The organism is Streptomyces sp. NPDC020801, assembly GCF_044334385.1.
Taxonomy (GTDB): Bacteria; Actinomycetota; Actinomycetes; order Streptomycetales; family Streptomycetaceae; genus Streptomyces.
This window is the reverse complement of the sequence record NZ_JBIRST010000009.1, coordinates 55810-112911: the sequence shown is the minus strand read 5'-3', so window position 1 is coordinate 112911 and position 57102 is coordinate 55810. Positions and strand designations below refer to the sequence as shown.

General features: G+C 73.1%; 49 protein-coding genes (1 of these 49 only partly in view). 33 read left to right on the top strand and 16 right to left on the bottom strand.

Annotated features, from left to right (window positions below):
• Window positions 1-138: 138 nt before the first annotated feature.
• Entirely contained in the window at window positions 139-1257 is a 1119-nt protein-coding gene (gene serC / locus ACH4UM_RS20220) for a phosphoserine transaminase (protein WP_398180883.1), read from the bottom strand.
• Between the two features lie 190 nt (window positions 1258-1447).
• On the opposite strand from serC, the gene ACH4UM_RS20215 reads away from it, so the two are divergent.
• From ACH4UM_RS20215 to ACH4UM_RS20155, 13 genes are all read left to right on the top strand, one after another.
• A complete protein-coding gene (locus tag ACH4UM_RS20215; RefSeq protein WP_398180880.1) occupies window positions 1448-4435 on the top strand; it encodes an FAD-binding and (Fe-S)-binding domain-containing protein in 2988 nt (995 codons plus the stop codon).
• A gap of 159 nt (window positions 4436-4594) precedes the next feature.
• Window positions 4595-4729 carry a hypothetical protein gene (locus ACH4UM_RS20210; protein ID WP_398180878.1) on the top strand — a complete coding sequence of 45 codons (135 nt, stop codon included), beginning with the start codon at window positions 4595-4597 and terminating at the stop codon, window positions 4727-4729.
• Between the two features lie 219 nt (window positions 4730-4948).
• Window positions 4949-6922, top strand: coding sequence for an ABC transporter ATP-binding protein (locus tag ACH4UM_RS20205; protein ID WP_398181409.1), 1974 nt, complete (start codon window positions 4949-4951; stop codon window positions 6920-6922).
• Between the two features lie 160 nt (window positions 6923-7082).
• Window positions 7083-7982, top strand: coding sequence for an EamA family transporter (locus ACH4UM_RS20200; protein WP_398181406.1), 900 nt, complete (start codon window positions 7083-7085; stop codon window positions 7980-7982).
• Between the two features lie 122 nt (window positions 7983-8104).
• Window positions 8105-8899: a TIGR03084 family metal-binding protein gene (locus tag ACH4UM_RS20195; RefSeq protein WP_398180875.1), complete on the top strand. Its 795-nt coding sequence runs from the start codon at window positions 8105-8107 to the stop codon at window positions 8897-8899.
• Window positions 8896-10632 (top strand): acyclic terpene utilization AtuA family protein, encoded by a 1737-nt coding sequence (locus tag ACH4UM_RS20190; RefSeq protein ID WP_398180872.1) that lies wholly within the window; start codon window positions 8896-8898, stop codon window positions 10630-10632. Before ACH4UM_RS20195 ends, ACH4UM_RS20190 begins: the two co-directional genes overlap by 4 nt.
• Window positions 10629-12227, top strand: coding sequence for an acyl-CoA carboxylase subunit beta (locus ACH4UM_RS20185; RefSeq protein ID WP_398180869.1), 1599 nt, complete (start codon window positions 10629-10631; stop codon window positions 12225-12227). Before ACH4UM_RS20190 ends, ACH4UM_RS20185 begins: the two co-directional genes overlap by 4 nt.
• An 8-nt stretch (window positions 12228-12235) precedes the next feature.
• Window positions 12236-14131 carry a biotin carboxylase N-terminal domain-containing protein gene (locus ACH4UM_RS20180; protein ID WP_398180866.1) on the top strand — a complete coding sequence of 632 codons (1896 nt, stop codon included), beginning with the start codon at window positions 12236-12238 and terminating at the stop codon, window positions 14129-14131.
• A gap of 5 nt (window positions 14132-14136) precedes the next feature.
• A complete protein-coding gene (locus ACH4UM_RS20175; RefSeq protein WP_398181403.1) occupies window positions 14137-15288 on the top strand; it encodes an acyl-CoA dehydrogenase family protein in 1152 nt (383 codons plus the stop codon).
• A 38-nt stretch (window positions 15289-15326) separates the two neighbouring features.
• The gene (locus ACH4UM_RS20170; RefSeq protein WP_398180863.1) at window positions 15327-16928 is read left to right on the top strand and encodes a 4-coumarate--CoA ligase family protein; all 1602 of its coding nucleotides are present in this window, start codon (window positions 15327-15329) and stop codon (window positions 16926-16928) included.
• A complete protein-coding gene (locus ACH4UM_RS20165; RefSeq protein WP_398180860.1) occupies window positions 16925-17659 on the top strand; it encodes an enoyl-CoA hydratase family protein in 735 nt (244 codons plus the stop codon). Before ACH4UM_RS20170 ends, ACH4UM_RS20165 begins: the two co-directional genes overlap by 4 nt.
• Entirely contained in the window at window positions 17647-18348 is a 702-nt protein-coding gene (locus ACH4UM_RS20160; protein WP_398180857.1) for a TetR/AcrR family transcriptional regulator, read from the top strand. Before ACH4UM_RS20165 ends, ACH4UM_RS20160 begins: the two co-directional genes overlap by 13 nt.
• 285 nt (window positions 18349-18633) lie before the next feature.
• Window positions 18634-19662: an isopenicillin N synthase family dioxygenase gene (locus ACH4UM_RS20155; RefSeq protein WP_398180854.1), complete on the top strand. Its 1029-nt coding sequence runs from the start codon at window positions 18634-18636 to the stop codon at window positions 19660-19662.
• Window positions 19663-19687: 25 nt separating this feature from the next.
• On the opposite strand, the gene ACH4UM_RS20150 is transcribed toward ACH4UM_RS20155, so the two are convergent.
• Complete coding sequence (locus ACH4UM_RS20150) at window positions 19688-20788, bottom strand: citrate synthase 2 (RefSeq protein ID WP_398180851.1); 1101 nt, start codon at window positions 20786-20788, stop codon at window positions 19688-19690.
• A gap of 298 nt (window positions 20789-21086) precedes the next feature.
• Here ACH4UM_RS20150 and pdxH point away from each other — a divergent pair, with 298 nt between their 5' ends.
• The 5 genes from pdxH to ACH4UM_RS20125 all read left to right on the top strand — a co-directional run bounded on the left by pdxH (window position 21087) and on the right by ACH4UM_RS20125 (window position 27078).
• Window positions 21087-21764, top strand: coding sequence for a pyridoxamine 5'-phosphate oxidase (gene pdxH, locus ACH4UM_RS20145; protein WP_398180848.1), 678 nt, complete (start codon window positions 21087-21089; stop codon window positions 21762-21764).
• A 158-nt stretch (window positions 21765-21922) separates the two neighbouring features.
• The gene (locus tag ACH4UM_RS20140) at window positions 21923-22678 is read left to right on the top strand and encodes an SIS domain-containing protein (protein ID WP_398180845.1); all 756 of its coding nucleotides are present in this window, start codon (window positions 21923-21925) and stop codon (window positions 22676-22678) included.
• Window positions 22679-22796: 118 nt separating this feature from the next.
• A complete protein-coding gene (locus ACH4UM_RS20135; protein WP_398180842.1) occupies window positions 22797-24305 on the top strand; it encodes a PAS domain-containing protein in 1509 nt (502 codons plus the stop codon).
• 540 nt (window positions 24306-24845) lie between these two features.
• Window positions 24846-25538 carry a metal-dependent transcriptional regulator gene (locus tag ACH4UM_RS20130; protein WP_398180839.1) on the top strand — a complete coding sequence of 231 codons (693 nt, stop codon included), beginning with the start codon at window positions 24846-24848 and terminating at the stop codon, window positions 25536-25538.
• A gap of 541 nt (window positions 25539-26079) precedes the next feature.
• A complete protein-coding gene (locus ACH4UM_RS20125; protein WP_398181400.1) occupies window positions 26080-27078 on the top strand; it encodes an alpha/beta fold hydrolase in 999 nt (332 codons plus the stop codon).
• Between the two features lie 7 nt (window positions 27079-27085).
• Here the strand turns inward: ACH4UM_RS20125 and ACH4UM_RS20120 are convergent, their stop codons facing one another.
• From ACH4UM_RS20120 to ACH4UM_RS20110, 3 genes are read right to left on the bottom strand one after another with little or no spacing between them, the layout of a single operon-like run.
• Window positions 27086-28711 carry a transporter gene (locus ACH4UM_RS20120; protein ID WP_398180836.1) on the bottom strand — a complete coding sequence of 542 codons (1626 nt, stop codon included), beginning with the start codon at window positions 28709-28711 and terminating at the stop codon, window positions 27086-27088.
• A complete protein-coding gene (locus tag ACH4UM_RS20115) occupies window positions 28708-29499 on the bottom strand; it encodes an ABC transporter ATP-binding protein (RefSeq protein WP_398180833.1) in 792 nt (263 codons plus the stop codon). Before ACH4UM_RS20115 ends, ACH4UM_RS20120 begins: the two co-directional genes overlap by 4 nt.
• Window positions 29500-29543: 44 nt before the next feature.
• Entirely contained in the window at window positions 29544-30209 is a 666-nt protein-coding gene (locus tag ACH4UM_RS20110; protein ID WP_398180830.1) for a bifunctional DNA primase/polymerase, read from the bottom strand.
• A 318-nt stretch (window positions 30210-30527) separates the two neighbouring features.
• Here ACH4UM_RS20110 and ACH4UM_RS20105 point away from each other — a divergent pair, with 318 nt between their 5' ends.
• Window positions 30528-31913, top strand: a complete 1386-nt coding sequence (locus ACH4UM_RS20105) for a transcriptional regulator (RefSeq protein WP_398180827.1) — start codon at window positions 30528-30530, stop codon at window positions 31911-31913.
• A 157-nt stretch (window positions 31914-32070) separates the two neighbouring features.
• Complete coding sequence (locus ACH4UM_RS20100; RefSeq protein ID WP_398180824.1) at window positions 32071-33690, top strand: hypothetical protein; 1620 nt, start codon at window positions 32071-32073, stop codon at window positions 33688-33690.
• Window positions 33691-33771: 81 nt separating this feature from the next.
• Here ACH4UM_RS20100 and ACH4UM_RS20095 read toward each other — a convergent pair whose 3' ends face one another.
• Window positions 33772-35085 (bottom strand): ABC transporter substrate-binding protein, encoded by a 1314-nt coding sequence (locus tag ACH4UM_RS20095; protein WP_398180823.1) that lies wholly within the window; start codon window positions 35083-35085, stop codon window positions 33772-33774.
• A 117-nt stretch (window positions 35086-35202) separates the two neighbouring features.
• Between ACH4UM_RS20095 and ACH4UM_RS20090 the strand changes: the two genes are divergently transcribed.
• A complete protein-coding gene (locus ACH4UM_RS20090) occupies window positions 35203-35703 on the top strand; it encodes a hypothetical protein (protein ID WP_398180821.1) in 501 nt (166 codons plus the stop codon).
• A gap of 77 nt (window positions 35704-35780) precedes the next feature.
• Window positions 35781-36662, top strand: a complete 882-nt coding sequence (gene purU / locus ACH4UM_RS20085) for a formyltetrahydrofolate deformylase (RefSeq protein WP_398180819.1) — start codon at window positions 35781-35783, stop codon at window positions 36660-36662.
• A gap of 180 nt (window positions 36663-36842) precedes the next feature.
• On the opposite strand, the gene ACH4UM_RS20080 is transcribed toward purU, so the two are convergent.
• Both ACH4UM_RS20080 and ACH4UM_RS20075 read right to left on the bottom strand, forming a co-directional pair.
• Entirely contained in the window at window positions 36843-38111 is a 1269-nt protein-coding gene (locus tag ACH4UM_RS20080; RefSeq protein WP_398180817.1) for a zf-HC2 domain-containing protein, read from the bottom strand.
• Window positions 38108-38689 carry a sigma-70 family RNA polymerase sigma factor gene (locus ACH4UM_RS20075; RefSeq protein ID WP_398180814.1) on the bottom strand — a complete coding sequence of 194 codons (582 nt, stop codon included), beginning with the start codon at window positions 38687-38689 and terminating at the stop codon, window positions 38108-38110. The genes ACH4UM_RS20080 and ACH4UM_RS20075 overlap by 4 nt, the downstream gene beginning before the upstream one ends.
• A 356-nt stretch (window positions 38690-39045) precedes the next feature.
• Here ACH4UM_RS20075 and ACH4UM_RS20070 point away from each other — a divergent pair, with 356 nt between their 5' ends.
• Window positions 39046-39414 carry an STAS domain-containing protein gene (locus ACH4UM_RS20070; RefSeq protein WP_398180811.1) on the top strand — a complete coding sequence of 123 codons (369 nt, stop codon included), beginning with the start codon at window positions 39046-39048 and terminating at the stop codon, window positions 39412-39414.
• 39 nt (window positions 39415-39453) lie between these two features.
• Here the strand turns inward: ACH4UM_RS20070 and ACH4UM_RS20065 are convergent, their stop codons facing one another.
• Entirely contained in the window at window positions 39454-39711 is a 258-nt protein-coding gene (locus tag ACH4UM_RS20065) for a hypothetical protein (protein WP_398180808.1), read from the bottom strand.
• A gap of 120 nt (window positions 39712-39831) precedes the next feature.
• Here ACH4UM_RS20065 and ACH4UM_RS20060 point away from each other — a divergent pair, with 120 nt between their 5' ends.
• On the top strand, window positions 39832-40344 hold the full coding sequence (locus tag ACH4UM_RS20060) for an EF-hand domain-containing protein (protein ID WP_398180805.1): 513 nt from the start codon (window positions 39832-39834) through the stop codon (window positions 40342-40344).
• Between the two features lie 3 nt (window positions 40345-40347).
• On the opposite strand, the gene ACH4UM_RS20055 is transcribed toward ACH4UM_RS20060, so the two are convergent.
• The gene (locus tag ACH4UM_RS20055; RefSeq protein ID WP_398180803.1) at window positions 40348-41862 is read right to left on the bottom strand and encodes a class I adenylate-forming enzyme family protein; all 1515 of its coding nucleotides are present in this window, start codon (window positions 41860-41862) and stop codon (window positions 40348-40350) included.
• A gap of 132 nt (window positions 41863-41994) precedes the next feature.
• On the opposite strand from ACH4UM_RS20055, the gene ACH4UM_RS20050 reads away from it, so the two are divergent.
• The 4 genes from ACH4UM_RS20050 to ACH4UM_RS20035 all read left to right on the top strand — a co-directional run bounded on the left by ACH4UM_RS20050 (window position 41995) and on the right by ACH4UM_RS20035 (window position 46619).
• On the top strand, window positions 41995-43227 hold the full coding sequence (locus ACH4UM_RS20050; RefSeq protein ID WP_398181397.1) for an amidohydrolase family protein: 1233 nt from the start codon (window positions 41995-41997) through the stop codon (window positions 43225-43227).
• An 8-nt stretch (window positions 43228-43235) separates the two neighbouring features.
• Window positions 43236-44396 (top strand): acyl-CoA dehydrogenase, encoded by a 1161-nt coding sequence (locus ACH4UM_RS20045; protein WP_398180800.1) that lies wholly within the window; start codon window positions 43236-43238, stop codon window positions 44394-44396.
• Window positions 44397-44402: 6 nt separating this feature from the next.
• Window positions 44403-45644: an acyl-CoA dehydrogenase family protein gene (locus ACH4UM_RS20040; protein WP_398180797.1), complete on the top strand. Its 1242-nt coding sequence runs from the start codon at window positions 44403-44405 to the stop codon at window positions 45642-45644.
• Window positions 45645-46154: 510 nt separating this feature from the next.
• Entirely contained in the window at window positions 46155-46619 is a 465-nt protein-coding gene (locus ACH4UM_RS20035; RefSeq protein WP_398181394.1) for an ATP-binding protein, read from the top strand.
• 394 nt (window positions 46620-47013) lie between these two features.
• Here the strand turns inward: ACH4UM_RS20035 and ACH4UM_RS20030 are convergent, their stop codons facing one another.
• Window positions 47014-47940, bottom strand: a complete 927-nt coding sequence (locus ACH4UM_RS20030; protein ID WP_398180794.1) for a cyclase family protein — start codon at window positions 47938-47940, stop codon at window positions 47014-47016.
• 86 nt (window positions 47941-48026) lie between these two features.
• Between ACH4UM_RS20030 and ACH4UM_RS20025 the strand changes: the two genes are divergently transcribed.
• The 4 genes from ACH4UM_RS20025 to ACH4UM_RS20010 all read left to right on the top strand — a co-directional run bounded on the left by ACH4UM_RS20025 (window position 48027) and on the right by ACH4UM_RS20010 (window position 51875).
• A complete protein-coding gene (locus tag ACH4UM_RS20025; protein WP_398180791.1) occupies window positions 48027-48956 on the top strand; it encodes an SDR family NAD(P)-dependent oxidoreductase in 930 nt (309 codons plus the stop codon).
• Between the two features lie 49 nt (window positions 48957-49005).
• On the top strand, window positions 49006-50193 hold the full coding sequence (locus ACH4UM_RS20020) for an acyl-CoA dehydrogenase family protein (protein WP_398180789.1): 1188 nt from the start codon (window positions 49006-49008) through the stop codon (window positions 50191-50193).
• Between the two features lie 23 nt (window positions 50194-50216).
• Window positions 50217-51266 carry a Zn-dependent alcohol dehydrogenase gene (locus tag ACH4UM_RS20015; RefSeq protein WP_398180786.1) on the top strand — a complete coding sequence of 350 codons (1050 nt, stop codon included), beginning with the start codon at window positions 50217-50219 and terminating at the stop codon, window positions 51264-51266.
• Between the two features lie 84 nt (window positions 51267-51350).
• Window positions 51351-51875, top strand: coding sequence for a MepB family protein (locus ACH4UM_RS20010; protein ID WP_398180783.1), 525 nt, complete (start codon window positions 51351-51353; stop codon window positions 51873-51875).
• Window positions 51876-52267: 392 nt separating this feature from the next.
• On the opposite strand, the gene ACH4UM_RS20005 is transcribed toward ACH4UM_RS20010, so the two are convergent.
• Both ACH4UM_RS20005 and ACH4UM_RS20000 read right to left on the bottom strand, forming a co-directional pair.
• The gene (locus ACH4UM_RS20005; protein WP_398180780.1) at window positions 52268-53086 is read right to left on the bottom strand and encodes a serine hydrolase; all 819 of its coding nucleotides are present in this window, start codon (window positions 53084-53086) and stop codon (window positions 52268-52270) included.
• 18 nt (window positions 53087-53104) lie between these two features.
• Window positions 53105-54220, bottom strand: a complete 1116-nt coding sequence (locus ACH4UM_RS20000; RefSeq protein ID WP_398180778.1) for a GlxA family transcriptional regulator — start codon at window positions 54218-54220, stop codon at window positions 53105-53107.
• Between the two features lie 71 nt (window positions 54221-54291).
• Here ACH4UM_RS20000 and ACH4UM_RS19995 point away from each other — a divergent pair, with 71 nt between their 5' ends.
• Window positions 54292-55611 carry an MFS transporter gene (locus ACH4UM_RS19995; protein ID WP_398180775.1) on the top strand — a complete coding sequence of 440 codons (1320 nt, stop codon included), beginning with the start codon at window positions 54292-54294 and terminating at the stop codon, window positions 55609-55611.
• Here ACH4UM_RS19995 and ACH4UM_RS19990 read toward each other — a convergent pair.
• The 3 genes in view from ACH4UM_RS19990 to ACH4UM_RS19980 are tightly spaced (at most 41 nt apart) and all read right to left on the bottom strand, a layout consistent with a single transcriptional unit that may run on beyond the window.
• Window positions 55608-56246, bottom strand: a complete 639-nt coding sequence (locus tag ACH4UM_RS19990) for a flavin reductase family protein (RefSeq protein WP_398181391.1) — start codon at window positions 56244-56246, stop codon at window positions 55608-55610. The genes ACH4UM_RS19995 and ACH4UM_RS19990 overlap by 4 nt on opposite strands.
• Window positions 56247-56287: 41 nt before the next feature.
• Window positions 56288-57085, bottom strand: coding sequence for an enoyl-CoA hydratase/isomerase family protein (locus ACH4UM_RS19985; RefSeq protein ID WP_398180772.1), 798 nt, complete (start codon window positions 57083-57085; stop codon window positions 56288-56290).
• On the bottom strand, window positions 57082-57102 hold the final stretch of the coding sequence (locus ACH4UM_RS19980) for an acetate--CoA ligase family protein (RefSeq protein WP_398180769.1). The gene runs 2220 nt beyond the window's last position; only the last 21 of its 2241 coding nucleotides appear in the window; its start codon lies beyond the right edge, outside the window; its stop codon occupies window positions 57082-57084. The genes ACH4UM_RS19985 and ACH4UM_RS19980 overlap by 4 nt, the downstream gene beginning before the upstream one ends.

The window sequence follows — 57102 nt, the reverse complement described above, 5'->3', positions numbered from 1 at the left end:
CGGGGGGGGGGGGGGGGGGGGGGGGGGGGGGTTGGTGCCGGGGGGGGGGGGGGGGGGGGCCCCCGCCCCCCCCCCCCCCCCCCACCCCGCCGTTCACCGATCCGAACTGATTCGAGCTGATCCGCGCGGAGAGGACGGCTACAGCTTCTCGATCACGTAGTCGATGCACTTGGTCAGGGCCTCGACGTCCGCCGGGTCGACGGCCGGGAACATGGCGACGCGGAGCTGGTTGCGGCCGAGCTTGCGGTAGGGCTCGGTGTCGACGATGCCGCCTGCGCGCAGGACCTTGGCGACGGCGGCGGCGTCGATGTCGTCGGAGAAGTCGATGGTGCCGATGACCTGGGAGCGCTTGGCCGGGTCGGTGACGAACGGGCTGGCGTACTTGACGTCCTCGGCCCAGCCGTAAAGCGTGCGCGAGGAGGTGGCGGTGCGGCGGACCGCCCAGTCCAGGCCGCCCTGGCCGTTGATCCACTCCAGCTGCTGGTTCAGGAGGAAGAGCGTGGCGAGGGCCGGGGTGTTGTACGTCTGGTTCTTGCGGGAGTTGTCGATCGCCGTGGGGAGCGAGAAGAACTCCGGGATGTGCCGGCCGCTCGCGTGGACGCGCTCGGCGCGCTCGATCGCGGCGGGGGAGAACACGCCGATCCACAGGCCGCCGTCGGAGGCGAAGGACTTCTGCGGGGCGAAGTAGTACACGTCGGTCTCGGCGACGTCGACCGGGAGGCCGCCGGCGCCGGAGGTGGCGTCGACCAGGACCAGGGCGCCCTCGTCGGCACCGGCCACGCGCTTGATGGGCATGGCGACACCGGTGGAGGTCTCGTTGTGCGTGAAGGCGTAGACGTCGACGCCCTCGCGCGCGACCGCCTCGGGGTGCGTGCCGGGGTCGGTGGAGATGACGTCCGGCTCGGCCAGCCAGGGGGCGAGCTTCGACGCCTTGGCGAACTTCGAGCTGAACTCACCGAAGGTGAGGTGCTGCGACCTGTTCTCGATCAGGCCGTGCGTCGCGATGTCCCAGAACGCGGTGGAGCCGCCGTTGCCGAGTACGACCTCGTAGCCGTCGGGGAGCTGGAAGAGCTCGCCGATGCCCTCGCGCACCTTGCCGACCAGGTTCTTGACCGGGGCCTGGCGGTGGGACGTGCCGAGCAGGGACTTACCCGTGGCGGCGAGGGCGTCCAGCGCCTCCGTCCGCACCTTGGAGGGACCCGCGCCGAAACGGCCGTCCGCGGGCTTGATGTCGTCAGGAATCTGGATCTCAGCCACGAGCCGGAGGGTATCTCTTCGGTGAAACCGGACGGAAACGTGTCCGTCCGGTGAGACGTGTCCGATGAGACGACTTTCGCCGCCCGGCGGGCTCGTCGAGAGCTACGAGGTCTGCGTGCCTGCGAGGCCGCCGGCCTCCGCCGTCACGGTCGGTGACCGGACTGTCGGTGGTCGCGTGCATCCTGGACGCATGACCGATCTCTCGGATCCCTCGGAGCTCGCGGCGGGGCTGGAGGCGGAGCTGCGCCGGGCCGTCCGGGGCGGTGACGTGGACTTCCGTGTCACCGCCCGGGCGCTGGTCACCATGGACGCGTCCAACTACCGGCGCGTCCCGCTGGGCGTGGTGGCCCCGCGGGACGCCGACGACGTGGCGGCGGTGCTCGAGGTGTGCCGGGTGCACGGCGTGCCGGTGGTGGCGCGGGGCGGCGGGACGTCGATCGCGGGGCAGGCGACCGGGACGGGAGTCGTCCTGGACTTCACCCGGCACATGAACCGGCTGCTCGCCCTCGACCCGGACACGCGTACCGCCGTCGTCCAGCCCGGCCTCGTGCTGGACCGGCTCCAGGAGGCCGCCGCGCCGCACGGGCTGCGCTTCGGCCCCGACCCCTCCACGCACGGCCGGTGCACTCTCGGCGGGATGATCGGCAACAACTCGTGCGGCTCGCACTCGGTGGCCTGGGGGACGACCGCGGACAGTGTGCGGGAGCTGTCCGTGCTCACCGCGCGCGGGCGGCGGCTGCGGCTCGGGCCGGACTGGGCCGGGGCCCCGCGGGGGCTGCGGGAGCTGGCCGAGGGGGAGTTGGCGCGGCTGCGCACCGGCTTTCCAAAGGAGCTGCCCCGCCGGATCTCCGGGTACGCGCTGGACGCCCTGCTGCCCGAGAAGGGCGCGGACGTGGCGCGGTCCTTCTGCGGCTCGGAGGGCACGCTGGGTGTGCTGACCGAGGCGGTCCTGCGGCTGGTCGAGGCCCCCCGCGCGCGGGCGCTGGCCGTGCTGGGGTACGCCGACGAGGGCGCCGCCGCCGAGGCCGCGGCGGGGCTGGTGCCGTGGGGGTCCCCCCGCTGGAGCGAAGGCGGTGGTGGGGGACGGCCGCTGACGGTGGAGGGGATGGCGCGCGACCTGGTGCCGGGCACGGCCGCCGGGCTGCCGCGCGGGGACGCCTGGCTGTTCGTGGAGACCGGCGGGGAGTCGGCGGCTCAGGCACGCGCGCGAGCGGAGGCGGTCGTGCGCGCGGCCGACGCCGTGGACGCGCTCGTCGTCACCGATCAGGCCGCGCAGGGCGCGCTGTGGCGGGTCCGCGAGGACGCGAGCGGTACGGCGACGCGGATGCCGGACGGCACTGAGGCGTGGCCCGGCTGGGAGGACTGCGCGGTGCCACCGGCCCGGCTGGGCGCGTATCTGCGGGAGTTCCGGGGGCTGCTGGCCGCCCACGGGCTGCGCGGCACGCCCTACGGGCACTTCGGGGACGGCTGCATCCACGTCCGCATCGACTTCGACCTGCTGACCGAGGCGGGGGTCGGCCGGTTCCGGCGGTTCTCCCAGGAGCTGGCCGAGCTGGTGGTGGCGCACGGCGGTTCGCTGTCCGGGGAGCACGGCGACGGGCAGGCCCGGGCCGAGCTGCTGCCGAGGATGTACGGCGCGGAAATGGTCGGCCTGTTCGAGCGGGCCAAGGCCGTCTGGGACCCGGACGACCTGCTCAACCCCGGGATGCTGGTCCGTCCGGCCCCCCTGGACGCCAACCTCCGTTTCGCCGTGCTGCCGCGCGAGCCCGTCGACGTGGCCTTCGGCTACCCGGCCGACGGCGGGGACTTCGCGGCGGCGGTGCGCCGGTGCGTCGGGGTCGCGAAGTGCCGTACGGCGGAGGTGTCCGGCGCCGGGGTGATGTGTCCGTCCTTCCGGGCCACCGGCGCGGAGGAGCACTCCACGCGCGGGCGTGCCCGGCTGCTGCACGAGATGCTCGCGGGCGAGCTGGTGACCGACGGCTGGCGGTCGACGGAGGTCCGCGACGCGCTCGACCTGTGCCTGTCGTGCAAGGGCTGCCGGTCCGACTGCCCGGTGGGCGTCGACATGGCCACGTACAAGGCGGAGTTCCTGCACCACCACTACGCCGGGCGGCGCCGCCCGGCCGCCCACTACTCCATGGGGTGGCTTCCGGTGTGGCTGCGCTGGGCGGCGCGTACACGCATCGCGCCGTTGGTGAACGCGCTCGCCGCTGTGCGGCCGTCGGCGGCAGCGGCCAAACGGCTGGCCGGAATCGCACCCGAAAGAGGGATCCCGCGGCTGGCGCCGGAGCCGTTCACCCGATGGTGGCGCAGACGGCCGGGCGAAGGAGAGGGGCCGGGCGAAGGAGAGGGGCCGGGCGAAGGAGAGGGGCCGGGCGAGCTGGTGGTCCTGTGGCCGGACACCTTCACCGAGCACCTCTCGCCGTCCGTCGGCCGGGCGGCCGTACGGGTGCTGGAGGCGGCCGGGCTGCGGGTGGCGCTGCCCCCGAGTCTGCGCCTGCGCAGACCCCCGGTGGGCGACGGACGGTCGGCGTTGGTGAACCCGGTGTCGCTCCTGCGGGGCCGGGGCCGGGTGTGCTGCGGCCTGACGTACATCTCGACGGGCCAGCTCGACCGCGCCCGCGCGGTGCTGCTGCACACCCTCGACCTGATGGCACCGGTCCTGGAGACCGACGCCCCGGTCGTCGTCCTGGAGCCGAGCTGTGCCGCCGCGCTGCGCACCGACCTGCCGGACCTGCTGCCCGACGACCCGCGCGCCCGGCGCCTGGCCGACCGCGTGCTGACCTTCGCCGAGACCCTGGAGCGCCACGCTCCCGGCTGGAGCCCGCCCCTGCTGGACCGCCCGGTGGCCGGCCAGACCCACTGCCACCAGCACGCCGTCCTCGGCGACGCGGCCGACCGCCGCCTGCGCGCGGCGGCGGGCCTGACCGGCGAACTCTCCGGCGGCTGCTGCGGCCTGGCCGGCAACTTCGGCTTCGAGCAGGGCCACTGGGAGGTGTCCAGGGCCTGCGCCGGGGAACAGCTCCTGCCCGCCGTACGCGGAGCCGCCGAGGGGACGGTGATCCTGGCGGACGGTTTCTCCTGCCGCACCCAGCTGGAGCAACTGGCGGGAGTGCGGGGGCGGCATCTGGCGGAGGTGCTCGCCCAGGCACTGGAGGGCCGTCACCAAGGCGGCTGACAGGTTCGTCGGGGAACACCCAGCTCCGCCAACCAATTCCCAGGCTTTTCAAGGGAATTCACAGCTCGGCTTTGCCTTTGTCCGGGCGGTCGGCGTGTAACTTCTTCGGTGTCGGGAATTCCCCGGCCCTCTGCACCGCAGAAACACCTAGGAGTCGAAATGAGCTTCAAGAAGCTTGCCCCGCTGCCCCCGAAGCCCAGGGCGAAGCAGCTCCCCCCGCCGCCGAAGCCGAAGCCGCGGAAGAAGCACCAGCACAAGCCGCTGCCCAAGCCGATCCCCGGTCAGCACTGCTGACCCCGCCTGACCTGGGCAGGCAGTGAGGGTGAGGGCCGGTGGTGCACAATCGGCCCTCTTCCCGAATACGACGGAAATGCGCACGCAATTGCGCGGTGCGCACGGTGCGCGTCTTATCGGCGAGGGAAACGGAGCGCTGTCGTGTCGAAATCCGTCGTGGCGGAATCCGGGGAATGCGGTGAGTGCGACGAGCGTGATCCTGAATGCGAGGGCGACGGCATCCCCACTATTTCCGCCCGTACCGCATTCCGCCGTTTCTGGCCGCTGACCGTGGGCCTGCGCCGCGGGTTGCTGGTCGTCTGGCTGTGCACGGTGCTCGCCGCGCTCGCCGAGACCGAGGCCGTCCTCGTCTTCGGCGATCTCACCGACCACGCCCTGGAGAAGGGGTCGCTCGCCGCGTTCTGGACGCCGGCCGCCAAGTGGCTGAGCGTCGCCGTGGCCGGCGCGATCGTCGCCTACGCCGGCAACTCGCTGGCCGCGTGGGTGACCGAACGGTTCGTGATGCGGCTGCGCGAGCACGTCTTCGACCATGTGCAGCGGCTGCCGCCGCACTTCTTCCAGCAGCACCGCCAGGGCGACCTGCTGTCCCGGCTGACCAGTGATGTGGAGGCCATCGAGACGATGGTCGTGTCCGGCCTGGTCGGCGCGGCCTCCGCCGCCTTCAGCGCGCTCTTCTACGCGGCCGCCGCCTGCTGGCTGCGCTGGGACCTGGCCGCGGCCACCTTCGTCCTCGCGCCCCTCTTCTGGCTGGCCGCCCGCCGCTTCTCCGGTTCCATCAGGGACGTCTCCCGCGCGGGCCGGGTCGCCGACGGCGCGATCACCTCCGTGGTCGAGGAGTCCCTCGGCAACATCGTCCTCACCCAGGCCTACGACCGCCGGGACGCCGAGCGGCGGCGGCTGAACGAGGAGGCGAGCGCCTGGTTCCGCGCCGCGGTCCGCTCGACCCGGCTGAACGAGGCGTACGAGCAGCTGGTGCAGGTCATCGAGACGGTGTGCGTCCTCGCGGTGATCGGCATCGGCGCCTGGGAGATCTCCACCGGCCGGATGACCCTGGGGCAGCTGCTCGCCTTCGCGGCCTTCCTCGGCTACCTCTACCCACCCGTGCGCGCACTGGCCCAGCTCGGTCTCACGGTCACCGCGGCCACCGCCGGCGCCGAACGGCTGATCGAGATCCTGGACGTCGTGCCCTCGGTCACCGACCCCCGGCACGCCGCGGACACCGGCCGGCCCGACGGCACCGTCGAGGTCCGGGACGTCTCCTTCCGCTACCCGGGCGCCGATCGCGCGGCCCTGGAGGGCCTGTCGTTCACGGTCAGGCCCGGCGAGCTGGTGATCGTCACCGGCCCGAGCGGCGCGGGCAAGTCCACGGTCTCCAAGCTCCTGCTGCGCTTCTACGACCCGGACGCGGGCGAGGTCCTCCTGGACGGTGTCCCCCTGAGGGACTTCCCGCTGGCCCGGCTGCGCGAGTACGTCACCCTGCTCCCGCAGGAGACGCTGGTTCTGCACGACACGGTCCGTGCCAACATCGCCTGCGGCCGTCCGGGCGCCAGCGGGCACGCGATCGTCGAGGCGGCAAAGGCGGCCGACGCGCACGAATTCGTCCTGCGGCTGCCCGACGGCTACGACACCAGGGTCGACCCGAACTCCGCCCGCCTGTCGGGCGGCCAGCTCCAGCGTCTGGCCATCGCCCGCGCCATCCTGCGGGACGCGCCGGTGCTGGTGCTCGACGAGCCGACGACCGGCCTGGACGCGATGGCCGCCCGCCGGGTGCTGGGACCGCTGCGGCGCCTGATGGCCGGCCGCACCACCGTCATGATCACCCACGACCTCAACCTCGCCCCCGACGCCGACCGCATCCTGGTCGTCGACCGCGGTCGCATCGTCGAGGCCGGCCACCACGAGGAGCTGCTGGCGCGCGGTGGGGTGTATGCGCGTCTGCACCGCTCGCAGAACAACGCGGTGACGGACACCGCGGAGCTGCGGATGCCGCTGTTCACGGAGGAGCAGGCGGCCCCGCCGGTGCACGTGTACGCGCCCACGGACCAGTACGGCTACGGCCACGACCACGGCGCATGCGCCGCGGGGGCGGCTGGGACCCAGCCGTCGTCCGGGGCCTACGCGTCCCTCCCCGCCACGCTGCCCGACGGCCGCCCCCTGTTCCGGGACGAGGAGCCCTGGCCGCCGCGGGCCTGATCTCAGCATCCAGGACAGTTGCATAAGGGGTTCGCACTCCTGACGGGGTCTATTACCCTGGACTCGGTAGTACATTGAGATGAACACGATCTGATCCGAGCCAGCCCCAGGACCGCCCGTGCGCACCGTCAGCAACTCCAGTGCACCTTCCTCGACGTCCGTGACGCCGCAATCGCCGCGCCCCCCGCGCCGGTTCGGCTCGCTCGGACCGGTCGGCCTGGTGCTGGCCGGCGGGATCTCCGTGCAGTTCGGCGGCGCCCTGGCCGTGACGCTGATGCCGAGGGCGGGTGCGCTGGGCGTCGTGAGCCTGCGGCTGCTGGTGGCCGCGATCGTGCTGCTGCTGGTCTGCCGGCCCCGGCTGCGCGGGCACTCGCGCGCCGACTGGGGCACGGTCGTCGTCTTCGGCGTCGTCATGGCCGCGATGAACGGCCTCTTCTATCAGGCCGTCGCCCGTATCCCGCTCGGCCCCGCCGTCACCCTCGAGGTCCTCGGCCCGCTCGCCCTGTCGGTCCTGGTCTCGCGCCGCGCGATCAACCTCGTATGGGCGGGGCTCGCCCTGGCCGGCGTCTTCCTGCTCGGCGGCGGGGGCTTCAGCGGCCTCGATCCGGCCGGTGTCGCCTTCGCGCTCGGCGCGGGCGCGATGTGGGCGGTGTACATCGTCTTCAGCGCCCGCACGGGCCGGCGCTTCCCCCAGGCCGACGGGCTGGCCCTGGCGATGGCGGTCGGTGCGGTGCTGTTCCTGCCGCTGGGCCTCGCCGAGTCGGGGGCGAAGCTCGCCGACCCGGTGACGTTCGGGCTGGGCGCGGCGGTGGCGTTGCTGTCCTCCGTCCTGCCGTACACGCTCGAACTGCTCGCCCTGCGCCGCCTGCCCGCCCCCACCTTCGCGATCCTCATGAGCCTGGAACCGGCCATCGCCGCCACGGCCGGCTTCCTCGTCCTGGGCCAGTCCCTCTCCCCGGCGGAGGCGGTCGCCATCGCCCTGGTCATCGCGGCGAGCATGGGGGCGGTTCGGACGCAGGTGAGGCAGGGAAGGGCGCCGGTGGCAGGGGTGGATTCCTGACCGCCCGCCCGGCACGGTGAGCCGGTGACGGCGTAGGCGTAGGCGCACCATCGCGCCACGCTGGGCCAAAAAAGCATGCAAGCATGCTTGATTGTTTCTGGGCGTGCTGCCATGCTCCCCCCATGTCCGATCCGACGCCCGTGTTCGACGATCTGCGTGAGGAAAGCGATGAACTCGACCGGCTGGTGGCCGGGTTGAGTCATGGGCAGTGGGCGCTCGCCACGCCCGCGCCCGGCTGGAGCGTCGCCCACCAGATCGCGCACCTCGCCTGGACCGACCGGTCCGCGCTCCTCGCCGTCACCGACGCGGACGGCTTCCACGCCCTGGTGGAGAAGGCGCTCGCCGCGCCGGACTCCTTCGTGGACCAGGGGGCGGAGGAGGGTGCCCGGCTGCCGCCCGGCGAGCTGCTGGAACGGTGGCGGGAAGGCCGCACCGCGCTGGACAAGGCGCTGCGCGCGGCCCCGCCCGGCGCGCGCTTCCCCTGGTACGGGCCGCCCATGTCCGGTGCCTCCATGGCCACCGGGCGGCTCATGGAGACCTGGGCCCACGGGCAGGACGTGGCGGACGCGCTGGGTGTGGTGCGCACACCCACCGACCGGCTCCGGCATGTGGTGCGCATCGGGGTGCGGGCGCGCGACTTCGCCTTCGCGGCGCGCGGGCTGCCGGTGCCCGGCGAGGAGATCCGCGTGGAGGTCCGCGGTCCCTCCGGGGAGCTGTGGGCGTACGGGCCCGAGGACGCATCCCAGCGGGTCACCGGGCCCGCCCTCGACTTCTGCCTCCTGGTCACCCAGCGCGCCCACCGCGCCGACCTCGCCGTACGCGCCGAGGGTCCGGACGCCGACCGCTGGCTGGACATCGCCCAGGCCTTCGCCGGGCCGCCCGGCGCCGGCCGCGCGCCGAAGGGGGCGACCGGGTGACCCTGCGCATCGGCAACGCCTCCGGCTTCTACGGCGACCGCTTCGACGCCATGCGCGAGATGCTCACCGGCGGCGAACTGGACGTCCTCACCGGCGACTACCTCGCCGAGCTGACCATGCTGATCCTGGGCCGCGACCGGCTCAAGGACCCCGCCGCCGGATACGCCCGCACCTTCCTCGGGCAACTGGAGGAATGTCTCGGACTCGCCCACGAGCGCGGTGTACGGATCGTGACGAACGCCGGCGGGCTCAACCCCGCCGGGCTCGCCGACCGGGTGCGGGAGCTGGCCGGCCGACTGGGCCTCCCCGTGCGCGTCGCGCACGTCGAGGGCGACGACCTCACCGCCTCCCTCCCCCAGGTTCTCGGCCCCGCTCGAGCAGGCGGGAGCTCCACCGGCGCCCTCGCCGCCCACGCCTATCTCGGCGGCTTCGGGATCGCCGAGTGCCTGCGCGCCGGCGCGGACGTCGTCGTCACCGGGCGGGTCACCGACGCGGCCCTGGTCACCGGGCCCGCCGCCGCCCACTTCGGCTGGCGGCCGGGCGAGCCGGGGGACTACGACCGGCTCGCGGGCGCGGTCGTCGCCGGGCATGTGCTGGAGTGCGGGGCGCAGGCCACCGGCGGCAACTACGCCTTCTTCGCCGACCACGCCCTGCAACGGCTGCGCCACCCCGGCTTCCCGGTCGCCGAGATCCACGCCGACGGAACCTCGGTCATCACCAAGCACCCCGGCACCGGCGGAATCGTGGACGTCGGCACGGTGACCGCCCAGCTGCTGTACGAGACGGGCGGCGCCCGGTACGCCGGGCCCGATGTCACGGCGCGGCTGGACACCGTACGGCTGAGCCAGGACGGGCCCGACCGGGTGCGCGTGGAGGGGGTGCGCGGGGAGGCACCGCCGCCCACCCTCAAGGTCGGGCTAAACCGTCTCGGCGGCTTCCGCAACGAGGTCACCTTCGTCCTCACCGGGCTCGACGTCGAACGCAAGGCCGAGCTCACACGGCAGCAGATGGAGGACGCGCTCGGGTCCGCCAAGTCACCTCCGCGCGAGGTGCGGTGGGACCTGGTGCGCACCGACCGGCCGGACGCCGACACCGAGGAGACGGCGAGCGCGCTGCTCCGGCTGGTCGTACGGGACCGGGACGCGGAGGCCGTGGGACGGGCGTTCAGCGGGGCCGCCGTGGAGCTCGCGCTCGCCGGGTATCCCGGCTTCCATGTGCTGGCGCCCCCCGGCAAGGGTGCGCCCTACGGTGTCTTCGAGGCCGCGTACGTCCCCCGGGACACCGTGGAGCATGTGGCCGTCCTCGATGACGGCCGCCGCATCCCTGTGCCTGCGGTCCAGGACACGCGCGTACCCGACGACCTGCCGCAGCCGCCCCTGCCGGAGCCCCTTCCGCCCGGCCCCACGCGCCGCGCCCCCCTCGGGCTGGTCGCCGGTGCCCGCAGCGGGGACAAGGGCGGGGACGCCAACGTCGGGGTGTGGGCGCGGACCGGTGACGCCTGGCGGTGGCTGGTCCACGAGCTGACCGCCGACCGGTTCCGGCAGCTGATTCCCGAGAGCCGGGCGCTGCCCGTCACCCGGCACGTCCTGCCCAACCTGCGCGCCCTCAACTTCACCGTCGGGGGCATCCTCGGCGAGGGCGTCGCCGCCCAGCACCGGTTCGACCCGCAGGCCAAGGCGCTCGGCGAATGGCTGCGCTCCCGCCACCTGGACATCCCGGAGGTCCTTCTGTGACGGTCCTTTCCTCCGCCCTGGACACCGGCTCGCCCGACTTCCGGGCCAACCGCGAGGCCATGCTCGCAAGGCTCGCCGAGCTCGACGCCGAGCACGCCAAGGCGCTCGCGGGCGGCGGCGCGAAGTACGTCGAGCGGCACCGGGGGCGCGGCAAGCTCCTCGCGCGTGAGCGCATCGAGCTGCTGCTCGACCCCGACACGCCGTTCCTGGAGCTGTCGCCGCTGGCCGCCTGGGGCAGTGACTACGCCGTCGGCGCCTCGCTGGTCACCGGTATCGGGGTCGTCGAGGGCGTGGAGTGCCTGATCACCGCCAACGACCCGACCGTGCGCGGCGGCGCCAGCAACCCGTGGAGCCTGAAGAAGGCGCTGCGGGCCAACGACATCGCGCTCGCCAACCGGCTGCCCTGCATCAGCCTCGTCGAGTCGGGCGGTGCCGATCTGCCCTCCCAGAAGGAGATCTTCATCCCCGGGGGCGCCATCTTCCGGGATCTGACCAGGCTTTCGGCGGCCGGCATCCCGACCGTCGCCGTCGTCTTCGGCAACTCCACCGCCGGCGGCGCCTACGTCCCCGGCATGTCCGACCACGTGATCATGGTCAAGGAGCGGGCGAAGGTGTTCCTCGGCGGGCCGCCGCTGGTGAAGATGGCGACCGGCGAGGAGAGCGACGACGAGTCCCTGGGCGGCGCCGAGATGCACGCGCGCGTGTCGGGCCTCGCCGACCACTTCGCCGTGGACGAGCCCGACGCGCTCAGGCAGGCACGCCGGGTCGTCGCCCGTCTCAACCACCGCAAGGCCCACCCCGATCCCCCCGTCGCAGAGCCACCCAAATACGGCAACGAGGAGCTTCTCGGGATCGTTCCCGGCGATCTGAAGATCCCCTTCGATCCCCGTGAGGTCATCGCCCGGATCGTCGACGCCTCCGACTTCGACGAGTTCAAGCCGCTGTACGGAACGAGCCTCGCCACCGGCTGGGCCACCCTGCACGGCTATCCCGTCGGCATCCTCGCCAACGCGCAGGGCGTGCTGTTCAGCGAGGAGTCGCAGAAGGCCGCCCAGTTCATCCAGCTCGCCAACCAGCGCGACATCCCGCTGCTGTTCCTGCACAACACCACCGGCTACATGGTCGGCCGGGAGTACGAGCAGGGCGGCATCATCAAGCACGGCGCGATGATGATCAATGCGGTGTCGAACTCGCGCGTCCCGCACCTGTCCGTGCTCATGGGCGCCTCCTACGGCGCCGGGCACTACGGCATGTGCGGGCGGGCCTACGACCCGCGCTTCCTGTTCGCCTGGCCCAGCGCCAAGTCCGCGGTGATGGGCCCGCAGCAGCTCGCGGGCGTGCTGTCGATCGTGGCCCGGCAGTCGGCGGCGGCGAAGGGGCAGCCGTACGACGAGGAGGCGGACGCGGCGCTGCGGGCCATGGTGGAGCAGCAGATCGAGTCCGAGTCGCTGCCGATGTTCCTGTCCGGCCGGCTGTACGACGACGGCGTCATCGACCCGCGCGACACCCGCACCGTTCTCGGTCTGTGCCTGTCGGCCGTCCACACCGCGCCCTACGAGGGCGCGCGGGGTGGCTTCGGCGTCTTCCGGATGTGAGGGGTCACGTGATTTCGACGGTACTTGTCGCCAACCGGGGCGAGATCGCCTGCCGGGTCTTCCGCACCTGCGGCGAGCTGGGGATCCGGACGGTCGCCGTGCACTCGGACGCCGACGCCGACGCCCTCCACGCGCGCGTGGCCGACGCCGCCGTACGCCTGCCGGGCGCGACGCCCGCCGAGACGTACCTGCGCGGCGACCTGATCGTGAAGGCCGCGGTGGCGGCCGGCGCGGACGCCGTGCACCCCGGCTACGGCTTCCTCTCCGAGAACGCCGGCTTCGCGCGTGCCGTGCAGGACGCCGGCCTGGTCTGGATCGGGCCGCCGCCTCGGGCCATCGAGGCGATGGCGTCCAAGACCCGCGCCAAGGAGCTGATGGGCATCCAGCCCCTGCACGGCGTCACCGAGGCCGACCTGCCCGTTCTGGTGAAGGCGGCCACGGGCGGCGGCGGGCGCGGGATGCGGGTCGTGCGGCGCCTCGCGGACCTGGACGCCGAACTGGCCGCCGCCCGCGCGGAGGCGGCCGGTGCGTTCGGGGACGGAGAGGTGTTCGCCGAGCCTTTCGTGGAGGGCGGGCGGCACGTCGAGGTGCAGGTCCTCGCCGACACCCACGGCACCGTGTGGGTGCTCGGGACCCGGGACTGCTCCCTCCAGCGCCGCCATCAGAAGGTCGTCGAGGAGGCCCCGGCCCCCGGGCTGCCCGCCGAACTGGAGCGGGAACTGCACGAGATGGCGGTACGGGCCGCCCGCGCCGTCGACTACACCGGCGCCGGCACCGTGGAGTTCCTGGTGGCCGGCGGCCGGGCGCACTTCCTGGAGATGAACACCCGCCTGCAGGTCGAACACCCGGTGACGGAGGCGGTGTTCGGCATCGACCTCGTCGCCCTGCAGATCCGTGTCGCCGAAGGGCACGCCCTGGACCCCGAGCCGCCACGCGCGCGCGGGCACGCGATCGAGGCCCGTCTGTACGCCGAGGACCCGGCCCGCGGCTGGGCCCCGCAGACCGGCACCCTGCACCGTCTCGCCGTCCCGGACGGCGTCCGCCTGGACACCGGCTACACCGACGGCGACACCATCGGCGTCCACTACGACCCCATGCTCGCCAAGGTCGTCGCCCACGCCCCCACGCGCGCGGAGGCGGTCCGCAAGCTCGCCGGCGCCCTGGAGCGGGCCGCCGTCCACGGACCCGTCACCAACCGCGACCTGCTCGTCCGCTCCCTGCGGCACACGGAGTTCGGGCGCGGCCGCATGGACACCGGCTTCTACGACCGCCACCTCGCCGACCTGACCCGGCCCGTCCCCGACCCCTGCGCCCCGCTGGCCGCCGCGCTCGCGGACGCCCACGGCCGCTCCCGGTTCGGCGGCTGGCGCAACCTGTCCTCGCAGCCGCAGGCCAAGCGGTACCTCATGGCGGGCGAGGAGCACGAGGCGCGCTACCGGTACACCCGCGAGGGTCTCGCCGCCGACACCGGCGGGGTGCGGGTCGTGCACGTGGACGCGGGTCTGGTCGTACTCGAAGTGGACGGTGTGCGGCGGAAGTTCGAGGTCGCCCGGTACGGCGACGGCGACCAGGTGTACGTCAACGGCGCCGCCCTCACCGTCCTGCCCCGCTTCCCCGACCCGGCCGCCCAGCGTGCGCCCGGGTCGCTGCTCGCCCCCATGCCCGGCACCGTCGTGCGCATCGCCGACGGGCTGGCCGTGGGAGCCGCCGTACGGGCCGGAGAGCCGCTGCTGTGGCTGGAGGCGATGAAGATGGAGCACAAGATCTCCGCGCCCGTCACAGGGACGCTCAGCGCCCTGCACGCCGCTCCCGGCCGCCAGGTCGAGGTCGGCGCCCTGCTCGCCGTCGTAGAGGCCACCGTCACGGAGGCCACCGTCGTAGAGGCCACCCAGGAGGATCAGTGAGCGCCATGCTGGAAACCGACGAACACAAGGCCCTGCGCGCCGCCGTGGCCGCGCTCGGCAGGCGCTACGGGCGCACGTACGTCACCCGCACCGTCGCCGAGGGCCGCCACCCCGCCGAACTGTGGGCCGAGGCCGGCAAGCTCGGCTACCTGGGGGTCAACCTGCCCGAGGAGTACGGGGGCGGGGGCGGCGGGGTCGCCGAGCTCTCCATCGTGCTGGAGGAACTGGGCGCCGCCGGCTGCCCGCTGCTGATGATGGTCGTCTCGCCCGCCATCTGCGGCACCGTCATCGCCCGCTTCGGCACCGAGGAGCAGAAGCGCACCTGGCTGCCCGGTCTGGCCGACGGCACCCGCACCATGGCCTTCGGGATCACCGAGCCCGACGCCGGCTCCAACTCCCACCGCATCACCACCACCGCCCGCCGCGACGGCGCCGACTGGCTGCTGACCGGCCGCAAGGTGTTCATCTCCGGTGTCGACATCGCCGACGCCGTGCTGATCGTCGGCCGCACCGAGGACGCCCGCACCGGACGCCTCAAGCCGTGCCTGTTCATCGTCCCGCCGGACGCCGAGGGCTTCGAGCGGCGGCCCATCGACATGGAGCTGAACGCCGCCGAGAAGCAGTTCGAGCTGGTCCTGGACGACGTGCGGCTGCCCGCCGGCGCGCTCGTCGGCGACGAGGACGCGGGCCTGCTGCAGTTGTTCGCCGGGCTCAACCCCGAGCGGATCATGACGGCGGCCTTCGCGGTCGGCATGGGCCGCTACGCGCTGTCCCGGGCGATCGAGTACGCGCGCGAGCGCACCGTCTGGAAGTCCCCCATCGGCGCCCACCAGGCCATCGCCCACCCGCTCGCCCAGGCCCACATCGACCTGGAGCTGGCCCGGCTGATGATGCAGAAGGCGGCCCTTCTGTACGACGCCGGGGACGACGTGGGCGCGGGCGAGGCCGCCAACATGGCCAAGTACGCGGCCGGGGAGGCCTGCGTGAAGGCCGTCGACCAGGCCGTGCACACCCTCGGCGGCAACGGCCTCACGCGCGAATTCGGCCTCGCCTCTTTGATAACAGCCGCACGCGTGGCTCGTATTGCTCCGGTGAGCAGGGAGATGATTCTCAACTACGTCTCCCACCAGAGCCTGGGCCTGCCCAAGTCGTACTGACCCGTACCGACCCGCCTGCCGGCGTGCGAGGAGGAACCGTGTTCCGCAGCGAGTACGCAGATGTTCCGGCCGTCGAACTGCCCATCCACGAGGCCGTACTGGGGCATGCCGCCGACTTCGGCGACACCCCCGCGCTGATCGACGGCACGGACGGCACCACCCTCACGTACGACCAGGTGGACCGGTTCCACCGGCGCCTCGCCGCCGCGCTCGCCGAGGCCGGTGTGCGCAAGGGCGACGTCCTCGCCCTGCACAGCCCGAACACCGTGGCCTTCCCCGTGGCCTTCTACGCCGCCACCCGCGCGGGTGCCTCGGTCACCACGGTGCACCCGCTCGCCACGCCCGAGGAGATCGCCAAGCAGCTGAAGGACTCGGCCGCCCGCTGGATGGTCACCGTCTCGCCGCTGCTCCAGGCGGCGCGCCGGGCCGCCGAACTGGCGGGCGGGGTGAAGGAGATCTTCGTCTGCGACAGCGCGCCCGGGCACCGCTCGCTGATCGACATGCTGGCCTCCGCCGCGCCCGAGCCGGCCGTCACCATCGACCCGGCCGAGGACGTCGCCGCCCTCCCGTACTCCTCGGGCACCACGGGCATCCCCAAGGGCGTGATGCTCACCCACCGGCAGATCGCCACCAACCTCGCCCAGCTGGAACCGGCGGTCACGGCCGGTCCCGGCGACCGCATCCTGGCGGTGCTGCCCTTCTTCCACATCTACGGCCTGACGGCCCTGATGAACGCGCCCCTGCGCCAGGGCGCCACCGTCGTCGTCCTGCCCCGCTTCGAGCTGGAGACCTTCCTCGCGGCCATCCAGGACCACCGCATCACCGGACTGTACGTGGCCCCGCCGATCGTCCTCGCCCTCGCCAAGCACCCGGCCGTCGCGCAGTACGACCTCTCCTCCCTGAGGTACGTCATCAGCTCCGCCGCCCCCCTGGACGCCAAGCTGGCGGCCGCCTGCTCGCAGCGCCTCGGCCTGCCGCCCGTGGGCCAGGCGTACGGCATGACGGAGCTGTCGCCGGGCACGCACGTCGTACCCCCGGCCGCCACTTACGAGGCGCCCCCCGGCACCGTCGGCAGACTGATCGCCGGCACCGAGATGCGCATCGTCTCCCTCGCCGACCCCGACGAGGACCTCGGCACCGGCGAGGCCGGCCAGATCCTCATCCGCGGGCCCCAGGTCATGAAGGGCTACCTGGGCCGGCCCGAGGCCACCGCCGCGATGATCGACCCCGACGGCTGGCTGCACACCGGGGACGTCGGATACGTGGACGGTGACGGCTGGCTGTTCGTGGCCGACCGGGTCAAGGAACTCATCAAGTACAAGGGCTTCCAGGTCGCGCCCGCCGAACTGGAGGCCCTCCTGCTCACCCACCCCGGCATCGCCGACGCCGCCGTCATCGGCGTCTACAACGACGACGGCAACGAGGTCCCGCACGCCCATGTGGTGCGCCAGCCGTCCGCGGACGACCTCTCCGAAGGGGAGGTCATGATGTACGTCGCCGAGCGCGTCGCCCCCTACAAGCGCGTCCGGCAGGTCACCTTCCTCGACGCGGTGCCCCGTGCCGCCTCCGGGAAGATCCTCCGGCGGGAACTGCGGGATCTCAGGGAACGGCAGCAGCAGGAACCCAAGGAGCAGCAGTGACGTTGATCTCACGCACGCGCGCGCGTGCCGTCGAAACGCTCAGCCTCGACTCGCCGGGCAACCGCAACGCCCTGTCGGCGGCGCTCGTGGGCGAACTGGCCGGCGCGCTGGCCGACTGCGCCAAGGACGGCGACGTCCGAGCGGTCGTCCTCACCCACACCGGCAACACCTTCAGCGCGGGCGCCGACCTGCGCGACCCGCCCCGGCCGGACGCGCTGGTCGCCCTGCTGCGGCAGATCGTCGAACTGCCCAGGCCGGTCGTCGCCCGGGTCACCGGTCACGTCCGCGCGGGCGGCCTCGGGCTGCTCGCGGCCTGTGACATCGCGGCCGCCTCGCAACAGGCGAGCTTCGCGTTCACGGAGGTACGGATCGGGGTCGCCCCCGCCGTCATCTCGCTCCCCCTGCTGCCCCGCACCGACCCGCGCGCGCTGGCCCGCCACTACCTCACCGGAGAGCGCTTCGACGCGTCCGAGGCCGTGCGGACCGGCCTGCTCACGGCGGCCGGGGACGACGTGGACGCCGTACTGGAGCCCATGCTCGACGGACTGCGCCGCTCCTCCCCGCAGGGTCTGGCCGAGACGAAACGGCTGCTCACGGCTAGGGTGCTGGAAGCCTTCGACCGGGACGCGGCCGACCTGACCGCGCTCTCGGCCCGGCTGTTCGCCTCGCCGCAGGCGCGCGAGGGGATGACGGCATTCCTAGAACGACGGGATCCGCAATGGGCGGTGTGACCACACAGGACCGCGTGGACCGCATGGACGGCGGGAACGGCGGGAACGGCGGGAACGGCGGGAACGGCGGGAACGGCGGGAACGGCGGGGACGGCGGGGAACGCGGAGAGCGCGTCCCCAAGCAGGACCGCAGCCGGGCCACCCGGCAGCGGCTCCTGCAGGCCGCCGTGGCCTGCCTGGCCGAACACGGCTGGGCCGGCTCCACGGTCTCCGTGGTCGCCGAACGCGCCGGAGTGTCCCGCGGCGCCGCCCAGCACCACTTCCCCACCCGTGAGGACCTCTTCACGGCCGCCGTCGAGTACGTCGCCGAGGAGCGCTCCACCGCCCTGCGCGCCCTGTTCCCGCAGGGCGCGGCCGGCGACCGGCGGGCGGTGCTCCGCGCCCTCGTCGGCCTCTACACCGGCCCTCTCTTCCGCGCCGCCCTCCACCTGTGGGTGGCCGCCTCCGACGAGGACCAGCTGCGCGTCCGCGTCACCGAGCTCGAGGCCCGCGTCGGCCGCGAGTCCCACCGCATAGCCGTCGAGCTGCTGGGCGCCGACGAATCCCGCCCCGGGACGCGCGAGACGGTCCAGGGCTTCCTCGACATGGCCCGCGGCCTGGGCCTGGCCAACCTCCTCACCGACGACACCACCCGCCGCGAACGGGTCGTCGCCCAGTGGGCAGCCCTTCTGGAGGAGGCGCTGGGCTGAGCCCGCCGGCCCGCCGGCCCGCCGGCCTTCGAGCCCGGCACAAACGTGAACCGGGCCACACCCCCGTCCCGCGCCCCGCAGTACCCTGTGCGCATGCCTCCGATGCTCGTGCGACGCCGTCACGTGGACTACGTGCGCGTCACGAGCATGGGCTGTCGGCGTTCTGCCTGATCCAGCCCCACTCCGGCGACCTCGATCGCCACCTCTCCCGCCCACCCGGCACCCGTGCCGCGCGCCCACCCATGGCCGCCGCCCGGGCCCCCCGTACACCCTGCGGACGCACCCATGACGAACACGGCGACGAACCCGTCGTACCACCAGCTTCCGATCATCGACCTCTCCGCGGCCGACCGCGGCCCCCAGGCCCGGGCGCTGCTGCACGCACAGCTGCACAGCGCCGCCCACGACGTGGGCTTCTTCCAGCTCGTCGGGCACGGCGTCACCCGGGCCGAGACCGACGCGCTGCTGGAGGCCATGCACGCCTTCTTCCGGCTGCCCGAGGCCGACCGCCTCGCCCTGGACAACGTCAACTCGCCCCACTTCCGCGGCTACACCCGCACCGGCGACGAGCGCACCGGCGGCGCCCGCGACTGGCGCGACCAGCTCGACATGGGCGCCGAGCGGCCCGCCCGCGTCCCCGGACCGGGCGAGCCCGCGTACTGGTGGCTGGAAGGCCCCAACCAGTGGCCCGCCGCCCTGCCCGGACTGCGCACCGCAGCGCTGCACTGGATCGACCGGCTCAGCGCCGTCGCCCGGAAGCTGCTGCACGAGCTGCTCACCGCCATCGGCGCGCCCGCCGGCTTCTACGACCCCGTCTTCGGCGCGCACGCCCACCCACAGCTCAAGCTCGTCCGCTACCCGGGCAGTGCCGCCGACGGCACCGGCCAGGGCGTCGGCGCCCACAAGGACTACGGCTTCCTGACCCTGCTGCTGCAGGACGAGGTCGGCGGGCTCCAGGTGCAGCGCGAGGGCGGGCTGTTCCACGACGTGCCGCCGATCCCGGGCGCGTTCGTGGTCAACCTGGGTGAGCTGCTGGAAGTGGCCACCGACGGCTACCTGCTGGCCACCAACCACCGGGTGGTCTCCCCGCCCGGTGCGACCGAGCGGTTCTCCGTGCCGTTCTTCTACAACCCGCGCCTGGACGCCCGCGTCGCCCCGCTGCCCTTCCCGCACGCCGCCACCGCCCCCGGCATCACCGACGACCCGGGCAACCCGCTGTTCGCCGAGTACGGCTACAACGAGCTCAAGGGCAAGCTGCGGGCCCACCCGCTGGTGGCCGAACGGCATCACGCGGAGCTGCTCAGCCCCGCGTGATGCCAGAGGTCCGCGCGCGGTGCGGTCAGTGTGCGATGTCCTCGTAGCCCGCGACCTCCCGCGGGCTGCGCGGGCCCGGCCCGATGTAGCGGGCGGAGGGCCGGACCAGGCGCCCGGTCCGCTTCTGCTCCAGGATGTGCGCCGACCAGCCCGCCGTACGCGCACAGGTGAACATCGACGTGAACATGTGCGCCGGCACCTCGGCGAAGTCCAGCATGATCGCCGCCCAGAACTCGACGTTCGTGGCCAGCACCCGGTCGGGGCGGCGGTTGTGCAGCTCCTCCAGGGCCGCCTTCTCCAGCGCCTCGGCCACCTCGAACCGGGGGGCGCCCAGTTCCTTGGCGGTCCGGCGCAGCACCCGCGCGCGCGGATCCTCGGCCCGGTACACCCGGTGCCCGAAGCCCATCAGCCGCTCGCCCCGGTCCAGCGCCTGCTTGACGTACCCCTCGGCGTCCCCGGTCCGCTCGATCTCCTCGATCATGCCGAGGACCCGGGAGGGGGCGCCGCCGTGCAGCGGGCCGGACATCGCGCCCACCGCGCCCGACAGGGCGGCCGCCACGTCGGCACCGGTGGAGGCGATGACCCGGGCGGTGAAGGTGGAGGCGTTCATGCCGTGCTCGGCGGCGGACGACCAGTAGGCGTCCACGGCGGCCACGTGCTTGGGGTCCGGCTCGCCCCGCCAGCGGATCATGAACCGCTCTGTGATGGAGTTCGCCTTGTCGATCTCCCGCTGCGGCACCATCGGCAGGCCCTGACCGCGTGCCGACTGGGCGACGTAGGACAGCGCCATGACGGCCGCCCGCGCAAGGTCCTCGCGGGCCTGCCCGGCGTCGATGTCCAGCAGCGGTTTCAGACCCCACACGGGCGCCAGCATCGCCAGCGCCGACTGCACGTCCACACGGATGTCGCCGGAGTGGACCGGGATCGGGAACGGCTCGGCCGGCGGCAGACCGGGATTGAAGGCACCGTCGACGAGCAGGCCCCAGACGTTGCCGAAGGAGACGTGACCGACGAGGTCCTCGATGTCGACGCCCCGGTACCTGAGGGCGCCGCCCTCCTTGTCCGGTTCGGCGATCTCCGTCTCGAACGCGACGACTCCCTCGAGCCCGGGTACGAAGTCGGACATCAGGCGGCTCCTCGTGGTCAGTGCGACAGATGGTGCGGTGGGGACGACGACCATGTGTCGGATGTCAGAAGTGGGCGTTCGGCGTTCGCCCGTACTGGATCCGCGGTCGCCGGCGACGACTCGCGGTCCGGGGCGGTCATCCCTGTGATGCCCCGTGCGGTCGGCGGTCACCCAACCTGGCGGCAGCAGCACGATATCCCCGAGTGCCACGTATGGGGAGAGTGCTCGGCACTCAGTGCCACTCCGTGACCAAGGACACCCTCCCGGCCGAAGGCCACCCATACGGCAAGATGACCGCGTGACCGACCGAGAAGCCGGAGAAACCGCACCCTTCGACCTCGCCTCCATGCGCAAGCACTACCGCGAGGAGGGCCTTGCCGAGGCCGACCTCGCCGAGACCCCCGTGGCCCAGTTCGCCCGCTGGTTCCAGCAGGCCGCGACCGAGGCCAGGCTGTTCGAACCCAACGCCATGGTCGTCTCCACCGCCGACGCCGAGGGACGGCCCAGCTCCCGCACGGTCCTGCTCAAGGGGTTCGACGAACAGGGGTTCGTCTTCTACACCAACTACGACTCCCGCAAGGGCCGCGACCTCGCCGAGAACCCGTACGTCTCCCTGCTCTTCCCCTGGCACCCGATGGCCCGCCAGGTCATCGTCCAGGGCGTGGCCCGCCGCACCGGACGCGACGAGACCGCCGCCTACTTCCGCACCCGCCCGCACGGCTCCCAGCTCGGTGCCTGGGCCAGCGCCCAGTCCGCGGTCATCGACGACCGCGCGGAGGTCGACGCCGTCTACGCCGAACTCGTCGCCCGCTACCCCGAGGGCGAGCAGGTGCCGGTCCCGCCGCACTGGGGCGGCTTCCGGGTCGCCCCGCGGTCCGTGGAGTTCTGGCAGGGCCGCGAGAACCGCCTGCACGACCGCCTGCGCTACAGCGTCGAACCGGACGGCAGCTGGCGCGTGGAGCGGCTGAGCCCCTGACGGCCGCCGCGGCGGGAACGCCGCGCCCCGGAGCCATGCGCGACCGCGCACCGACGCCGTGTTGACGTCGTATTGACACGGCACTGGTCCAGACCTCACCGTGATCCGCGGCACACGGACACACGGACACGCAGAGATCCCGAAGGGACGGACCTCGTATGAGCGACCGCACGTTGGCCGGCCAGTTCTTCGACGCCGCCATCGGCCTGCTCCAGCGGGTCCGCGACGAGGAGGCCGAGCCGATCGCGGCCGCCGGCACGCTGCTCGCCGACACCGTCGCCGCCGGCGGCCGGCTGTTCGCCTTCGGCGCCGGCCACTCCTCACTCGCCGCCCAGGACGTCGTCTACCGCGCCGGCGGCCTCGCCCTGATGAACCTGCTCGCCGTTCCCGGCACCGTCGGTGTCGACGTCATGCCCGCCACCCTCGGCTCCGCCCTGGAACGCGTCGACGGGCTCGCCGCCGCCGTCCTGGACAGCTCACCCATCCGCGCCGGCGACGCCCTCGTGATCATCTCGCTGTCCGGCCGCAACGCCCTGCCCGTCGAGATGGCCATGAACGCCCGCGCCCTCGGCGTACGGGTCATCGGCGTCACCTCGGTCGCCTACGCCACCGAGACCAGGTCCCGGCACGTCTCCGGGACGTACCTCAAGGACCACTGCGACCTCGTCCTCGACTCCAAGATCGCCGTCGGCGACGCCGAACTCACCCTCGACACCGTCCCGGCCCCCTTCGCCCCCGCCTCCACCGTCGTCACCACCGCCCTCCTCCAGGCGGTCATGGCCACCGCCGCCGGCGTCCTGGCCGACCGCGGCATCGAGCCCCCGCTGCTGCGCTCCGGCAACGTCGACGGCGGCCACGAGTGGAACGGCCGCGTCTTCGAGGAGTACGCGGACCGGATCTTCTACCGGCGCTGACGCCGGCCGCCCATCCGCCTCCCGCGCCCCGCCCCTGCTCCCGGCCGTGTACAACAATTCCCTCAATCTTGCGGGAACCCGATGTGTGCTGCGTCACGTTCCAGTTGAATGAAGGCCAGTGAGCGAACCGACGCGCCGTACGTGCGGACGCAGCCTGCAGGGGGTCCAGGTGAGTGCTTCCCGGCGTAGTGGGACCACCGACGAGCTGGGGCCGGACGAGCCCGAGCCGGAGCGGGACGGTCCACAGGACACGGACGGCCCGAACGGGCCGGAGGGCCCCGAGGGCCCGGACGGCTCCGACCTGCTCGCCGCCCTGCTCGACGGCATGGACGCGGCCCTGTGCGCCTTCGACGCCCATGGGGTCGTCACCCACTGGAACCGGGAGGCCGAACGCATCCTCGGCTGGACCGCGTCCGAGGCGGTCGGCCGCCACGGCTTCGCCGGCTGGGCCGTGCGCAGCGCCGACGCCGAGGAGGTCGAGGGGCGGCTGATGTCCGCCATGCACGCGCCCGGACGGCAGGTGCACGAGTTCGCGCTGCTCACCAAGGACGGCGGCCGTGTGCTCGTCCGCACCCAGTCGGCAGCCGTGCGCGGACCCGACGGCAAGGCCGCCGGCCTGTACTGCGCCTTCAGCGAGGTCCACGCACAGATCGACCTCGAACGGTCCATCGCACTCAGCGAAGCCCTCTTCGAGGACGCCTCCTGGGGTGTCGTCCTCGTCGACGCCGACCTGCGCGCCGCCGTGGTCAACGCCCACGCGGCCCGCGCGCTCGGCACCGGACGCACGGCCGCCCTCGGCCGCCCCCTCGGCGAACTGCTCTCCCAGGGCGTGGAGGAACTGGAGAGCGCACTCACCCACGTCCTCGCGGAGGGCGCGCCGCCCGCCCCAGCCGAGATCTGGGTGAGCGTGCGCACTCCCGAGGGCGAGAAGCGACGCTGCTGGCGCAGCGGCTTCGTACGCCTGGCCTCCCCCCTCGCCGAGGAACCCGTGCCCCTCGGCGTCGCATGGCTCTTCGTCGACGTCACCGAGGCCAGGCAGGGCGAGCAGGAGGCCTCACTGCTGCGCTTCCGCACCAACCAGCTGCACCGCGCCGCCCGTGCCGCAGCCGAGTGCGAGGACCCGGCCGAGGCCGCCACTGTCCACCTGGACTTCGCGCTCGCCGGCTTCGCCGACCACGCCCTGATCGACCGCGTGGCCGGCGGCCCCGCGCGGAACGACGACGAGACCACAGCACCGGTACGGCTCGTCCGCGTGGCCGCCACCCCTTCCGGCGGCCCCGGCCCCAGCCTGCTCACCGGCCAGGCCGGACTGCCCGTCCGCTACGGCGACGGTCACCCCGCCCTTCAGTGCATCGACCGGATCGGCTCCGTACGGGCCACCGTCGGCACCGTACCGCCCGAACAGGCACGCGAGTGGGCCCTGGCCCGCCAGTGGCCCGCGGACGCCGTCCACGCCCTGTGCGCGGTCCTGCGCAGCCGCGGCCGCACCCTCGGCGTCGTGACCTTCCTGCGGACCTCCGGCCGCAACCCCTTCGAACGCGCCGACGCGGCCCACGCCGAGGACGTGGCCGTACGCATCGCGACCGCCCTGGACCTGGCCGCCCTGCTGGAGGACGGCCACGGCTGAGACAGCACACGGCGGGCCTGCGGGCATACACCTCCGAACCCGCACCCGGCCTCGTCGAGCGCGGCCCCGATGTTGCGCCGGCACTGCGTCGTTCTGTCATGGGCGGAACGCCGGCGTCGCGAAAAAACGGTTGATCGAAGGCCGAGCGGTTCTTAGGGTGTGGCTCACACGAGAAGGGAGGTGGTTCGGCAGATGTATGAGAACCGGACGCGTGAGGTGGCTGCGGGCTAGCGGCCCGTCACCACATCCAGTGCGGTGCCGGACCAGCGCGTGACAGATGCGTGCAGCCGGCCCCAATCCCAAGCAGTCACCCGACCCGCGAGCTGCCGGTACGTCCGGCCGGCTTCTCCGCCGTCAGGCGGAGGGACCCAGCTCGCGGGTCGTCTGCGTGTACGGGGAGTGCGGCGCCGTAGAAGGACTCGGCCCGGCGTTTCGCCGGAGCGCTCCGGTTGTCAGTGGTATGCGTCAGAATTGAGTCCAGGGCCAGCGCACGCGCCAGGGAGCCGTCGAGCTTCCGGCAGAGGTAATCGAGGGGCATGTATGTCCGGACTGATCGACACCACGGAGATGTATCTCCGCACCATCCTCGAGCTGGAGGAGGAAGGCGTCGTCCCCATGCGCGCCCGGATCGCCGAGCGGCTCGACCAGAGCGGGCCGACGGTGAGCCAGACGGTCGCGCGGATGGAGCGCGACGGTCTGGTGGCGGTGGCTCCGGACCGGCACCTGGAGCTCACGGACGAGGGCCGACGGCTGGCCACGCGGGTGATGCGCAAGCACCGGCTCGCGGAGTGTCTGCTGGTCGACGTGATCGGCCTGGAGTGGGAGCAGGTGCACGCCGAGGCCTGCCGCTGGGAGCACGTGATGAGCGAGGCGGTGGAGCGCCGCGTGCTGGAGCTGCTGCGCCACCCGACGGAGTCGCCGTACGGCAATCCGATCCCGGGCCTGGAGGAGCTGGGCGAGAAGGACGGCGCGGACCCGTTCCTGGACGAGGGCATGGTGTCGCTGGCCGATCTGGATCCGGGTTCCGACGGCAAGACGGTCGTGGTGCGCCGTATCGGTGAGCCGATCCAGACGGACGCGCAGCTGATGTACACGCTGCGCCGCGCGGGTGTGCAGCCCGGCTCGGTGGTGAGTGTGACGGAGTCGGCGGGCGGTGTGCTGGTCGGCAGTGGGGGAGAGGCGGCCGAGCTGGCGGCGGACGTGGCCTCCCATGTCTTCGTGGCCAAGCGCTGAGCCGGCCGGTGGCACTACTGACGTAGCGTCATCCTTTCGGGTGAGCTTTTCGGAATTTTGGTCAACTGCCGTGACTCCTGGGGTTGTTGTGGCGTCATCGCCGATTCCGGTGAATCCAGAATTCCGTGCGTCGAATCGCAGCGCGCGGACGTTTCGCGTGCGAGGCTGTCGCGAGAGGGATCTGGTCTGAAGGGGGCGGGCGGATGTGCCGCAGTCGTGTGGAGGGCCCCGGCGCCGTGTGGCGCCGGGGCCTGTCCTCCCCTGTGCTGACCCGGAGCCCCGAGCTCTCAGGGTCATCCCCCTCGGACCTCTTTTCCCCGAGTGGTCCGCCTCCCGTTGAAGATCTCCCCGTGGCGGCGGCGATCATTCCTGGCAGGGTGTCACTCGAACGAGGGGTGTTCGTGGCGCAGACGGCTTTTTCGAATAGGTATTCGATAATCTGGGTGTGACGGGCGGCGTGGGACCCGCGCTGCAGGAATGTGCACGACGGCAGGGACAACGCGGAACGCGGCTCGAGTGGAGCTGGGGGGTGCCAGGACCAATGGCGCGGCGCATCGACGTGACCGGAGCGGGTGGCGTACGGCTTGCCGCCTGGGAGTTCGGCGATCCTCCGAAGACCGATCCGGCGGGCTTCGGCACGAGCGACCCGGCGGGCGCGGCCGACCCGGCCGGCCGGCCGTTCGTACCGGCCCAGTCCGGCCCGCGCGGTCCCGACGGGCCCCGCGCACCGCATGCACCGCCCGGGCCCATGGCCGGCCCCGGGCCGGAGCGGACCAGCGGCGTGCTGTTATTGCACGGCCTGATGGGCCGCGCCTCGCACTGGGCGTCCACCGCCCGCTGGCTCTCCGAGCGGCACCGCGCCGTCGCCCTCGACCAGCGCGGCCACGGCCGGAGCGAGAAGCCCCCGCAGGCCGCCTACACCCGTGAGGCCTATGTGGAGGACGCCGAGGCCGCCCTCGATCAGCTCGGCCTCGCCCCGGCCGTCGTCATCGGTCACGCCATGGGCGCGCTGACCGCCTGGCAGCTCGCCGCCAGGCGCCCGGACCTGGTCCGCGGTGTGATCATCTGCGATATGCGGGCCTCCGCGCTCGGCGCGACCTCCCAGCGCGAGTGGGAGGACTGGTTCAAGGCGTGGCCCGTCCCCTTCGCCACCCTCGCCGACGTCCGCAAGTGGTTCGGCGAGGACGACCCCTGGGTGGAGCGTCCCAACCCGGTCCGCGGCGAGTTCTACGCCGAGGTCATGCACGAGGCCGCGGACGGGTGGCGCCCCGTCTTCGAACCGCAGCAGATGCTCACCTCCCGCGAGACGTGGGTGTACGACGCGCACTGGGAGGAGCTCGCCCAGGTCCGCTGCCCCGCCCTCGTCGTCCGCGGCCTCGACGGTGAGCTCGGCCGTGCCGAGGCCCAGGAGATGGTCCGTGTCCTGCCGCGCGGCCAGTACGCGGAGGTCGCCGACGCGGGCCACCTCGTCCACTACGACCAGCCGGAGGCCTGGCGCGCGGCCATCGAGCCGTTCCTGGACGCGGTGCTCACGAGCTGACGGTCCCTCAGCCCTTGCTCACCGCCGTCAGGATCTCCGGTAGGCGGGCCGCGGTGCGCGGGGCCGCCAGGCGCAGGCCCAGGACGGTGAGCGCGGCCCCGTGGACCACGCCGGCCGGCAGCAGCAGCCAGCTCCAGTCGTCGCCGGTCGCGCTCACGTTCGCCCAGATCACCAGGGCGATGACGGGGGAGCACAGCAGGGCCGCGGCGACCATGCCGCCGAAGATGGAGATCCAGGCGAGGCCGGCCTGGCCGGGGGCCACGTTCTTGTAGCCCTCCTGCGGGATGGAGTACGGGAAACGGGCGGAGGTCCAGGCGCCGGTCGCCAGCATCGCGCCGAGCAGGGCGAAGGACAGGCCGAGCACCTCGGGCAGCCGTGGCCAGTCGCCGAGCAGGGCCGTCGTCACCACGGTGACGAGGGTGGCGTACGGCAGGGTGATCACCAGCAGGGCCAGCGCCCGCCCGCGCAGCTCGACGTAGGCGTCGCGCGGGGAGGAGATGGCCAGCGCGACCATCCAGAAGGCGGAGGTGTCCTGCCCGAACTGGTTGTACATCTGGATGCCGAGCATTCCGGCGGCGAAGCAGGCGAAGTACGGCGATCCGGTGCCCTGCAGCGCGTTGAAGACCGGCACGATCAGGCCGATGGCGAGCGAGGTCACCCAGGCCGCCTTGGTCTTGGGGTCGCGCCAGACGTAGCGCAGGCTGCGTTCCATGACGGTGCCGGTCCGGCCGGCCGGCAGCAGCCGTGCCAGGCCGCCCGTGCGGGTCCGTTCGCGGGCGGCGCTGCCGGCGCCCTGGAGCGTCGAGGCGTCGGGGGCGGTCATCAGCCGGGTCAGGCTGCGCGCCCACACGCCCAGCAGGGCGGTCAGGGCGGCCGCGGTCAGCGCCAGTTGGGCGGCCGCGACGCCGTAGGAGCCGCTGCTCGCCGCGTCCACCGCGCCCACGGCGGACGCGGGCGGCACCCAGCGCAGCACGTCCGCGGCCGGGTCGAGCTGGGCCAGTCCCGCCGAGCCGAGGCGCTGCATGCCGAAGTTGACCAGCTGGGCGCCGATCGCGATCACCAGGCCGCTCAGCACGGCCAGGTCCCGGCCCTTGCGGCTGGTCAGCAGCCTGATGTTCGCGGCGGCCACGGCACGCGCAAGGGCCACGCACACCAGCAGCGCCAGGGCGACGGCGACGGCCGCGACGACGTACGCGGCCGTCCCGTGCGCCACCGAGATCACGCAACCCACCAGCAGCAGCACCGTGAACAGCGGTCCGATGCCGACCAGGGAGGCCGCCAGCAGCGCCCGTACCAGGGGCATCGGGCGCAGCGGCAGCATCACCAGGCGGGTCGGGTCGAGGGTCTCGTCGCCGCTGGGGAAGAACAGCGGCATCACGGCCCAGCCGAGGGCCAGCACGGCCACCCCGGGGAGGGCCACGGAGGCGGCGTGCGCGTGGCCGCGCAGGGCGATCAGGCCGAGCAGCTGCAGCGCGGCGAACAGCAGCACGACGACGGCCGACGCGATGTACGCGGCCCGCCGCCCGCCGGACTGCCTGAGCCCGTTGCGCAGCAGCGACAGTTTCAGGCGTACCACGACAGGGGTGATCGGGGCGGTCCCGGCGACGGACGTCGCTTCCGTACCGGCGCTCATCGTGTCCCGCCGCCCAGCCAGTCGAGGTCGGAACCGGCGTCCCGGCTCTGCGCGCCGACGAGTTCGAGGAACGCCTGCTGGAGGGTGGGCGCCGCGCCGCGCACCTCGGCGAGGGTGCCGTGGGCGCGGATGCGGCCCGCGGCCATGACGGCCACCCAGTCGCACAGGGACTCGACCAGCTCCATGACGTGCGAGGAGAACACCACGGTGGCGCCGGAGGCGGTGTAGCGCTCCAGGACGCCCCGGATGGTCTGCGCGGACACCGGGTCCACGCCCTCGAACGGCTCGTCGAGGAAGAGGACTTCGGGGTTGTGCAGCAGTGCGGCCGCGAGCCCGATCTTCTTGCGCATGCCGGTGGAGTAGTCGACGACGAGCTTGTGCTGGGCGCCGGCGAGGTCGAGCACGTCGAGCAGTTGCGTCGCCCGCCGGTCCACCTCGGCACCGGGCAGCCCGCGCAACCGCCCCGAGTACGCCAGCAGTTCGCGCCCCGAGAGCCGCTCGAAGAGCCGCAGACCCTCCGGCAGCACCCCGATCCGCGCCTTGACCGCCACCGGGTCCCGCCACACGTCGTGCCCGACGACCTCGACGGTCCCCTGGTCGGGCCGCAGCAGCCCGGTCACCATGGAGAGCGTGGTGGTCTTCCCGGCCCCGTTGGGTCCGACCAGCCCGATGAACTTGCCGGCCGGCAGGTCCAGATCGATCCCGGCGACGGCGACCTGCTGCCCGAACCGCTTCCAGAGCCCCTGTACGCGTACGGCGGCTGAACCCACCTCTGCTCCCTCGGTCATGCATGAACCCTACGGGGGAACAGCCGACCCGGAAGGGGCGCAGGTCACCTGTCCCTTCCGCACGCATAGGCCAACGGCGAGATCAACTCCTCCACATCCGGCAGCCAGCGGTTCACCGCGGTCGGCCGGCAGGCCCACTGCACGGCCCCCCGGGACCCGTACCGCGTGGGCGGCGCGGCCACGTACGTGCCCTCGCCGAGCGCGACCAGGTCGAGCGAGGCCGGCGACCATCCCAGCTTCCGTACCAGCTCGGGCACCTTCACGGTCGCCCCCGGCAGCACGAAGAACTGCATCCGCCGCTCCGGAGTCAGGGCCACCGGCCCGAGCGTCAGCTCCATCCGCTCCATCCGGGCCAGCGCGAGGAACCCGGCCGTCTCCGGGACGGAGATCGCGTCGAAGGTACGGCCGGTGGGCAGCAGGATCGACGCCGTGGGCTGCTTGTGCCACATCCGGCGGACCACGGTCGCGCTGCCGGTCGCCTGGGTCGCCCAGTCCTCGCGCGCCGGGTGTGCGCCGGGTGCGGCGCACGCGCGATCGCCGCAGGAGCAGCGCTGCACCCCGCCGACCGCTTCCAGCCAGGTGCCGGGGAACACGTCCCAGTGGCGCTCCTCGGCGTAGCGAACGGCTGTCTCGAGCAGCGAGTCCCCGCGCTGCTTGGGGATCTGACCGGCAATCTGTGCGGCTTCCGTGCCCGCGATCGTCTCTTCCACGCTCCACTCAACTCCCCCACCCACCTCGGGTTACGGGCGTAGCGCGCGCGGGGGAGGAGCATCGATTCCGCACCTGGGGCGCATGGATGCATGCGTGGGGGCGCGCGGGAGGATCGCCGGCGGACGGTGGGTAGTCCTGTGTGGGGGTGGATTTCACTGTTACCCCGGCAATCCTCGCATGCCTCGCATTTTCGGTATGTCCATGGGGCATTGATCTTCACGGCTGGTTCCTTTCGCCGGAAGGCGCGGGGGCCCGGCCGCGGAAGACACGTCAACTCGGTGCGTGGGCAGGCACCGCAGCCACAGGGGGTTTACGCCATGGCCGCAAGGCCTCTCGTCGCGCGGCAGCCGAACGAACGGCTGCAGGCGCTCATCCAGGAAGCGGGCTGCTCGAACGCCGGGCTGGCCCGCCGGGTCAACATGTGCGGTGCCGAGCACGGCCTCGACCTGAGGTACGACAAGACGTCCGTGGCGCGCTGGCTGCGCGGACAGCAGCCGCGTGGGCGGGCCCCGGCGATCATCGCCGAGGCGCTGGGCCGCAAGCTCGGCCGTACGGTCACGATCGACGAGATCGGCATGGCCAACGGCAAGAACCTCGCCTCGGGCGTGGGCCTGCAGTTCTCGCCGACGGTCCTGGGGGCCATCGAGCAGGTCTGCGAGCTGTGGCGCAGTGACGTGGGCCGCCGGGACTTCCTGACCGGCTCCTCCGTCGCCGCCTCGGCGCTGGTCGAGCCGAGCCGCGACTGGCTGATCTCCGCGCCGGACGGACAGGTCGCGCGCTCGGCCGGGCCGCGGGTGGGGCAGTCCGACGTGGCGGCCGTCCGGGCCATGACGCAGGCGCTGGTCGATCTGGACCACACCTACGGCAGCGGGCATGTGCGCCCGGTGGTCGTGCACTACCTCAACAGCGTCGTCTCGGGGCTGCTGGCCGGGTCCTACCGGGAGGCGGTGGGCCGTGATCTGTTCGCCGCGGTGGCCCGGCTGACCGAGCTCGCCGGGTACATGGCCGTGGACACCGGGCAACCGGGCCTCGCCCAGCGGTACTACATCCAGGCACTGCGTCTCGCCCAGGCGGCCGGGGACCGCGGCTACGGCGGCTATGTCCTGGCCGCCTCCATGAGTCACCTCGCCGCGCAGCTGGGAAACCCGCGTGAGATCGCGCAGTTGGCGCGGGCCGCGCAGGAGGGGGCGCGCGGGCGCGTGACCCCGCGCGCGGAGTCGATGTTCCACGCGGCGGAGGCGCGCGGGCACGCCCTCATGGGTGACGCGCGGGCGGCGCAGCTCGCGTCCGGGCGGGCGGTGAGCGCGCTGGAGGCCGCCGAGCCGGACTCCGGGGACGATCCGCCCTGGATCGCGCACTTCGACAAGGCCTACCTCGCCGACGAGTTGGCGCACTGCCACCGGGACCTGGGGCAGGCGGAGGCGGCGGCGCGGTGGGCGCAGGAGGCGCTCGCCGGGCATCCCGCCTCGCGCGCGCGGCGGCGGGCCATCGGCTATGTGCTGCTCGCCACCGCGCAGGTGCAGCAGCGGGAGGTCGAGCAGGCGTGCAACACCGGTCTGAAGGCGGTGGAGTTGCTGGAGCGGCTGCGTTCCAACCGGGGCGCGGAGTACCTGGACGACTTCCAGCAGCGCCTGGACCCCTACCGGGACGAGGCGGTGGTAAGGGAGTTCGGGGCACGCCTGGAGGTGCAGGTGGCGGCGTGAGAGCGGCCTCCTGAGCCAGGTACAGCGCCTTGCGCGCGGGTTTTGTTACTGCGGTCACAGCGACGGAGATCACGCCCCGTGCTGCGTGGCACCGGGCTCCGGGGACCCGGTAGCGTGAGCCGACGATTCCGAAGGTCCCCCAATCGTAGGAGTCCCGGTGACGCAGAGTGGACAGGGCGAGGAGCCCTCGGCGCGGTCCGCGCGCGAAGGCATCGTGCTGCCCTCCGACGGTGGTGAGCCCCTGCTCCCGGGCATGACGGGCGGGCCGGGCGGCCGTCCGCCCGCGCAGCCGGCCGGCCAGGTCCCGGCCTCGGCTCCGGCCGGTGGTCAGGCCTGGGGGCAGCCGTGGGGCCCCGGACAGCAGCAGACCCCGCCCGCGCAGCCCGGACAGCCCGGACAGCCCGGACAGCCTGGGCAGTCCGGGCAGGACTGGCAGGCGCCGCCCGCGCAGGCGTGGGGCTCCCCGGAGCCGTACCGGCAGGCGCCCCCGGCGCACTGGGACGCGCAGGGCGGCGGCCCGGGCGGTGCGGGCCCCCTGCCGCCGGAGGCAGCCCCGGGCCACGGCGGGCAGGGCGCTGCCCCGCAGCCGCCGTACCAGCAGCACAACCCGGCAGCGGCCCCGCAGCCGTCCGCCGGCGCCGCCCCGTACGGCGGCGCCCCGTACGGCGCTCCGTACGGCGACGAGGGCGCGACCCAGTACCTGCCGCCGGTCGCCGTCGTGGCCCCCTCGCCGGTGGACGAGGGGGCGACGCAGTACCTGCCGCCGGTGACGCCCGAGGCGCCCGGCGACCCGGCGACGCGGTTCCTGGGCCGCATACCGCAGGGCGGCGGCGTACCGCTGCCGCCCGCCCCGGCCGGTGGGGGTTCCGATGCCGAGGCCACCCAGTACATCGCGCCCGTGGACGCCCAGGCGGGCGGCGCCGCCCCGTACGGCGCCGGCGGTCGGCAGACGCCCGCCGAGTTCGACAGTCTCTTCCGCAGCGGCCCCGGCGGCGAGGCCCCGGCCGCGTCGACCCAGCAGCTGCCCCGCTTCGAGCAGCCCCGGTCCGCCGCTCAGGGCCACGCCCAGCCCGTGTACCCGTCCGGCCCGGGCGGCGGCTCGTTCGGTGGGCCCGACGGCGACGGCGACGGCGGGGGCCGCGGAGGCCGGCGGGTGCCGCTGATCGCGGCCGTGGGCGTCGGCATCGTGGTGCTCGGCGTCGGGGCCGGCGCCCTGCTCAGCGGTGGCGGCGGTGGCGACGGCCGGAGCAGCGACAAGAACACGAACGTCTCCGCCACCGCGCCCGCCACCGACGGCTCCGCCTCGGCGTCCGCCGATCCGGCCCGGCAGCAGGCGGCCGCGCTGGACAAGCTGCTGTCCGACAGCGGCGGCAGCCGCGCCTCCGTGATCAAGGCGGTGGCCGACGTCAAGAACTGCGACAACCTCGGCCAGGCGGCCTCCGATCTGCGCAGCGCGGCCGAGCAGCGCAAGGGCCTGGTGACCCGCCTGGGACAGCTGTCCGTCGACAAGCTGCCCAGCAACGCCGAGCTGACCACCGCGCTCACCAGCGCGTGGAAGGCCTCCGAGTCGGCCGACCGGCACTACGCGGCCTGGGCCGACCAGGTCGGCGGCGGCAAGAAGGGCTGCCGCAAGGGCCACGCCCGCACCACCGGCGAGACCCAGGCCGGCAACCGCGAGAGCGGTGTCGCCAGTGCCCAGAAGGTCAGGGCGGCCCAGCTGTGGAACGCGATCGCCCGGACCTACGGCCTCACCCAGCGCCAGCCGACCCAGCTCTGACCGGCCTGCTCCGGCCGGCCCGCGGCTGTGAGCGGGCCGCGGCCGTGACCGGCCCGCGGCCGGCGCGACCGGCCGCGGCGGTCAGTCGACGTCCGCGTCGTCCAGGGTCTTCATCACGTCGGTGAAGCCCTTCGTGGCGGACACCAGGCGTCCCTGTCTCACCACCTGGAGGGTCACGGCGGCGTTGACCAGGCGGGCGAAGCCCACGGAGGCCAGTACGTCGGACAGGCGCCAGCTCAGGGGCGGGGTCAGGCCGCCGGTGTCGACCCGGAGGCCGGCGTCGAGGGTGTGCCGTACCGAGTCGGCGCTGACCTCGCCGGAGCCGATCTTCTCGAGGACGGCCCGCAGCACCGTGTAGGCGATCCAGGTGGTCTGCACCCCGGCGTCCGCGGGGTCGACGCGGTTGTCGCCGAAGGCCTCCTCGTTGATCACCTTCTTCATCGCGTCCCAGCGCGGGTCGTCCGCCACCGGGTACCAGCCGGTGATGTACGAGCCCTCGTACGGCCCGGACTGCCCGCCGCCGGCGTCGATCACCGTCTGGTCGACGCTGCCGAGCACCGCGGCGGTGCGCACCGCCGGATAGTTCTCGCGGGCGCGGCGGAAGGAGTCCATGAAGATGTCCGTGCGCTCCCCGAGCGCGGGGATCACGCAGCCCTTCCTGCCCGGCGCGGCGGTCGCCCGCCCGAGCGCCTGGGCGGCCTGGCCGGAGTACTCGGTGGCGTCCTCGGCCGCCCGCTGGTCCTGGGCGGTGGGGTGCCCCCCGGCCTTGAGGCCGGCGTTGAGCAGGCCGGGCAGTTCGTCGCCCGCGATGGTGTCGGGCCGTACGAGGGTGACGGGACCGCACCCCGCGGCCGCCAGTTCCCTGCCGAGGCCGACCAGCAGCGCCGGCTGGCCGCCGTTGACGGGGTAGGACAGTGCCCGGGTGAACTCGGTGGTGGTCACCCCGTAGCCGCCGATGTACGGGATGCCCGCGCCCTCCAGCGGTGGGAAGTAGGAGTCGCTGTACTGGCTGTAGGAGCCGACGACGGCGACCACGTTCTCCTTGACGGCGAGCCGGGCGCACTTGGCCGCTTCCACGCTGTCGTTGCTCTCGTTGCAGGTCAGGACGTTGAGCTTGCGGCCGGCGATGCCCCCGTGGGTATTGATCCAGCGGGCGTAGGCCCGTGCCATGGCCGGCATCCCGGGCTTGTTGGTCGCCCTGGTGTTCTCCGGCGCCCAGGTCATCACCGTGACGGTGCCGCCCCCGGAGCCCCCCGTGGCACCGGGGATGACACCGCACCCGGCGGTGAGCGAGGCACAGGCCGCCAGCGCGCCCGCGGCCAGCAGGAGTCTTCTTCTGACGGGCCGGGTGGAGGTGGGGGGGAACGTGCTGCGCGTGCGTCGCCTGCCGGTCATGGACACGCACGATTCCGTCACATCGCTAACCTGCGAGTGACCCATGGTCAACGAAGAGTGACGTAAAGGTGAATTACGGGGGCCGGTGGGACCGCTGGGGCGGAGAACGTACGATCGATGACCGTGCAAGGTGTGGAGAACTCTTCCCGTCGCGGCCGTCGCTCCTCCACCATGGGCGGCATGCCACTCAACGACATGCCGTGGTGGCGCTGGCGCAGCAATGTGCGCTCCGCGCTGCACATGCTCTCCGACCCGGCGTTCCAGCGGGACGTCTGGCTGGCCGGCGTGGAGGGGTACGGCGACGTCACGGACGCCGTCTACCGCCTGGTCGAGGACACCTGGCTGGACAGCTGGTCCGCCGAGAAGTACGTCGGCACGATCTTCCGGGACTCGCAGGAGGCGGCGCTCGTGGACACCGCCGTCCTGCGGGTGCTGCGGATCATGCACCAGGTCGGGCCGGACGCGCCGGTGGCCGCGTACGTCGAGCACCACGCCTGGCCGGAGGCGGTGCGGGCAGCCCGGGACGCGCACGTGCGCCTCGCGGCGAGCGACGGCGACGACCCCGACGCGCCGCCGCGGAGCCTGGAGGTGCTGCGAATAATGACGCGTTCGGCCTGAGACGCCGGGCCGGGCGGGCCGTTCCGTCCTGCGGGACGCCTGCCCACGGCCCTGGGCCGTGTGGGACCCTGTCCTGCATGAACGAGCAGTCCACCGGAGTCGCGGCCAAGGCCGACCAGTACGTCCTCATCCTCTCCTGCCCGGACAGGCAGGGCATCGTGCACGCCGTGTCGAGCTACCTGTTCATGACCGGCTGCAACATCGAGGACAGCCAGCAGTTCGGCGACCACGACACGGGACTGTTCTTCATGCGCGTCCACTTCTCGGCCGAGGCGCCGGTGACCGTGGACAAGCTGCGGGCCAGCTTCGCGGCGATCGGTGACTCCTTCGGCATGGAATGGCAGATCCACCGGGCCGACGAGAAGATGCGGGTCGTGCTGTTGGTCAGCAAGTTCGGGCACTGCCTGAACGACCTGCTCTTCCGCGCCCGGATCGGGGCGCTGCCGGTGGAGATCGCGGCGGTGGTGTCCAACCACACCGAGTTCGCCGAGCTGGTGGGGTCGTACGACATTCCCTTCCACCACATCCCGGTGACCAGGGACACCAAGGCCGAGGCCGAGGCGCGGCTCCTGGAGATCGTGCGGGGGGAGAACGTCGAACTGGTCGTCCTCGCCCGCTACATGCAGGTCCTCTCGGACGACCTGTGCAAGCAGCTCAGCGGCCGGATCATCAACATCCACCACTCCTTCCTGCCGAGCTTCAAGGGCGCCAAGCCGTACCACCAGGCGCACGCCCGGGGCGTCAAGCTGATCGGCGCGACCGCCCACTACGTGACCGCCGACCTCGACGAGGGCCCGATCATCGAGCAGGAGGTCGAGCGGGTCGGCCACGACGCCACCCCGGACCAACTGGTCGCGGTCGGCCGGGACGTGGAGTGCCAGGCGCTGGCGCGCGCGGTGAAGTGGCACGCCGAGCGCCGGATCCTGCTCAACGGGCGGCGGACGGTGGTCTTCGCCTAGTGCGATCGGCAAGGTTCACCGGCTCGCGGCGCCCGGCACGGCACCTCGCCGCGTTGTCGCATCACCCGAGTACATCCGCAGTACGCGGGCGATGCTCCGCCCTGCGATGCACCGCACCGGACGCCGCGAGCTTTCCGGCAAACCTTTCCGGCCACAGCACTAGGGGGTACGGCCCCGGCGTCACATACGGCTCAGCGACGCCGCCGCGTACAGCACGTCCCTGATCGCCTCACGGTCGCCCAGCTGGCCGGCCGCGGCCTCCTGCGGGGCGACGTGCCCGGCGGCCAGCCGGCAGAACTCCACGCCGTCCAGCGCCACATGGGCCACCTCGTGGTCCGTGGAGCCCACCGCCCCGGGTGCGTCGAGCGGGATCAGCCACTCGCCCCCGCCGAGCCCCTCGATCTCCAGCCGCAGACTGCGCCCGGGCTCGCCCGCGGCCACCAGGTGCCGGGAGCGGGCCGGCGCGGCGAGCCCGGCCTGCCGCCGGGCTGCCAGCACGCCCGGCAGCATCCGTGCCGCGAGGTCGATCATCCGGTGCAGGTGCCCCGGGGCCGGCGGCTCGTAGGGGTAGTCCACCGCCCCCGCGATGTCCTCCGCATGCACCCAGCACTCGAAGGCCCGGTCCAGCATGGCGTCGCACAGCGGCAGTTCGAAGTCGCCGTAGTGCACGTTCGGCCCGCCCCGGGCGCCGCTCGTGAAGGACACCGTCCGTACGAGGGCGTGCGTCTGCTCCCGCCAGGGCGCCCGCACGGAGCGGGTCGGCGGGAAGTGCGAGGCGCTCCAGTACGCCTCGGTGCGCGCCGCGGGTGTCGGTTCCTCGGCGCCGGGGTCACCGAGCGGGTCGTCGAGCCCGAGCGCGACCGCGACCAGTCCGTCGACACTCATCAGGTGCGCGATGACCCCGGCGACGGTCGTACGACGGCTCGCCGCGCCGTCGTCCTCGAACCACCGCAGCCGCACCGGGGCGTGCCACTCGGAGTCCCCTATGTCCTGCAGCAGCGCGTCCAGGCGCGCCGTCTCGGCGTCGTACGGGGCCGCCCACTCGGGCACCGGGATCTGCGGCGCCCGCCGCTCCAGGCAGCCCTGGAGGACCCGGGTGCGCAGCCCCGGATCCAGGTCCAGGCTCTCCGGCGGGTGCAGCAGGCCGACCGCCTCCCGCAGCCGGCGCGCCTCGTCCGCGCAGGTGCCGCAGGTGCCGAGGTGCTCCTCGACGGCGGCGGTCTCCGCCGGTGAACAGGCGGCCAGCGCCCATGCCCCGAGGAGCGACTTCAGGACGTCGTGCTCCAGCACGAGTCCGGGCTGCTGCTTCAGCTCGGCCAACTCCTCCGGTCTCGGCAGCGGCTGTCCGGTGTCCTCCACGGACGTGCGGGGCATCGGTATGCGCGGCGGGTGCTTGCCGTGTCCGTCGTACCCGCCGTCCTCACCGAACGGCCCGGGGCCCCGGCTCATGCCGCACCCCCGATTCCGGGCGGAGCGTCCGGCGCTCCGGCGTCGTGGGCGGTGGACAGCAGCTGAAGGCCGAGGCGGAGCCGGCGGCGGGCCTCGTCCTCGGTGACGCCGAGGTCGACGGCGGTCTGGCGGTAGTCGCGGCGCTGGAAGTAGGCCAGTTCGAGGGCGGCGCGCAGCGGGGCGGGCATGGAGTGGACGATGTAGTCGGCGCGGGCGGCCACCGAGGCGCGGCGCACCCTGAGCTCCAGCTCCTCCGGGGAGCCCTCGCCGGCGCGGGCCAGGGCGGCGGTCTCGGTGGTGCGCAGCCGCTGCACGGCGAGGCGGTGGGTCAGCCCGGCCACCCAGGAGCGCAGGGGGCCCTGTCCGGGGTCGTAGGCGTCGGGGTGCTCCCAGACGTGGGCGAAGACCTCCCGGGTGATGCCGTCGGCGGCCTGTTCGTCGCCGAGGACGCGGTGGGCGAGGCCGTGCACGAGCGAGGCGAACCGGTCGTAGAGCTCACCGAGGGCGGCCGCCTCTCCGCGTGCGAGCCGCTGCTGCATCCTGCGGTCCCAGCGGGGCGGTGCGTCCTTCTTCGCCATGCGGCCCCCTCCACGCCCGGCCATCTCACCTCGAATGTAGTCGGCACGTCAGACAGCGCACGCCCCTTTGTGGCAATGTGCGCCCCCTGAAGAGCCGCAGGTGGTAAGGGACACGCGGGTCGATTTGTCCTCTGTTGGGCAACTTGTTCCCGCAGTCTCGTCCGCACCTTCTCTTTCGTATCAACTCCGATCGAACACGATCGAAGGTGACCGAAACAAGCCCCTTGGTGAACGGTATTGGTTTGTCGCTCGGCGTTTGGGGGAACGGCCGCTGGGCAGCCGCGCGGAAACAAGCGTAGGAACTGCTTCCGTTTTCGAGTGGTTCCGGGGAAGTTCCGGTGAGCGGAGGGCGGGCCGTGGCGTTCAAGGTGACCGGCGACGAACAGGGCGGGTGGAGCGTGCTCTCGGTCGCGGGCGAACTGGATCTGGTGACCTCGCCGGTGCTGCGCCAGCGGGTGCACGAGGCGGTGGCCGACGGCCGCCACCATCTCGTCCTGGACCTCTCGGGGGTCTTCTTCTGCGACTCCAGCGGCGTCGGCGTCCTCATCGCCGCCCGCCGGCTGATCCGCTCCTGCCAGGGCCGGCTGCGGCTGATCCTCCCGGCCCGCGGTGCGGTCGACGGCTCGCACGTCAACCGCGTGCTCGGCGCCCTCGGCGTCCGCCGCCTCTTCGACGTCTACCCGGACCTTCCGGCGGCGCTGGACGAGGAACCGCTGTCCGCCTGAGAACCCGGTGCCCGCGACGGCGGCCGGGGCGCGCGGGCGTCAGTCCGGCCTGCCCTTCGCGGCGGTGACGAACCCGGTCGCCGTCGTCCGTGTGACGTCACGCACCGCGTCGAACTCCTCCCGCCCGTCCGCCCTGTGCACCCGGTCGATCCGCCACCGGGCCCGCCGCCCCTGCTCCACGCACGTCTGGTCGGGCGTGGGCATCTGCACCCGGAACAGCGCCTCCCGCGCCAGGGCCTCGGGGCGCAGGACTCCGGCCGGGCCGCCATGCCCCCCTCCGGTGGGCCGCCGTGCCACACGGTTGTCCGCGAATTCCCCCGGTCTTGGCACAACCGTCGTTTTCCCGTCCCCCGAGGGGGCTTCACGTCGTACGCTCCCTGCCAGACGTACCCCACACGTAAGGCGGCCCGAAAAGACATGGTCAGCAGCGAGTACGAGCGCAGGATCGGGGCCCGGTTCGCCACCTTCGACCAGGACGGCAACGGCTACATCGACCGTGAGGACTTCAGCATGGCGGCCAAGGCGCTGCTCGCGGAGTTCGGCACCACCGCCCGCTCCGACAAGGGCCAGGCCCTGTACGCCGGCGCGGAGGCGTTCTGGCAGGGCATGGCCGGGATCGCGGACCGCGACGGCGACCAGCGCATCACCCGCGAGGAGTTCGTGACCGGCGCGGTCAAGCGCCTGCGCGACAACCCCGAGCGGTTCGCCGAGATCGCCCGCCCCTTCCTGCACGCCGCCCTGGCCGTCGCGGACACCGACGGCGACGGGGCCGCCACCGTCGAGGACACCGTGCGCGTGCTCAGGGTGCTCGGCGTGCCCGAGGAGATCGCCGGGGCGACCGCCGCCGCGCTCGACACCGACGCGGACGGCATGGTCGGCGAGCCCGAGATCGTGCCCGCCTTCGCGCGGTACTTCACCGTCCCCGAGTAGCGCTCACCGCGGCGTGCCCGCATAGCGCTCGCGCAGCTCGTACTTCAGCACCTTGCGCAGCGTCTCGCCCCGCGGAAGGGCGTCCACCAGCTCCAGCTGCTCCGGCAGCTTGTGCACCGACAGCCCTTCCGCGCGCAGATACGAGGTCACCGCCTCCAGGGTCAACCGCCCGGCCCCCGGCGGCTGCTCGACCACCGCGCACACCAGCTCCCCGCGCTCGGCGTCCGGGAGCCCGATCACGGCGACGTCCCCGACCGCCGGGTGCCGGTGCAGCAGGTCCTCTATCTCCTTGGCCGAGATGTTCTCGCCCTTGCGGATGATGACGTCCTTAAGGCGGCCGGTGAGCACCAGGTGCCCGCTGCCGGTCAGGTGCCCCAGGTCGCCGGTGCGCAGGAACCCCTCCCCGTCGAAGGCCTCCGCCGTCTGCGCCGGGTCCAGATAGCCCCGGCAGACGGCCTCCCCGCGCAGCCGCACCTCCCCGTCCACGATCCGTATCTCCATGCCCGCCGGCGGCCGCCCCTCCGTGGCCGCCAGGTTCTCCTCGGTGTCGTCCGGGTCTCCCATGGTGATCATCGGCACCTCGGTCATGCCGTACCCGTGGGTCAGCTGCACGCCCATCTCGCGGCGGACGGCGTGATAGATCTCCGGCGGCTTGGGTGCCCCGCCGCCCGCGAGCAGCCGGAGCGAGGGGATGACCTTCCGGCCGGGCTGTTTGCGCTGCTCGGCCAGGAACATCGAGTAGAACGCCGTGGAGCCGCCCGCCACCGTCACCCCGTGCCTGCGGTACTCCGCCAGCGCCTCAGGCAGGGCGAACTGCTCGAACAGCACCGCCGGGAAGCCGTACAGCAGCAGCATCACCGTGTAGTCGGGCCCGGCGATATGGGCGTAGGGAAAGGCCATCGAGCCCACGTCGTGGGAGGTCAGCCGCAGCGCGTGCGCGAGGCAGGAGCCGCCCGCGATCAGTGAACGGTCCGTGTGCAGCACGCCCTTGGGCGCGGAGGTCGTGCCCGAGGTCCAGTAGATCCAGCGCACTGAGGCCCCCTCGGCGGGAGGCGGGGGCAGCACGGCGGGGTCGCCCTCGGGCAGGCCGGCGTCGCCGGACGCCTCGAAGATCCCCCTCGCGCCCAGCCGCCGTGCCATCGCCGTGTGGTCGAAGCCGCGCCACCGGCCCGGCACCGCGAAGAATTCCGCCTTCGACTCCCGCAGCGCGAAGCCGACCTCGCGTTCCCGGTAGAAGGGGATGACCGGCGTCTGCACGGCGCCGAGACGGGCCAGCGCGAAGGACAGCAGCGCCGTCTCGATCCGGGTGGGCAGCTGCCAGGCGACGACCGTGCCCGGGCGTACGCCCATGCCGTACAGGCCCGCGGCCACCCGCTCGGCCCGGTCGCGCAGCTCGCCGAAGGTCAGCAGGCCGTCCTCCTGCAGCAGGACGGGACGGTCGGGGGTGAGCCCGGCGCGGCGGCCCACCAGCTCCCAGAGCGTTTGCGCGGCACCCAGGGCGTGTGCGGTCTCGGTCACGGCGGCCCCCAAGTCCTTTCGCGAGCTGACGGTACGTCAGATATGGCGGAGAGCGTAGGGCCTGTCGCCTTGTCGGTCCAGGGGTGCGGGGCTACCCTGCCGGTGACCCGCAAAACTGACGGTCCATCAGATATGCGGCGCCCGGCCCGGTGGAGGGGACCCATGACGAGCGCGACCGAACTGCCCCGCATCATCAGCGTCGACGACCACGTGATCGAGCCCGCGCACCTGTTCGAGACCTGGCTGCCGGAGAAGTACCGCGAGCGCGGACCGCGGCCGCTCACCGCCGGGATCGGCGAACTCGCCTACGTCGGAGGCAAGTACCAGATCACGATGGACCCGGACGGCCCGCCCACCGACTGGTGGATCTACGAGGACCTGAAGTTCCCGTACAAGCGCAACATCGCGGCCGTGGGCTTCGACCGCGACGAGATGACCCTGGAAGGCATCACCCGCGCCGAGATGCGGCCCGGCTGCTGGGACCCGGCCGAGCGGCTCAAGGACATGGACCTCAACCACGTCGAGGCCAGCCTCTGCTTCCCGACCTTCCCGCGCTTTTGCGGGCAGACCTTCGCCGAGGCGCACGACAAGGAGGTCGCGCTGGCCTGCGTGCACGCCTACAACGACTGGATGGTCGAGGAGTGGTGCGGCGACAGCGGCGGCCGGCTGATCCCGCTGTGCCTGATCCCGCTGTGGGACGTCGAACTCGCGGTGGCCGAGATCCGGCGCAACGCGGCCCGCGGGGTGCGCGCGGTGACCTTCTCGGAGATCCCCACCCACCTGGGCCTGCCCTCCATCCACTCCGGCTACTGGGACCCCTTCTTCGCGGTCTGCCAGGAGACCGGCACGGTCGTCAACATGCACATCGGGTCCAGCTCCCAGATGCCGGCCGCCTCCCCGGACGCCCCGCCGGCCGTCCAGGCCTCGCTCAGCTTCAACAACGCGATGGCCTCGATGATGGACTTCCTCTTCAGCGGGGTGCTGGTGCGGTTCCCACGGCTGACGCTGGCCTACTCCGAGGGGCAGATGGGCTGGATCCCCTACGCCCTGGAGCGCGCCGATGACGTCTGGCAGGAGCACCGCGCCTGGGGCGGGGTCAGGGACCTGATTCCCGAGCCGCCCTCGGCGTACTACTACCGGCAGATCTTCTGCTGCTTCTTCCGCGACCGGCACGGGGTGGCGTCCCTGGACGTCGTCGGCCGGGACAACGCCACCTTCGAGACCGACTACCCGCACGTCGACTCGACCTTCCCGCACACCAGGGAGGTCGCCCTGGAGCATGTGAAGGGCCTCGACGAGGAGACGGTGTACAAGCTGATGCGGGGCAACGCCATCCGCATGCTGGGCCTGGACCTGGACAAGTAGCCCGGCCCATGGACCTCTCGTACACCCCCGAGGAGGAGGAGTTCCGGGCCCGGCTGCGCGAGTGGCTCGCCAAGGTGCTGCCGGCCCTGCCGCCCAGACCGTCCCCCGACGACTGGCCGGGGCGCCGTGCCTACGACCTCGGCTGGCAGCGGATGCTGTACGACGCCGGATACGCCGGGCTGCACTGGCCCGTGGACGCCGGCGGCCGGGGCGCCACCCCCACCCAGCACCTGATCTTCCTGGAGGAGACGGAGCGGGCGGGCGCGCCCTATGTGGGGGCGGGCTTCGTCGGGCTGCTGCACGCGGGGCCGACTATCGCGGCCGAGGGCACGGAGCGGCAGCGGGCACGCTGGCTGCCGCCGATCCTGCGCGGCGAGGAGGTGTGGTGCCAGGGCTTCAGCGAACCGGGAGCCGGCTCCGACCTCGCGTCGTTGCGCACACGCGCGTGGCGGGACGGCGACGACTACGTGGTGAGCGGGTCCAAGATCTGGACGTCCCACGCCGAGGTCGCCGACTGGTGCGAGCTGCTGGTGCGCACCGACGCGGACGCGCCCAGGCACCGGGGCATCACCTGGCTCGCGATGCCCATGGACGCGCCGGGCATCACCGTACGGCCGCTGCGGACGCTCGCCGGGTCCGCGGAGTTCGCCGAGGTGTTCCTCGACGAGGTGCGGGTGCCGGCCGCCCACCGGGTCGGGGACGAGAACGACGGCTGGCGCGTGACCATGGTGACGCTCTCCTTCGAGCGCGGCACGGCCTTCGCCGGCGAGGTGGTGGCGTGCCGCCGTGTGCTCGGCGAACTGGCCCGTGAGGCGCGGCGCAACGGCCGCTGGGACGACCCGGTGCTGCGTCGGCGGCTGGGCCGGCTGAACGCCGAGTTCCGGGCGCTGTGGCGGCTGACGCAGTGGAACGTGGGTGCGGCCGAGAGCGCGGGCGGTCGCGGGGTGCCGGGGGCCGCTGGTTCGGTCTTCAAGCTGCGGTACTCGCACGCGCGGCAGGAGTTGTACGACACGGCGGCCGACGTCGTGGGTGCGGCGGCCCTCGACCTCGACGGGCCGTGGGTGCTCGACCGGCTGTCCGCCCTGTCGTACACGATCGCGGCCGGCACCTCGCAGATCCAGCGCAACATCGTGGCCCAGCGGATCCTGGGGCTGCCGAAGGGGCGGTGACATACGGTGCGCTTCCAACTGACGGACGACCAGAAGGCGTTGCGGGACGGCGTTCGGGGGCTGCTGGCACGGCGCTTCGGGCCCGCCCGGCTGCGGGCGGCCGCGGCGGCGCCGGGGGTGCTGGACCGGGTGCTGTGGCGGGAGCTGGGAGCGGCCGGGTTCTTCGCGCTGCGGTTGCCGGAGGCGGAGGGCGGCGTGGGACTCGGGCTGCCGGAGGCGGTGCTGGTGTTCGAGGAGGCGGGCCGGGCGCTGCTGCCGGGGCCGCTGGTGGCCACCCATCTGGCCGCGGGGGCGGTGGCGGGGGCGGCCGAGGGGGAAACGGTCGTGGCCGCCGTGGACGGCGGTGTCGTGGAGTGGCTGGCTCAGGCGGACGTCGTACACGGACGGGCCGCGGGCGCCGTACCGATGCGTTCCCTGGACCCCCTCACCCCACTGCACCGGGTGCCGGCCGCGGAGGGGGCCGGCGGCGGGAGGCCCGGGCCGGAAGGGTGCGGGCAAAGGCCCGGGCTCCGGGAGCGGTTCGGGGAAGCGGGGGAGCGGTCGGGACGGGCCGGGGAAGGGCTCGGGCAGAGGCCCGGGCGCACCGGGGCGGCCGGGGTGAGGTCCGGGGAGAGGCCCGGGCGCACCGGGGCGGCCGGGGAGAGGCCCGAACGGCCCGGGGCGGCCGGGGAGCGGTTCGGGCCGGTCGGGGAGGAGCCCGGACAGGCCGGGCTGGTGGCCGGAGAGGCGGGGAATGCCTTGGAGGCCGATGAGTCCGGGGTGAGGCCCGGGGGCGCCGGGGCGGCCCGGGTGCGGCCCGGGGCGGCCGCGAGGGGCACCGGCGGGCTCGGTCCCGTCGCCGTGCTTCTCAGCGCGGCCGAGCAGCTCGGGACGGCCGCGCGGGTGTGCGAGCTGGCCGTGCAACACGCCCGGGCGCGCGAGCAGTTCGGACGGCCCATCGGCGCCTTCCAGGCGGTGCAGCATCTGTGCGCGGACATGCTCGTACGAACCGAGACGGCCCGCGCCGCGGTGTACGCGGCGGCCGTCACCGGCGACCCCGTGGACATCGCCGCGGCCCGGCTGCTCGCCGACGAGGCCGCCGTGCGCGGCGCCCGCGACTGCCTCCAGGTGCACGGCGGCATGGGCTTCACCTGGGAGTCCGAGGTGCATCTGCATCTCAAGCGCACATGGGTGCGGGCCCATCGCGGGGGTGGCGTCACACAGAGTGAGGAGCTGCTCGCGGGTGATCTGGTGGCCGGGACGGGCTGAGGGCCTCCCTGGACTGCGGTGACCCGGGCCAGGCGGAGAGGGATGTCACGGATCGTGGCAGTCACCGATCACGGAGCGTAGATGTCGGCTCCGACGCGGGGCGTGACTCGTCACGTCCCGGAGTCGCCGTCCGGCTCGGGTACCTTGTGTGCAATGCGAGTGGTTCCGAACACGATCCATCCCGGCGCCGCCCCTGGGGCGGCGCCGGATTCGGCGGTGTGCGCCGCTGCTCGCGAGGTCGGGCGGCCTTCGCTGCCCGCCTGTTCGACTCCCTGCGACGAGCGTCGCACAGTATGCCGCACGGGTACTCCTTCGCGCGGGAATATGCCCGAAGCGCTTGTTGCGGTGACGGTACGTCAACCATGCTGTCTGGCAAGGGAGTCACGTTCCGTGACCCTTGCTCTGGCCGTTGTTCTGGCCATGCAGAAAATGGCTACGATCGTGGCCCTCGTGTGGCGCGAGGCTATGTGTCCGCCGGTTCGGATGGTGTGAGCGGTGCAGGTGCTTCAAGTGCAGCTGGAGATCCGGCCCGACCCCGCGGAGGTGGGGCGAGCCCGGAGATGGGCCCGCTCGCGGCTCGCCGGGTCGGGGATAGAGGCCGACGAGCCGCTCGCCGAGACATTGATCCTGCTCGTCTCCGAACTGGTCACCAACGCCGTGGTGCACACCGGCTGTCCGGCCGTGCTGCGGCTCTCCCTCCCCGGGCTGCCGGCCGAGGCGGCCACCGTGCGCCTGGAGGTGGCCGACGCCAGCACCCGCGCCCCCGTGCCCCGTTGCGCGGGCGACGACGCGACGGGCGGCCGGGGCCTCGCCCTCGTCGACGGCCTTGCCGACCGCTGGGGCTGGAGCCGGGAGGGGGCGGGCAAGCGCATCTGGTGCGAACTGGACCGCTGTACGCCGTCCGGTGAGGCCGCGGGGACGACCTGCCGCGCGCAGACGCCGGCGTACGGGGGGTTCGCGTACGAGGCCGTGTAGCGGCAGGCCGGCCTCGGGTGTGGCCCCACTGCCCGCGCAGGGGTGGTGGCGCGGGGGCGGACATGTGCCCTCGGCCCGGTTCCGCGCGGCGGCCATGCGCCGGACGTGCTTCCGTGCGCGCCCGTTGCGAGCCGGACATATAGGGTAAATCGCCGTACGGCTGTTGACGCGCCGTGCTCGCTTGATCACCCTGGTGGGCAGCGATTCGCCGTGAGGGGACGACGAGGGCTCGGCTGCCGGGAGCCCTTGACGAGTGTGAGTCGTGAGGTCGGCGTCGACCGGTCCCTTCAGGGTCGAGGGGGGCGGGGCCGGTACGCCGGAGCCGGATGGCGGTGCGCGGTGCCGTGCTCGGGGCGGGCGACAGCGCGCCGCCACCCGGACTCGCCACGCTGCCCTAGAGGATGGCCACCGGAGCGACCGGTGTACCCGTCGCGCCCACGAACGGTTCGGGCATGGCGGAGAGCAGGAAGGCGTGGCGCCCGGCTTGTCCACAGGCTGTGGACAACTCTTCGAGATTCCAGTTCTGGCCCTGCGGCATGCCCATCTCCACCAGGTCCAGGGCGTGTACGGGCAGCCACAGGTCGTCGATCTCCGGCGGGAACACCTCGAAGGTGAGTGTGTCGTTGGCGACGGCCGCGACATCGCGCGCGTGGAACCACTCCGGGGTGCGCACGGACAGCCCCGGCGAGGGGTGGCCGTACGCGTGCCGGTCGCCCGCGAGATACACCTGCACCTGCCCGGTGCGCACCAGCACGATGTCCCCGGCGCGCACGCGCGTGCCGGCCAGTTCCTCGGCGGCGTCCAGGTCCTCGGGGGTGACCGCGTGGCCGCCGTCGAGCCGGTCGACGCCCCGCGCGCGTGCGACGTCGAGCAGCACCCCGCGCGAGACGATGTGCCGCGCCTTGTCGATGCCGGCGAACTCCGCGCCGCCGTGCGGGGTGACGGTGGCGGCCGGACGGCCGTTGTAGAGCCGGCCCGAGTGCGAGACATGGGCCAGCGCGTCCCAGTGGGTGGCCGCCTGCAGTCCCATGGTCACGGCGTCGTCGCTGCACGCGACCGTCCCCGGGCCGAAGATCTCCTGATTGATCTGCACCATCACGTGCAGCGGGTTGACGCGCCCCGGGATCACTCCGGTCTGCACCCCGTCCTGCCTCAGGGGCAGCGCGAGCGGCACGCGCCGCCCGGTCCGTACGCAGCCCGCCGCCTCCCGCACCACCTCGTCGGTGATCAGGTTGAGGGTCCCGATCTCGTCGTCGGCTCCCCAACGGCCCCAGTTGTTCACGCGCTTGGCGATGTCGTGGAACGCGTCCGGCAGTGACATCTCGGTCCTCCCCGGGGCTTGTGCCCGGCCGTCCGGCCGGACATAAAATCTAACGGACCGTCAGAAATCACGGGAAGGGGCCGGGCGTGGGGAACTTCTTGGCAGGCAGGGTCGTCGCCGTGACGGGCGCCGGCCGGGGCATCGGCCGGGCGGCCGCGCTCGCCGCGGCGGCCGAGGGCGCGCGCGTGGTCGTGGGCGACTACGGCGTGTCGGTCGACGGAGCGTCCCCGTCCAGTGAGGTCGCCGAGGCCGTGGTCAAGGAGATCGGGGCGGCGGGCGGGGAAGCGGTCGCCATCGCCGACGACGTCTCGACGATGGCGGGCGGGCAGCGCGTCGTCGACACGGCCCTGGCGTCGTACGGCCGCCTGGACGGCGTGGTGTGCGCGGCCGGGATCCTGCGCGAGAGGATGCTGTTCAACATGGCCGAGGAGGAGTGGGACCCGGTGATCGCCACCCACCTCAAGGGCACGTTCACGGTGTTCCGGGCCGCCTCGGCGGTGATGCGGCGGCAGCGCGCGGGCACACTGATCGGCTTCACCAGCGGCAACCACCAGGGCTCGGTGTCCCAGGCCAACTACAGCGCGGCCAAGGGCGGGATCATCTCCCTCGTCCGCAGCGCCGCGCTGGGCCTGCACAAGTACGGGGTGAGCGCCAACGCCGTTGCTCCGGTGGCCCGTACACGCATGTCGGCGGGCGTCCCCATGGAGCTGAAGGAGATCGGCGAACCGGAGGACGTGGCCGCCCTGGTGGTCTACCTCCTGTCGGACCGCGCGAGGGAGCAGCGGATCACCGGCCAGGTGTACACGATCGCCGGCCCCAAGATCGCGGTCTGGGCCCAGCCGAGGGAGCTCCGCGCGGCCTACGCGGACGGCACCTGGACCCCCGAACGCATCGCCGACTTCCTCCCGGGCACCGTGGGCTCGGACCCGATGCCGCTGCTGGAGCAGGTGGCGGCGATGGAGCGGGCGGCGAGGGACGGGGCACGTCCCAACACCGGTGGCGACGCCACCGGGTGAGCTTCGTCCCGCATGGCCGATGTCAGGTTCCGATCCCAGGGAGGCCGGTGTGCAGTTCGGGTTCACCGAGGAGGACGAGAGGTTCCGTGCCGAGGCCCGTGCCTGGCTCGGCGCACACGCCGACCACACCCGTGAGGACCGCCGGGCCTGGGAGCGCGCCCTGGGCGGGGCCGGCTGGATAGGACTCGGCTGGCCCGAATCCGGATACGGCAACCGCACCGCCACCCTCACCCAGCAGGTCGTCTGGGCCGAGGAGTACGCCCGCTCGGCCGCCCCGCCCCGCTGCGGCCACATCGGTGAGAACCTCCTCGCCCCCACCCTCCTCGCGCACGGCACCGCCGCGCAGAAGTCCCGTTTCCTCCCCCCGATCGCCACCGGCGAGGAACTGTGGTGCCAGGGCTACAGCGAGCCTGACGCCGGCTCCGACCTGGCCGGCGTGCGCACCACGGCCGTCCGCGACCCGGACGGCACCCACTACCGCGTCACCGGCCAGAAGATCTGGACCTCCCTCGCCCACGAGGCCGACTGGTGCTTCGTGCTGGCCAGAACGGACACCGGCGCCCGCCGCCACCACGGCCTGAGCTTCCTCCTGGTCCCCATGGACCAGCCCGGCCGCATCGAGGTCCGCCCCATCCGCCAGATGACGGGCACGAGCGACTTCAACGAGGTCTTCTTCGACGGTGCACGCGCGCGCGTGGAGCACGTCGTGGGCGGCGAGGGCGCCGGGTGGCGGGTCGCGATGAGCCTGCTCGGCTTCGAACGTGGCGTCTCCACCCTCGCCATGCAGATCGGTTTCGCCCAGGAACTGGGCAAGGTCGTGCGGACGGCCCTGGACACCGGCGCGGCGGACGACCCCGTCCTGCGCGACCTCCTGGTCCGGCAGTGGGCCGAGCTGCGCACGATGCGCTGGAACGCCCTGCGCACCCTGGGTGGCACGGGCCGCACGCGCCGCACGGGCGAGGCGGGCGCGGCGGGCGAGGCGGGCGCCCCCAGCGTGGCCAAGCTGCTCTGGGCCGGCTGGCACCAGCGGCTTGGCGAGCTGGCCATGCGGGTGCGCGGCGCGGCGGCGAGCGCGGGGCCGGCCGACTGGTCACCGGCCGCGCCCTACGAACTGGACGAGCTGCAGCACCTGTTCCTGTTCACCCGGGCCGAGACCGTCTACGGCGGCTCCGACCAGATCCAGCGCACCATCGTCGCCGAGCGCGTGCTCGGCCTGCCGAGGGAACCAAAGGGCTGAACCGAAGGGCTGGGGGCCGTGTGATGCGCGGTGTGGTGTTCGACGGCAAGCAGGTCCGGGTCGTGGACGATCTGACCGTACGGGACCCGGGGCCGGGCGAGGTGCTGGTCGCGGTCGCGGCGGCCGGGCTGTGCCACAGCGACCTGTCGGTGGTGGACGGGACCATACCGTTCCCTCGGCCGGTGGTGCTGGGCCACGAGGGCGCCGGGGTGGTGGAGGCGGTCGGCGCGGGCGTCACCCATGTGGCGCCCGGAGACCGGGTGGCGCTCTCCACTCTCGCCAACTGCGGCACGTGCGCCGACTGCGACCGCGGCCGGCCGACGATGTGCCGCCGGGCGATCGGGCGGCCCGGACAGCCGTTCACCCGGGACGGGCGGCCGGTGTACCAGTTCGCGTCCAACTCGGCCTTCGCCGAACGCACGGTGGTCAGGGCCGTGCAGGCGGTCCGCATCCCGGAGGACGTCCCGCCGGCCTCCGCCGCGCTGATCGGCTGCGCGGTGCTGACCGGGGTGGGCGCGGTGCTGAACCGGGCCCGGGTGGACCACGGGGACAGCGTGCTGGTCATCGGCACCGGCGGCATCGGCCTGAACGTCCTGCAGGGCGCGCGGATCGCGGGTGCGAGCAGGATCGTGGCGGTGGACGCCGACCCGGCCAAGGAGGCGGTGGCCCGGCAGTTCGGCGCCACGGACTTCCTGACCTCGACGGACGGCGTACGGGACGTCCTTCCCTCCGGCGCCGACCACGCCTTCGAGTGCGTCGGCCGGGTGGAGCTGATCCGGCAGGCGATCGACCTGCTGGACCGGCACGGCCAGGCCGTCCTCCTCGGTGTCCCCCCGGCCACGGCGGAGGCGTCCTTCCAGGTGTCCTCCCTCTACCTGGACAAGTCCGTCCTGGGCTGCCGCTACGGCTCCTCCCGCCCCCAGCGCGACATCGCCCTGTACGCCGGCCTGTACCGCACCGGCCGCCTCCTCCTGGACGAACTGGTCACGCGGACGTACGCCGTGGAGGACTTCGACGAGGCGCGGGCGGACGCGGAGGCCGGCCGGGTCGCGCGCGCGGTGCTGACCTTCTAGAGGCGAGTCATTCCGATGTGATCAGTGGTCGAGGGGTGTGAGGGGCCAAAGCCGTGCGCACGGGTGCGATGGCAGGATGACGGCATGGTTTCGAATCAGCCGTGGACGGGGGTTCACGGTGACCTGCTGGCGGCGAAGGCATTGGTGTACGACCCGAGCGGTTTCGTCTGCTCGCTGCCGGTGCCCGAAACGGAGAGTGCCGAGTACGCGGCTTGCGCGTTCACGCTCGACGACCGCTCGGTTCGGTTCCGCGTGGCCAAGACGACCCCGGCGAAGGTGGGCCAGTTCGTCACCGTGTGGCAGCGGTCCGAAGAGGGGCCGATCCGGCCCTTCGGCGCCGACGACGGAGTGGACCTCTTCGTGATCAGCAGCTGCGACGACGACGGCTTCGGACAGTTCGTGTTCCCGTGCGAGGTGTTGTGCGAGCGCAACATCGTCTCCTGTAACGGCTCCGGCGGGAAGCGCGGATTCCGCGTCTACCCGCCGTGGGTGACCACGATCAACCGGCAGGCCCGCAGCACGCAGGCGTGGCAGGTGAACTACTTCTTCAACCTCGGTCGGGACGGGCTTGCCGACCTGGCTCTCGCCCACGCCCTCTACCACCCATAGGTGCCCGCTGCGCGACGGCGTCCGGCGACCTGGAACAGCACGGCGGCCGGACCTTCGAGGGCGTTGCCGTCCGCATCGCCCAGCGCGTCCTCGCGCTGACCGCAGCGGTCCGGCAACAACCACAAGACCGGGCAACCCGCTGTTGTACAACGAGCCGCCGGAGGATGCGGTGCGCCGGGAGCTGATCGAAGAACTTGATCTCGGGGCCGTCCTGGAGGGGGCTGTGCACGCGCTGGAGACGGGACGGCCGTTGCATCTCCGGGACGGCGCACCCGTGATGTGACCGGCGACTGCGTTCCCAGGCCCAGGGAACGGGCCGTCACCAGGGCCTGCCGGGGCCCGTGGCGGCCGGACGTCAGCCGGAGGGGGCCCGGCCGGGGCAGCCGGGGACGTCAGCGTCCGGCTGCCGAGGACACCGCCGCCCGCGCCGTCCGCTGGACCAGGGAGACGCCCTTGCTCATGGAGGCGTTGCCGTCCGACAGGACCGCGACGAGGTAGGGGTGGCCGTCCACCATGATCCGTCCCACGCTGTTCACGTCCCAGAGACCGGACGTGTCCCGCTGCAGCCATCCGTTCTTCAGCGCCCACGGAGAGCCGGCGGCCGAGACGCCCCAGGCCTGCTCGTCCGCGACGTCGTTCATCAGCGCCCGGACGTAGGCCCGCGACTGCGCGTTCAGCGCCGTGGCGCCCGTCTTCGGCGTCCTGCCGGTGTCGAACACCGCGCGCAGCAGCCGTATCTGGTCGCTCGCCGTGGTCCGGGTCAGCCCCCACCTGGCGCCCGGGCCGCCCTTCGTGGCGGTCAGCCCCAGTCGCTTGTTCGCCGCCTCCAGGCCCGGCGCACGGCCGATCTGCCGCCACAGCGCGTTCGCCGCGGTGTTGTCGCTGTGCCGGATCATCGGGTCCGCGTAGGCGCGCTCCTGGGCGGTGAGCGACCGCTTCGCGTCCTGCGCCTGCAGCAGCACCGTCGCCAGGATGTCGACCTTGATGATGCTCGCGGTGTCGTAATGGACGTCGTCGCCGTAGACCGTGGGCTCGTGCCCGGTGCCGTTCAGGGCGAGTACCGCTGCCGTCACCCGGCTCTTGTCCTGGGCCTGGGCCGGGGCGGCGGCGCCCAGGCTGGCGGCCGAGAGCAGCACCGCGGCCGAGGTGAGGAGGACACCGGTCCGCGGGCGCGGCACGGCGCACAAACGTTTCTGCAGGGGGTGGCGCATGGGGTGAACATAAAGAAGTCACCCGTCCCGTTCGGTGACCGCCGTCACCAAAAGCCGGTTTTCATCCGGATTGTGAGAAGAGCCATAGGCGGACGAAGGGCGGTGGGCGAGCGGACCTGGAGGCGGGAACTGGACGGCGCTCCCCACCCGGAACGTCCGCCGGTAGGCGGTGGGCGTCACGCCGAGCGCCGTCTGCAGGTGCTGACGCATCGACTGCGCCGTGCCGAAGCCGGCGTCCCGGGCCACCTGGTCGACGGACAGGTCCGTGGACTCCAGCAGGTGCCGGGCCCGTTCCACCCGCTGCTGCGTCAGCCACTGCCCCGGACTGACCCCGACCTCCTCGCGGAAGCGCCGGGTGAAGGTCCGTACGGACATCGACTCCTGCTCGGCCATGCCGCGCAACTGGATCGGCTCGTGCAGCCGCCCCAGCGCCCACGCCCGCGCGGCGGCCGTGGTGGCCAGCTGGGGGTCCGGCACCGGCCGGTGGATGTACTGCGCCTGCCCGCCGTCGCGGTGCGGTGGTACGACGGTGCGGCGGGCCACCTCGTTGGCGACGGCGGTGCCGTGGTCGCGGCGCACCATGTGCAGGCACAGGTCGATCCCGGCCGCGACGCCCGCGGAGGTCAGCACGTCGCCGTCGTCGATGAAGAGCACGTCCGCGTCGACCCTGACCCGCGGGAACACCCGCTGGAAGCGGCCGGCGTCGATCCAGTGCGTGGTGGCGGGCCGCCCGTCCAGGTATCCGGCGGCGGCCAGTACGTACACACCCGTGCAGATCGAGGCGAGCCGGGTGCCGGGCCGGATGTGTGCGAGCGCGGCGGCCAGCTCCTCGGTGAGCACGCCCTCCTCGTAGACCGGGCCGAGCTCGTAGGACGCCGGGACGATCACGGTGTCGGCGGTGGCCAGGGCGTCCGGCCCGTGCGGGACGTGGACGGCGAAGTCGGCGTCCGTCTCGACCGGGCCCGGCGGCCGGACGGAACAGGTGACGACCTCGTACAGCGGCCGCCCCTGCGCGTCCCGGGGGCGGCCGAAGATCCGGTGCGGGATGCCCAGCTCGAAGGGGAGCAGCCCGTCGAGGGCGAGGACGACGACGCGATGCGGCCGGTGCTCCGGGCCGGTGCTCTCACCAGTCATGGCCCGATCCTAGCGAATGCTGTCCTTCGGGCCACTCGATGGAACCGGCCGCGCACCGGAAGCTCTATGACGTGACCCAGACAACCGAACCCGCAGTCGCCCTCGAGGAACGGCCGCCCCGGCGCCGGGCGCGCGTGCACCGCGCCTGGTTCGTCGCCGCCGTCACCTTCGTCACGATCATCGGCGCGGCCGCCTTCCGCTCGCTGCCCGGCCTGCTCATCGATCCGCTGCACCAGGAGTTCGGCTGGTCGCGCGGCACGATCGGCGCCGCCGTCTCGATCAACCTCGCGCTCTACGGGCTCACCGCGCCCTTCGCCGCCGCGCTGATGGACCGCTTCGGCATCCGCAAGGTGGTCGTCGTCGCGCTCACCGTGATCGCCGTCGGCTCGGGCCTGACCGTGTGGATGACCGCGGCCTGGCAGCTGTGGCTCTGCTGGGGCCTGCTGGTCGGCCTCGGGTCGGGCTCGATGGCGCTGGCCTTCGCCGCGACGGTCACCAACCGCTGGTTCACCGAGCGCCGCGGTCTGGTCAGCGGCATCCTCACCGCCGCCTCCGCCTCCGGCCAGCTGATCTTCCTGCCCGTCCTGTCCTGGACGGTCGAGTCGCACGGCTGGCGCCCGGCGGCGGTCACGGTGGCCCTGGCGGCCCTGGCCGTGGTCCCGTTCGTCTGGCTGCTGCTGCGCGACCATCCGGCGGACGTGGGCCTGAAGCCGTACGGGGCGATGGAGTTCGCGCCGAGGCCCGAGCCGGTGCCGGGGGCCGCGCGCCGGACCCTGACGGTGCTGTCATCGGCGGTGCGCACCGGCCCGTTCTGGCTGCTGGCCGGCACCTTCGCGATCTGTGGCGCCTCCACCAACGGCCTGATCCAGACCCATTTCGTGCCCGCCGCGCACGACCACGGCATGCCCGTCACGGCCGCGGCCTCGCTGCTCGCGGTCGTCGGCGTGTTCGACGTGGCCGGGACGATCGCCTCCGGCTGGTTCACCGACCGCTTCGAGCCGCGCCGCCTGCTTGCCGTGTACTACGCGCTGCGGGGCGTCTCGCTGCTCTTCCTGCCGATGCTGCTGGCGCCGAGCGTGCACCCGCCGATGATCTTCTTCATCGTCTTCTACGGTCTCGACTGGGTCGCCACCGTCCCGCCCACTCTCGCCCTGTGCCGGGAGCACTACGGCGACGACAGCGCGATCGTCTTCGGCTGGGTGCTCGCCTCCCACCAGGTGGGCGCGGCGCTGGTCGCCTACCTCGGAGGTCTCGCCCGGGACGTCTTCGGCTCCTACGACATGGTCTGGTACGCCTCCGGCGCCCTGTGCGCGGCGGCGGCCCTGATGGCGCTGGTGATCCGGCGCAGGCCGGCCGCCCGCACCGGCGGACTCGTGACCGAGTACAGCTAGGCCAGGGCTGGGCCGGGGCCGCTTCCTCTCTGGAGGAAGCGGCCCCGGTGGAACAGCAGGGGCGGCTCGTCGGTGCCGCTCGTGCCCAGGGCGTTCACCCGGCCCACCACGATCAGGTGGTCCCCGCCCGTGTGCACCGCGTGGATCGCACAGTCGATCCACGCGAGGGCGCCCGCGAGCCGTGGCGAGCCGGAGGCGGGTGCCGGCTCGTGGGCCACCCCCGCGAACTTGTCCGCGCCGCTGACCGCGAAGGCACGGCACAACTCGCCCTGCCCCGCGCCGAGCACGTTGACGCAGAAGACACCGGCGCGGGCGATGCGCGGCCACGTCGACGACGTACGGCCCACCATGAAGGCGACCAGCGGCGGGTCCAGGGAGAGCGAGCCGAAGGACTGGCAGGCGAAGCCGGCGGGGGAGTCCTCCCCCTCGGCGGCGGGTGCCGTCACCACGGTCACGCCGGTCGCGAAGCTGCCCAGGACCCGCCGGAACTCGCCCGGCTCCACCGGCGCCCGCTCGTCCTCGCGCACACACCGCAACTCCGGGCGCGGCAGCGGCTCCACGGGCCGTCCCGGGGACGAGGTCCGGGCCGACCCGAGGTAACGGACGGCCGCTTCCGCCATTCCTGCCTGTCCCATCATGTCCCCATTGAAGCTGACGTTACGTCAGATAGGAAGGGTCAGCGGCCCCGGAACCCGGGGCTGCGCCGCTCCACGAAGCTCCGCAGGCCCTCCTGGGCGTCCGCCGTCGTCATGTTGATCTCCTGCGCGGCGGCCTCGGCCGCGAAGGCGGTGGCGCGGTCGGCGTGCAGGGAGGCGTTGACGAGCTGCTTGGTCAGCGCCAGGGCGCGGGTCGGTCCGGCGGCCAGGCGCGCGGCCCAGTCGCGGGAGGCCCTGTCCAGCTCCCCGTCCGCAACGACCCGGTTGACCAGTCCCAGCCGCTCGGCGTCCGCCGCGGTGAGTGCGTCGCCGAAGAACATCAGCTCCTTCGCCCGCTGCGGTCCCACCAGCCGGGGCAGCAGGTACGCGCCCCCGCCGTCCGGTACGAGCCCGCGCCGCACGAACACCTCGATGAACCGGGCGGACTCGGCGGCGAGCACCAGGTCGCAGGCGAGCGCGAGATGGGCGCCGAGCCCGGCCGCGGTGCCGTTCACGGCGGCGAGCACCGGCTTCTCGCAGTCCAGTACGGCCGCGATCAGCCGCTGGGCGCCCAGGCGCAGCGTACGGGCGACGTCCCCGGACACCCGCTCGCCGGCCGCGGCGCCGCCCCGCAGGTCCGCACCGGCGCAGAACCCGCGCCCCGTCCCGGTGAGCACCACGGCCCGTACCTCCGGGTCGGCGGACGCCCGGGCCAGCAGGCCGATGATCCGCTCCCGCTGCTCGGGCGTGAGCGCGTTGAGGGCCTCGGGGCGATCCAGGGTGATGCGCGTGACGTGCTCGCACGTCTCGTGCCGTACCGGGATCTCCGCGGCCGTCACCGGCACACCGCCAGCGC

Coding starts and splice junctions, on each gene's coding strand:
- ACH4UM_RS20125 (WP_398181400.1), top strand. CDS start 26,080: ATGGCGCGGCGCATCGACGTGACCGGAGCGGGTGGCGTACGGCTTGCC.
- ACH4UM_RS20075 (WP_398180814.1), bottom strand. CDS start 38,689: ATGGCGAAGAAGGACGCACCGCCCCGCTGGGACCGCAGGATGCAGCAG.
- ACH4UM_RS20005 (WP_398180780.1), bottom strand. CDS start 53,086: ATGCGCCACCCCCTGCAGAAACGTTTGTGCGCCGTGCCGCGCCCGCGG.
- ACH4UM_RS20060 (WP_398180805.1), top strand. CDS start 39,832: ATGGTCAGCAGCGAGTACGAGCGCAGGATCGGGGCCCGGTTCGCCACC.
- ACH4UM_RS20130 (WP_398180839.1), top strand. CDS start 24,846: ATGTCCGGACTGATCGACACCACGGAGATGTATCTCCGCACCATCCTC.
- ACH4UM_RS20140 (WP_398180845.1), top strand. CDS start 21,923: ATGAGCGACCGCACGTTGGCCGGCCAGTTCTTCGACGCCGCCATCGGC.
- ACH4UM_RS20015 (WP_398180786.1), top strand. CDS start 50,217: ATGCGCGGTGTGGTGTTCGACGGCAAGCAGGTCCGGGTCGTGGACGAT.
- ACH4UM_RS20120 (WP_398180836.1), bottom strand. CDS start 28,711: ATGAGCGCCGGTACGGAAGCGACGTCCGTCGCCGGGACCGCCCCGATC.
- ACH4UM_RS20090 (WP_398180821.1), top strand. CDS start 35,203: ATGACCGTGCAAGGTGTGGAGAACTCTTCCCGTCGCGGCCGTCGCTCC.
- ACH4UM_RS20000 (WP_398180778.1), bottom strand. CDS start 54,220: ATGACTGGTGAGAGCACCGGCCCGGAGCACCGGCCGCATCGCGTCGTC.
- ACH4UM_RS20195 (WP_398180875.1), top strand. CDS start 8,105: ATGTCCGATCCGACGCCCGTGTTCGACGATCTGCGTGAGGAAAGCGAT.
- ACH4UM_RS20045 (WP_398180800.1), top strand. CDS start 43,236: ATGGACCTCTCGTACACCCCCGAGGAGGAGGAGTTCCGGGCCCGGCTG.
- ACH4UM_RS20175 (WP_398181403.1), top strand. CDS start 14,137: ATGCTGGAAACCGACGAACACAAGGCCCTGCGCGCCGCCGTGGCCGCG.
- ACH4UM_RS20150 (WP_398180851.1), bottom strand. CDS start 20,788: ATGTCCGACTTCGTACCCGGGCTCGAGGGAGTCGTCGCGTTCGAGACG.
- ACH4UM_RS20210 (WP_398180878.1), top strand. CDS start 4,595: ATGAGCTTCAAGAAGCTTGCCCCGCTGCCCCCGAAGCCCAGGGCGAAG.
- ACH4UM_RS20215 (WP_398180880.1), top strand. CDS start 1,448: ATGACCGATCTCTCGGATCCCTCGGAGCTCGCGGCGGGGCTGGAGGCG.
- ACH4UM_RS20155 (WP_398180854.1), top strand. CDS start 18,634: ATGACGAACACGGCGACGAACCCGTCGTACCACCAGCTTCCGATCATC.
- ACH4UM_RS20160 (WP_398180857.1), top strand. CDS start 17,647: ATGGGCGGTGTGACCACACAGGACCGCGTGGACCGCATGGACGGCGGG.
- ACH4UM_RS20115 (WP_398180833.1), bottom strand. CDS start 29,499: ATGACCGAGGGAGCAGAGGTGGGTTCAGCCGCCGTACGCGTACAGGGG.
- ACH4UM_RS20010 (WP_398180783.1), top strand. CDS start 51,351: ATGGTTTCGAATCAGCCGTGGACGGGGGTTCACGGTGACCTGCTGGCG.
- ACH4UM_RS20105 (WP_398180827.1), top strand. CDS start 30,528: ATGGCCGCAAGGCCTCTCGTCGCGCGGCAGCCGAACGAACGGCTGCAG.
- ACH4UM_RS20030 (WP_398180794.1), bottom strand. CDS start 47,940: ATGTCACTGCCGGACGCGTTCCACGACATCGCCAAGCGCGTGAACAAC.
- ACH4UM_RS19990 (WP_398181391.1), bottom strand. CDS start 56,246: ATGGGACAGGCAGGAATGGCGGAAGCGGCCGTCCGTTACCTCGGGTCG.
- purU (WP_398180819.1), top strand. CDS start 35,781: ATGAACGAGCAGTCCACCGGAGTCGCGGCCAAGGCCGACCAGTACGTC.
- ACH4UM_RS20050 (WP_398181397.1), top strand. CDS start 41,995: ATGCGGCGCCCGGCCCGGTGGAGGGGACCCATGACGAGCGCGACCGAA.
- ACH4UM_RS20095 (WP_398180823.1), bottom strand. CDS start 35,085: ATGACCGGCAGGCGACGCACGCGCAGCACGTTCCCCCCCACCTCCACC.
- ACH4UM_RS20080 (WP_398180817.1), bottom strand. CDS start 38,111: ATGAGCCGGGGCCCCGGGCCGTTCGGTGAGGACGGCGGGTACGACGGA.